This is a genomic window from Frankia sp. AgB32 (assembly GCF_023243045.1).
In the GTDB taxonomy this organism is placed as follows: domain Bacteria; phylum Actinomycetota; class Actinomycetes; order Frankiales; family Frankiaceae; genus Frankia.
Genome location: NZ_JALKFX010000033.1, coordinates 1 through 57,671, shown reverse-complemented (window position 1 = coordinate 57,671; position 57,671 = coordinate 1). Strand labels below are relative to the sequence as shown.

General features: G+C 71.1%; 41 protein-coding genes and 1 pseudogene (1 of these 42 running past the window's edge). 15 read left to right on the top strand and 27 right to left on the bottom strand.

Translation table 11 applies throughout. The features are described from left to right. From MXD60_RS12735 to MXD60_RS12625, 22 genes are all read right to left on the bottom strand, one after another. Positions 1-606, bottom strand: the 5' portion of a protein-coding gene (locus MXD60_RS12735) for a helix-turn-helix domain-containing protein (RefSeq protein ID WP_248819250.1). It extends 390 nt beyond the left edge of the window; 606 of the gene's 996 nt are visible here — the first part of the coding sequence; its start codon is at positions 604-606; its stop codon lies beyond the left edge, outside the window. Further along, a complete protein-coding gene (locus MXD60_RS12730; RefSeq protein WP_248819249.1) occupies positions 599-2,050 on the bottom strand; it encodes a DHA2 family efflux MFS transporter permease subunit in 1,452 nt (483 codons plus the stop codon). Before MXD60_RS12730 ends, MXD60_RS12735 begins: the two co-directional genes overlap by 8 nt. Before the next feature lie 131 nt (positions 2,051-2,181). Further along, a complete protein-coding gene (locus tag MXD60_RS29380; RefSeq protein ID WP_248819248.1) occupies positions 2,182-3,420 on the bottom strand; it encodes a cytochrome P450 in 1,239 nt (412 codons plus the stop codon). Beyond that, complete coding sequence (locus MXD60_RS12720; protein WP_248819247.1) at positions 3,417-4,298, bottom strand: TIGR03621 family F420-dependent LLM class oxidoreductase; 882 nt, start codon at positions 4,296-4,298, stop codon at positions 3,417-3,419. The genes MXD60_RS29380 and MXD60_RS12720 overlap by 4 nt, the downstream gene beginning before the upstream one ends. Before the next feature lie 88 nt (positions 4,299-4,386). After that, complete coding sequence (locus MXD60_RS12715; protein ID WP_248819246.1) at positions 4,387-5,616, bottom strand: MFS transporter; 1,230 nt, start codon at positions 5,614-5,616, stop codon at positions 4,387-4,389. Further along, positions 5,609-6,610 carry an LLM class flavin-dependent oxidoreductase gene (locus MXD60_RS12710; RefSeq protein WP_248819245.1) on the bottom strand — a complete coding sequence of 334 codons (1,002 nt, stop codon included), beginning with the start codon at positions 6,608-6,610 and terminating at the stop codon, positions 5,609-5,611. Before MXD60_RS12710 ends, MXD60_RS12715 begins: the two co-directional genes overlap by 8 nt. 66 nt (positions 6,611-6,676) lie before the next feature. Next, positions 6,677-6,886, bottom strand: a complete 210-nt coding sequence (locus MXD60_RS12705; RefSeq protein WP_248819244.1) for an acyl-CoA carboxylase epsilon subunit — start codon at positions 6,884-6,886, stop codon at positions 6,677-6,679. Next, entirely contained in the window at positions 6,883-8,451 is a 1,569-nt protein-coding gene (locus MXD60_RS12700) for an acyl-CoA carboxylase subunit beta (RefSeq protein ID WP_248819243.1), read from the bottom strand. Before MXD60_RS12700 ends, MXD60_RS12705 begins: the two co-directional genes overlap by 4 nt. Further along, positions 8,451-10,523: an SDR family oxidoreductase gene (locus MXD60_RS28755; RefSeq protein ID WP_283098258.1), complete on the bottom strand. Its 2,073-nt coding sequence runs from the start codon at positions 10,521-10,523 to the stop codon at positions 8,451-8,453. Before MXD60_RS28755 ends, MXD60_RS12700 begins: the two co-directional genes overlap by 1 nt. A gap of 2 nt (positions 10,524-10,525) precedes the next feature. Continuing rightward, the gene (locus MXD60_RS12685; protein WP_248819242.1) at positions 10,526-11,494 is read right to left on the bottom strand and encodes an aromatase/cyclase; all 969 of its coding nucleotides are present in this window, start codon (positions 11,492-11,494) and stop codon (positions 10,526-10,528) included. Positions 11,495-11,544: 50 nt separating this feature from the next. Beyond that, entirely contained in the window at positions 11,545-12,327 is a 783-nt protein-coding gene (locus tag MXD60_RS12680; protein WP_248819241.1) for an SDR family NAD(P)-dependent oxidoreductase, read from the bottom strand. Positions 12,328-12,370: 43 nt separating this feature from the next. Further along, complete coding sequence (locus MXD60_RS12675) at positions 12,371-12,634, bottom strand: acyl carrier protein (protein WP_248819240.1); 264 nt, start codon at positions 12,632-12,634, stop codon at positions 12,371-12,373. A gap of 11 nt (positions 12,635-12,645) precedes the next feature. Next, positions 12,646-13,902: a ketosynthase chain-length factor gene (locus MXD60_RS12670; RefSeq protein ID WP_283098257.1), complete on the bottom strand. Its 1,257-nt coding sequence runs from the start codon at positions 13,900-13,902 to the stop codon at positions 12,646-12,648. Then, positions 13,899-15,176, bottom strand: a complete 1,278-nt coding sequence (locus MXD60_RS12665) for a beta-ketoacyl-[acyl-carrier-protein] synthase family protein (protein WP_248819238.1) — start codon at positions 15,174-15,176, stop codon at positions 13,899-13,901. The genes MXD60_RS12670 and MXD60_RS12665 overlap by 4 nt, the downstream gene beginning before the upstream one ends. Then, positions 15,173-15,499 carry a TcmI family type II polyketide cyclase gene (locus MXD60_RS12660; protein WP_248819237.1) on the bottom strand — a complete coding sequence of 109 codons (327 nt, stop codon included), beginning with the start codon at positions 15,497-15,499 and terminating at the stop codon, positions 15,173-15,175. The genes MXD60_RS12665 and MXD60_RS12660 overlap by 4 nt, the downstream gene beginning before the upstream one ends. Positions 15,500-15,540: 41 nt before the next feature. Continuing rightward, complete coding sequence (locus tag MXD60_RS12655; protein WP_368861225.1) at positions 15,541-17,040, bottom strand: FAD-dependent monooxygenase; 1,500 nt, start codon at positions 17,038-17,040, stop codon at positions 15,541-15,543. 39 nt (positions 17,041-17,079) lie between these two features. Beyond that, a complete protein-coding gene (locus tag MXD60_RS12650; protein ID WP_248819235.1) occupies positions 17,080-18,312 on the bottom strand; it encodes an acyl-CoA dehydrogenase family protein in 1,233 nt (410 codons plus the stop codon). Beyond that, the gene (locus MXD60_RS12645; protein ID WP_248819234.1) at positions 18,309-18,734 is read right to left on the bottom strand and encodes a MarR family winged helix-turn-helix transcriptional regulator; all 426 of its coding nucleotides are present in this window, start codon (positions 18,732-18,734) and stop codon (positions 18,309-18,311) included. Before MXD60_RS12645 ends, MXD60_RS12650 begins: the two co-directional genes overlap by 4 nt. Before the next feature lie 38 nt (positions 18,735-18,772). Further along, complete coding sequence (locus MXD60_RS12640; RefSeq protein ID WP_248819233.1) at positions 18,773-19,273, bottom strand: nuclear transport factor 2 family protein; 501 nt, start codon at positions 19,271-19,273, stop codon at positions 18,773-18,775. Between the two features lie 306 nt (positions 19,274-19,579). Further along, complete coding sequence (locus tag MXD60_RS12635) at positions 19,580-20,716, bottom strand: helix-turn-helix domain-containing protein (RefSeq protein WP_248819232.1); 1,137 nt, start codon at positions 20,714-20,716, stop codon at positions 19,580-19,582. Positions 20,717-21,579: 863 nt separating this feature from the next. Further along, positions 21,580-22,218 (bottom strand): DUF4232 domain-containing protein, encoded by a 639-nt coding sequence (locus MXD60_RS12630; RefSeq protein ID WP_248819231.1) that lies wholly within the window; start codon positions 22,216-22,218, stop codon positions 21,580-21,582. Between the two features lie 689 nt (positions 22,219-22,907). Next, positions 22,908-24,134 carry a chymotrypsin family serine protease gene (locus MXD60_RS12625; RefSeq protein WP_248819230.1) on the bottom strand — a complete coding sequence of 409 codons (1,227 nt, stop codon included), beginning with the start codon at positions 24,132-24,134 and terminating at the stop codon, positions 22,908-22,910. A gap of 414 nt (positions 24,135-24,548) precedes the next feature. On the opposite strand from MXD60_RS12625, the gene MXD60_RS12620 reads away from it, so the two are divergent. Continuing rightward, positions 24,549-25,025 (top strand): hypothetical protein, encoded by a 477-nt coding sequence (locus MXD60_RS12620; RefSeq protein ID WP_248819229.1) that lies wholly within the window; start codon positions 24,549-24,551, stop codon positions 25,023-25,025. A gap of 768 nt (positions 25,026-25,793) precedes the next feature. Here the strand turns inward: MXD60_RS12620 and MXD60_RS12615 are convergent. Continuing rightward, positions 25,794-25,970, bottom strand: coding sequence for a hypothetical protein (locus MXD60_RS12615; protein WP_248819228.1), 177 nt, complete (start codon positions 25,968-25,970; stop codon positions 25,794-25,796). Positions 25,971-26,149: 179 nt separating this feature from the next. Here MXD60_RS12615 and pglW point away from each other — a divergent pair, with 179 nt between their 5' ends. The 6 genes from pglW to MXD60_RS12585 all read left to right on the top strand — a co-directional run bounded on the left by pglW (position 26,150) and on the right by MXD60_RS12585 (position 45,254). Further along, the gene (gene pglW / locus MXD60_RS12610; RefSeq protein ID WP_248819227.1) at positions 26,150-30,880 is read left to right on the top strand and encodes a BREX system serine/threonine kinase PglW; all 4,731 of its coding nucleotides are present in this window, start codon (positions 26,150-26,152) and stop codon (positions 30,878-30,880) included. 60 nt (positions 30,881-30,940) lie between these two features. After that, the gene (gene pglX / locus MXD60_RS12605; RefSeq protein WP_248819226.1) at positions 30,941-34,534 is read left to right on the top strand and encodes a BREX-2 system adenine-specific DNA-methyltransferase PglX; all 3,594 of its coding nucleotides are present in this window, start codon (positions 30,941-30,943) and stop codon (positions 34,532-34,534) included. A gap of 70 nt (positions 34,535-34,604) precedes the next feature. Beyond that, positions 34,605-38,558 carry a DUF6079 family protein gene (locus MXD60_RS12600; protein WP_248819225.1) on the top strand — a complete coding sequence of 1,318 codons (3,954 nt, stop codon included), beginning with the start codon at positions 34,605-34,607 and terminating at the stop codon, positions 38,556-38,558. Then, positions 38,555-41,713, top strand: a complete 3,159-nt coding sequence (gene pglZ / locus MXD60_RS12595) for a BREX-2 system phosphatase PglZ (protein WP_248819224.1) — start codon at positions 38,555-38,557, stop codon at positions 41,711-41,713. Before MXD60_RS12600 ends, pglZ begins: the two co-directional genes overlap by 4 nt. Next, positions 41,710-43,044, top strand: a complete 1,335-nt coding sequence (gene brxD / locus MXD60_RS12590; RefSeq protein WP_248819223.1) for a BREX system ATP-binding protein BrxD — start codon at positions 41,710-41,712, stop codon at positions 43,042-43,044. The genes pglZ and brxD overlap by 4 nt, the downstream gene beginning before the upstream one ends. Beyond that, positions 43,041-45,254, top strand: coding sequence for a DEAD/DEAH box helicase (locus MXD60_RS12585; RefSeq protein ID WP_248819222.1), 2,214 nt, complete (start codon positions 43,041-43,043; stop codon positions 45,252-45,254). Before brxD ends, MXD60_RS12585 begins: the two co-directional genes overlap by 4 nt. Positions 45,255-45,269: 15 nt before the next feature. Here MXD60_RS12585 and MXD60_RS12580 read toward each other — a convergent pair whose 3' ends face one another. From MXD60_RS12580 to MXD60_RS12570, 3 genes are all read right to left on the bottom strand, one after another. Continuing rightward, positions 45,270-47,339, bottom strand: a complete 2,070-nt coding sequence (locus tag MXD60_RS12580; protein ID WP_248819221.1) for a hypothetical protein — start codon at positions 47,337-47,339, stop codon at positions 45,270-45,272. After that, positions 47,332-48,327 (bottom strand): 5'-methylthioadenosine/S-adenosylhomocysteine nucleosidase family protein, encoded by a 996-nt coding sequence (locus MXD60_RS12575; protein ID WP_248819220.1) that lies wholly within the window; start codon positions 48,325-48,327, stop codon positions 47,332-47,334. The genes MXD60_RS12580 and MXD60_RS12575 overlap by 8 nt, the downstream gene beginning before the upstream one ends. Positions 48,328-48,661: 334 nt before the next feature. Further along, the gene (locus tag MXD60_RS12570; RefSeq protein ID WP_248819219.1) at positions 48,662-49,402 is read right to left on the bottom strand and encodes an NUDIX hydrolase; all 741 of its coding nucleotides are present in this window, start codon (positions 49,400-49,402) and stop codon (positions 48,662-48,664) included. Between the two features lie 228 nt (positions 49,403-49,630). On the opposite strand from MXD60_RS12570, the gene MXD60_RS12565 reads away from it, so the two are divergent. The 8 genes and pseudogenes from MXD60_RS12565 (at position 49,631) to MXD60_RS12530 (ending at position 56,507) form a co-directional block, all read left to right on the top strand. Further along, positions 49,631-49,975 carry a hypothetical protein gene (locus tag MXD60_RS12565; protein ID WP_248819218.1) on the top strand — a complete coding sequence of 115 codons (345 nt, stop codon included), beginning with the start codon at positions 49,631-49,633 and terminating at the stop codon, positions 49,973-49,975. After that, entirely contained in the window at positions 49,972-50,706 is a 735-nt protein-coding gene (locus MXD60_RS12560) for a restriction endonuclease (RefSeq protein WP_308222456.1), read from the top strand. Before MXD60_RS12565 ends, MXD60_RS12560 begins: the two co-directional genes overlap by 4 nt. Continuing rightward, the gene (locus tag MXD60_RS12555) at positions 50,703-51,215 is read left to right on the top strand and encodes an esterase-like activity of phytase family protein (RefSeq protein ID WP_248819216.1); all 513 of its coding nucleotides are present in this window, start codon (positions 50,703-50,705) and stop codon (positions 51,213-51,215) included. The genes MXD60_RS12560 and MXD60_RS12555 overlap by 4 nt, the downstream gene beginning before the upstream one ends. A gap of 37 nt (positions 51,216-51,252) precedes the next feature. Then, positions 51,253-51,399, top strand: a complete 147-nt coding sequence (locus MXD60_RS12550) for a hypothetical protein (RefSeq protein WP_248819215.1) — start codon at positions 51,253-51,255, stop codon at positions 51,397-51,399. Positions 51,400-51,683: 284 nt separating this feature from the next. Further along, positions 51,684-53,108 carry a DEAD/DEAH box helicase gene (locus MXD60_RS12545; RefSeq protein ID WP_248819214.1) on the top strand — a complete coding sequence of 475 codons (1,425 nt, stop codon included), beginning with the start codon at positions 51,684-51,686 and terminating at the stop codon, positions 53,106-53,108. A 291-nt stretch (positions 53,109-53,399) separates the two neighbouring features. Beyond that, positions 53,400-53,578 (top strand): annotated as a pseudogene (locus MXD60_RS12540) (Uma2 family endonuclease); the annotation flags it as partial. A 665-nt stretch (positions 53,579-54,243) separates the two neighbouring features. Further along, on the top strand, positions 54,244-54,795 hold the full coding sequence (locus MXD60_RS12535) for a GNAT family N-acetyltransferase (RefSeq protein WP_248819256.1): 552 nt from the start codon (positions 54,244-54,246) through the stop codon (positions 54,793-54,795). Between the two features lie 254 nt (positions 54,796-55,049). Continuing rightward, positions 55,050-56,507, top strand: coding sequence for an HNH endonuclease signature motif containing protein (locus MXD60_RS12530; RefSeq protein ID WP_248819213.1), 1,458 nt, complete (start codon positions 55,050-55,052; stop codon positions 56,505-56,507). Positions 56,508-57,017: 510 nt separating this feature from the next. Here MXD60_RS12530 and MXD60_RS12525 read toward each other — a convergent pair. After that, the gene (locus MXD60_RS12525; protein WP_248819212.1) at positions 57,018-57,251 is read right to left on the bottom strand and encodes a hypothetical protein; all 234 of its coding nucleotides are present in this window, start codon (positions 57,249-57,251) and stop codon (positions 57,018-57,020) included. Positions 57,252-57,671 lie beyond the last annotated feature (420 nt).

The following is a 57,671-nucleotide window of genomic DNA, read 5'->3' as shown; positions in this document are numbered from 1 at the left end:
CGGCGCGCGGAGATCGGCGCTGCCGCCCGCGCCCGCCGCTTCGAGGCAGGCGCACACCTCCTCGGCCGAGGCGCGCGGCGCGGCGCGGACGGCGACCAGCCGGTCCCGCTCGTCGAGCGCGCCGAGCAGCCAGGCGAAGCCGTCGCGCAGGTCGAGCCCGAGCACGTCGAGACGGGCGCGGCCGGACGTGACGAGGTGGCGCAGGTGGCGCACGTCCTCGCCGTCCCCGACCAGGCCCTGCCGGCGCAGGACCAGGTGCACCGTGGACACCGAGGGCGCCGCCATGGGGGGACTGCCGGCCAGCTCCTCGGCGATGCGCCGGGCGCCCGGCCACGGCCGCGCCAGCCGCAGCCGCACCACGGCCGCCTCCGCCGCCGCGGAGATCCGCCCCGGCGAGTGCTTCGGCCGGCGGGACCGGGGGGCGAGCCCGTCGACGCCGGCTTCCCGGTAGCGGTCGAGCATCCGGTAGTAGGTCTGGCGGGAGACACCGTGGCGCCGGCAGACCTCGCTGACGGAGATCCGTTCGCGCTCCGGTTCCGTGAGGATCCGCAGCCACGGCTTCCCCGCGGCGGCGGTGCGGGCGGGCACCCACTCGTCGTCAGGCATGTTCGACGCTCCCGCCGACGGGCACGGCCTCGGGCGCCTGCTCGGGAACGACGGGCTGCGGCGCCGATCGGCCGGGGATCAGCGACGCCGCGCCGATCAGGACGACCGCCGCGCAGGCGATCCCGACATAGGCGTGCTGGAAGCCGACCTCCGTCGAGTCCGCCGTCTGCACGATCAGGGCGACCAGGGCGATGCCGATCGACGCGCCGAGCTGGTTGAGCATGTACAGCACCGAGCTGCCCTGCGGCACCAGCTCGGGCGGCAGCGTCCGGTACACCGAACCGATCACCGGCGCGCCCGCCGTGCCGGTTCCGGTGCCGAGCACGAACGCGACGATCGCGGTCAACCACTGGGGCGTGCTGGCGTCGAACTGGGTGATCCCGAGCGCGGCGATCAGCGCCAGCGAGGCGCCGAGCAGCGCCAGCCGGCGCGAGCCGAGCCGGTCCGACAGGCGCCCGGCCAGCGGCATGACCAGCGCCGACCCGAACCCGAAGGGCGCCAGCAGCAGACCGGACTCGAACGCGCCGTGCCCGCGGACCTGCTGGTAGTACAGCGGGATCGCGAAGATGCTGCCGAAGGTGACCAGGCCGAGCAGCGCGGCGGCCACGACACTGGCACCGAAGCTGGGACGAGCGAACAGCCGCAGGTCGATCAGCGGCGGCGTGCGCCGGGGGCGCAGCGCGTGCACCGCGTAGATCCCCAGCAGCACCGCGGCCACCACCAGCGGCAGCCACGCCTGCCAGGACGCGAACGTGCCGCGCTGCGCGGTCTGCGACAGGGCCAGCACGCCCGCGGCCACGCCCGGGCCGATCAGCGCGACGCCGACCACGTCGGGCCTGGACGGGACGGCGCCCCGCGCGGACCGGTCCTTCGGCAGGACGCGCACCGCGAGCGCGAAGGCGACGATGACGATGGGCACGTTGACCAGGAACATCCACCGCCAGCTCAGGTTGGACAGGATCAGCCCGCCGATGATCGGCCCCGCGATGGGGCCCGTCGAGCCGACGATGCCCATGAGGCCCATCACCCGGCCCATCCGCGCCGGGCCCGCGGCCCGGGCCAGCAGCGTCAGCATGAGCGGATCGACGATTCCCGCGCCGACGCCCTGCACGAGCCGGAAGAAGATCAGCGCTTCCACGTTCCAGGCCAGCCCCGAGCCGACCGAGCCGAGGAAGAACACGATCAGGCCGGTCAGCCAGAGCCGCCGGGCGCCGAACCTGTCCGCCGCCCAGGCACCGACGGGGATGGTGATCGTGAGCGCCAGCAGGTAGCCGGTCGAGACCCAGCCGATCGCGGCCAGCGAGGCGTGGAACCGACTGGCGAGGGTGTCCACCGCCAGGGCCGCCATCGAACCGTCGAGCACGCCCATGATGCCACCGAGCAGCGTCACGACGATCATGCGCCGCAGGGCCGCGTCGAGCCGGTTCTCGGCCACCTCTGTCATCGGGTCTCTCCAGCGGGATCGGAGTACAGAAGGACGTCACACGACCAACCGGTCGCTCACACCATATCATCAAGTCCATCAATCTGGACCCGTGAGTGCAGTATAAGCGACCATCAGGTTGGCAAGGCGCGTCACCAGGCGACGGGAAGCTCCTTCACCCCGAAGACCAGCGCGTCGGCGCGGTACTCCAGCTCCTCGAACGACACCGCCAGGCGCAGCGCCGGGAACCGCCGGAGCAGCGCCGGCAGCACCACCCGCAGTTCGAGCCGCGCGAGCTGGTGGCCCAGGCAGTGGTGCGGCCCGTGCCCGAACGCGAGGTGCGCGGCGCGCGGCCGGCGCAGGTCGAGCTCGTCCGCGGCGGCACCGATCACCCCGGTGCTGTGGTTCGCCATCAGCGTGGAGACGATCACGTGCTCGCCGGCCCGGATCTCCTGGCCACGCAGCGTCAGCCCGGTGTCGGCCCGGCGCACCAGCGGCGGTGCGACCGACAGCACCCGCAGCAGTTCCTCGACCGCCGTGTCGGCGACGTCGTCGTGGTCACGCAGCAGGCCGAGCTGGCCGGGGCTGCGCAGCAACGCCAGCGTGCCGAGCCCGATCATGCTCGACATGGTCTCGTGACCGGCGACGAGGATGCTGTTTCCCATGCCGACCAGCTCGTCGTCGGTGAGCTCGGCGCCGTGCTGGCGGACGAGGTCGCCGAGGATGTTGTCGCCCGGACCCCGCCGGTGACGCGTGATCAGCTCGCCCATGTACGCCGTCATCTCGGCGAAGTTCTCCTGCTGCACCTGCAGGGTGGTGTCCACGCTGGTGCCGATCTCGCTGCGCCGGCTGATCCCCGCGTGGTCCCGCGGCGGCGCGCCGATCAGTTCGCAGATCACCAGCAGCGGCACCGGCCCGGCGAACACCCTCATCAGGTCCGCTCCGGGCCCCGCGGCGGCCAGCGCGTCGAGGCGCCCCGCGGTGATGCGGGCCACCACGTCACCCAGCGCCCGCACGCGCCGCGGGGAGAAGGCGCCGGTGAGCATGCGCCGGTAACGCAGGTGCTCCTCGCCGTCGTAGTTGAGCAGGATGCCGGGCTGGTTCATGACGGTCCGCGGCCCGCTGCTGTCGCGCTGGAAGCCGAAGCCGGCCGCGTACCGCGCGTCGACGAGCACCTCGCGGGCGTCCGCGGCGTCGGTCACGAGCACCGCGTCGTAGGTGCCGAGCTGCGAGCTCGGCACCGCAACCCGCGCGAGCACCGCCGCCCGGTGGCGGCGCACCAGCTCGGCCGCGGGGGCGAACGGACGGCCCGGGTCGCGGCGGTTGTTCGGCATCGACGCCGGTTGCCGGGCGAGGTCCGGCCGAGCGGGCCGGTCGTCCACGCCGGTCACCGCAACGCCTCGAGGACGGGGGCGAACGACTCCATCTCCGGCTCCAGCACCGAGTAGTAGGTCAACCCGAGGTCCTTGCGGCGCTCGCGCAGCCGCTCGGCGCACTCCGCGGGGCTCCCGACGAGTACCGACGGAAGTTCGGCCAGGTCGTCGGGGGTGAGGTCGAGCTCGTTGCGCCAGACGTCGCTGACCGGGGCGCCGCCGGCAGCCAGCACGCGGTGGATCGGGATGTTCAGCTCCACGTCGCTGATCCGCTCGCCGAGCAGACCGTGGACGTAACGGATCCGGCCGGCGATCTCGGCCGGGTCACCGAGCCGCAGTCCGTCGCCGTCGCGGACCGCGGCGGTTCCGGTGAACGCGATGACGTCGGCCTGTTCGGCCGCCAGCCGCAGCACCCGGTCGCCGCGGCCGGCGACGAGCAGCGGCGGCCCGCCGGCCTGCTCGAACACCGCGTGGTGGTCACCGCGAGCGGCCCGGCGCAGCTCCGCGACGGTGCGCTCCAGCTTCCGGGTCCGTTCCGACGGCGGCGTCCACGGCAGGCCCGCCGCGTCGAACTGGGCCCGGTCGTAGCCCGCGCCGAGGCCGATCTCCAGGCGACCCCCGGAGTAGCGGTCGACGGCGGCGAGGTCGCGGGCCAGCACCGTCGGCTCGTAGAGCGTCGTGTTGAGCACGAGCGTGCCGAGGCGGATGCGTTCGGTCGCCTCCGCCGCGAGCAGCAGCGTCGGCACCGGAGCCGGCATGCCGAGATGGTCGGACACCGACAGGACGTCGTAGCCGAGGTCCTCCGCCGCGCGCGCCTTCGCGATCCACTCGGCGCGGCTGGTCGGGGTGAACACGCACAGCCCGAAGCGGAACGGGCGGTCGTGGATGGACGTCACAGGGACACCTCCAGGCTTCGGTGGGGAGACCTGCCCGCGGATCGGCCCGGGACCAGGGCACGGGTGCGGGCACGGGTACGGTGGTCGGTCAGGACGGAGCCTCGCGCGGGTCCGGGCGGCGCCCGCCGAGCGCGGCCGCGACGCCGACGAGGCCGGCCGCGGCGACGGCCAGCAGGGGCCGCCGTCCGGCGTGCCCGCTCGCCAGCGCGGTCACCAGCGGCAGCATGATCACCCCACCGAGCTGCACCGCCGTCTGGTACACCGGCACGGCGACCGGACGCAGTGCGGCCGGCACGGCCGAGACGGCCTGCATGTTCAGCGCCGCGAACGACAGCACGAAACCCGCCTCCACCAGCAGCAGGACCGGCAGTGTGGTGTCGAGGTAGGCCCCGGGCAGGCCCCGGGCCAGCGCGAGCAGCTCGCCGGCGAACGTCGCGACCGCGCCGGCCGCCACGAGCCGGGCCGTGCCGAACCGCGCGACGAGCCCGGCGGCGAACGGCACACAGACCATCAGCGGCACGCAGGCGGGCAGCAGGCCCAGCGCGATCCGCCACGCCGGCCAGCCGTGGGCGTCCAGCCGCGCGGAGACCAGCACGAGCAGGCTGACGTAGGCGCCGTTGAGGGTGGCGGCACCGATCGCGCTGCGGGCCAGCGCACCGTGGCGCAGCACCGACAGCGTGATCCGCGGTGCCGCGGCGGCCTCGTCGCGGGGCACCGCCGCCCAGGCCAGGCCCAGCAGCACCAGCGCCACCGGCGCGGGAAACAGGAACACCCAGCGCCAGCCGGCCCGCAGCAGGAGCACCGAAAGGACCAGGCCGCAGGTGAAGCCGGCGGCGCCGAACATCGAGTAGGTCGAGACGGCCCGCCGCTGCCGGGCGCCCTGCGGGTAGGCGGTGCTGATCACCGCCAGCCCGGCCGGAGCGGTCAGGGCCGCGCAGCCACCCTTGACGACCCGTGCCGCGACCAGCACGACGATGCCGTTGCCGAGACCGCCGACCAGCGAGGCGAGCGCGAACACCAGCAACGCCGCCAGATACGTGCGGCGCCGGCCCCACCGGGCGGCGAGGGCCGGGCCGGGCAGCAGCATCGCCGCAAACCCCAGCGCGAACCCGCTCATCAGCCACTGCACGGTCCACAGCGACGCGTGCAGGTCGGCGCCGACGACGGGCAGCGCGAGCAGGACGATCGACACCTCGAGCGCGTCGAGAATCATGTTGCCCGACAGGACGGGCAGCAGGCCCGAGGGTGCGCCGGCGGCGGCGGCGGTGGTGGCGGCGGCGGTGGTGGCGGCGGCGGTGGCGGCGGTCCGTTCAGCCACCGGTCGGGACCGGGTCCGCCGCGAACGCCCGCGCCAGCAGCGGCGGCAGCGCCTCGCTGACCAGCTCGATGTTGCGCACGACGAGGTCGTCCGGCATGCCGGCGATACTCGTCCAGAAGATCAGGTGGCGCAGTGGCAGGCCGGCGGCGCGCTCGTGGATGCGGGCGGCGGCCTGCTCCGGGGTGAGGATCTCCAGGGCGCCCCACGGGCCGTCGGCGCCGCGGTGGCGCAGCTCCTCGGGCCGCAGCAGCGGCGGCGCCGGCTGGTCGGTGCCCTGGACCGAGAGCTGGCGGTAGGAGTTCAGCTGGTGCGCGAGATGCGGGGCGACCCGCGGCCACGCGGCGTCGGGGTCGTCCGCGAGCATGACGGGCAGCAGGTCGGAGACCTCGGCGCGGGCCGGGTCGTGCCCGCCCTCCTCGAGGCCCCGCAGGTAGTGCGGGAAGATCTCGTGGGAGATGTGCAGCAGGCCGAGGCCGAGTCGGCCGGCGAGCCGGGCGCCGCGGGGCCGGTAGAACCCGCCCCACAGCGGCACCGGCCGCTGCAGCGGGCCAGGCGTGACCCCGCCGTCCTCCCACAGCCGCCGGACCTGCTGGATCACCTCGGCGGTGCGGGAGAACCGGCGCTCGAACGGGACGTCGAACAGGGCGTACTCGGGGACCCGGTAGCCGGCGCCGAAGCCGAGCTCGAGGCGTCCGCCGCTGATGAGGTCGACCTGGGCGGCCTCCTCGGCGAGCTGGGCCGGACGGCGCAGCGCGGGCAGCAGGACGGAGGTGCCGATGCGCACCCGGCGGGTGCGGGCCGCGGCGGCTGCCGCGAAGGTCAGGGGTTGGGGCAGATAACCGTCGTCGAACAGGTGGTGTTCGGTGAACCACACGCCGCCCGCGCCCCGCAGGTCGGCCTCCTCGCACAGTTCCAGCGCCCGGGCGTAGTGCCGGGCCCACGGGCGTTCCCACTGCGCGGGGTTACGCAGGTCGAACAGCAGTCCGACGTCCATCTCGCTGTCTCCTCGTCGGTGTGCCTACTCGTCGGGGATCGGTGCACTCGCCACGCCGGCGCGGGGTCAGGGCGCCGTCGTCCAGGCGCGGGGGTCGGCATGGGCGGGCCGGCGTTCGAGGCGCGCCCAGCGCGCCGCCGCGTCGGCGGGCGCGGCGCGGGCGTCCACGTCGGCCCGGCGGGCCAGAGCCGCCAGCACGGCGACCAGCGCGGCGAGCTCGGTCGGGTCCGGCCGGCCCTTCGTGACGCGCAGGACGAACGGCGGCCCGGCGGTCACTGTGGCGGGTTGCCGTGCTTGCGGCGGGGAAGGTCGGAGTCCTTGCGCTGGAGCATCGCGAAGGCGCGGACGAGGGCGTGGCGGGTGTCCCGCGGGTCGATCACGTCGTCGATGAGCCCACGTTCGGCGGCGTGGTACGGGTGGACGAGCTCCTCCCGATACTCCTTGATCTTCAGATCACGGATCGCCGACGGGTCCTCGGCGGCGGCGATCTCGCGGCGGAAGACGATGTCGGCGGCGGCCTCCGCGCCCATCACGGCGATCTCGTTGCTGGGCCAGGCCAGCGCCAGGTCGGCGCCGATCGACAGCGAGTCCATCACGATGTACGCCCCGCCGTACGCCTTGCGCAGCACCACCGAGATCCGCGGGACGGTGGCGTTGCAGTAGGCGTAGAGCAGCTTCGCGCCGTGCCGGATGATTCCCTGGTGCTCCTGGTCGACGCCGGGCAGGAACCCGGGCACGTCCACGAGCGTCAGCAGCGGGATGTTGAACGCGTCGCAGAACTGCACGAACCGCGCGCCCTTCTCGCTGGCGCTGATGTCCAGGACGCCGGCCAGCGCCGCGGGCTGGCTCGCCAGGACGCCGACGACCTGGCCGTCGAGGCGGGTCAGCGCGCAGACCACGTTGCGCGCCCAGTGCTCGTGGATCTCCAGGAAATCGCCGTCGTCGACGATCTCGGCGATGACGTCGCGGATGTCGTACGCCTTGTTGCCGTCGAGCGGCACCAGGTCCGGCAGCGTGTCGGTGCGTCGGTCGGGTGGGTCGCCGGGGCGTGCCGGCGGCAGCTCGCGGTTGTTGGCGGGCAGCAGCGACAGCAGGTGGCGCACGTCGGTGAGGCAGGTCTGCTCGTCGTCGTGCACGAAGTGCGCCACGCCGGACACCGCGGCGTGCACGTCGGCGCCGCCGAGCCCGTCGTGGCCGACGTCCTCGCCGGTCACCGCGCGCACGACGTCCGGCCCGGTGATGAACATCTGGGAGACGCCCCGCACCACGAACACGAAGTCGGTCAGGGCCGGCGAGTACGCCGCGCCGCCCGCGCACGGGCCCAGCATCACGCTGATCTGGGGGATCACGCCGGAGGCGCGGGTGTTGCGGCGGAAGATGCCGCCGTAGCCGGCGAGGGCCGAGACGCCTTCCTGGATGCGGGCGCCCGCGCCGTCGTTCAGGGAGACCAACGGTGCGCCGGCGCTGATCGCCAGATCCATGATCTTGTGGATCTTCTGCGCGTGCGCCTCGCCGAGGGCGCCGCCGAAGATGCGGAAGTCGTGCGCGTAGACGAAGACTGTCCGCCCCTCGACCCGTCCCCAACCGGTCACGACGCCGTCGGTGTACGGCCGGCGCGTCTCCAGCCCGAAGCCCGTGGCGCGATGGCGCCGCAGCGGCTCGACCTCGACGAAGGTGCCGGGGTCGAGCAGCAGGTCGATGCGCTCGCGGGTGGTGAGTTTGCCTTTGGCGTGCTGACGTTCGGTCGCGCCGGGATCGGGTCCCGATCTGGCGAGTTCCTTGCGCTCGTCCAACTCGGTGAGCCGGTCCGCGAACGCGACCAGGTGCGGTCCGGTGGTCATCACGCGGCTCCGCCCGCCGCGCCGAGCAGGGTGCCGCCGCTGGCGTCGACGAAGGATCCGGTGACCCAGCGGCCGTCCCGGCTGGCCAGAAACGCGACCACGTCGGCGACGTCGGAGGCGTCGCCGACCCGTCCGAACGCCGACAGGCGCGCCATCTGCTCGACGGCCTCGGGGATGTCGAACAGCGGGCTGCCGTTGTTCGTGATCCCCGGGGCGACGGTGTTCACGGTGATGCCCCGGGAGGCGAGGTGGCGGGCGAAGTGCAGGGTGATCTGCTCGACCGCGCCCTTGGTCATGGCGTAGGCGACCTGCTCGGGGTTGGCGAAACGGGTGAGGCCGGAGGAGATGTTGATGATCCGGCCGCCGTCGCGCAGCAGTCCGAGCGCGCGCTGCACGATGAGGAACGGCGCTCTGGCGTTCACCGCGAACAGGCGGTCGAGCTCCTCGGCGGTGACCTCCTCCGGGGCGACCCCCGCCGGCGTGGTCGCGCCCGCGTTGTTCACCAGGATGTCGAGTACCGCCTCGCCGGTGCGTTCCCGCAGTCCCCGTTCCAGGCCGAGGAACAGCTCGTGCACGTCGCCCGGCACGCCGAGCTCGGCGCGGACGGCGAACGCGCGTCCGCCGTCCTTCTCGATCAACGCCACGGTCTCCCGCGCGGCGTCGCCGTTCGTGGCGTAGTGCACGGCGACCAGTGCGCCGTCCGCCGCCAGCCGCAGCGCGGTGGCGCGGCCGATGCCCCGGCTGGAACCGGTCACCAGCGCCGTCGTGTCCGTGAGCCTGCCCATCCTGATCCTCTCCCTGGCTTGTCCGTGAGTGGCGCGCGTGATCCCGGCGACGGGTTCGGCCCGGTCGGGTCGTGACGCACGGTCGGAGCCGTCCCTCTGGTGGCGGTGGGCGCGGTCCGGCCCCGGCAGACCGCTGATCATCGCGGCCAGGTGCGCCCGCGCGACGTCGTGGCGCATCAGCTCCGCGAGCAGCTCCCGGACCGGATCCACCTCCGGCCCGCCGAGCAGCAGCAGGACCTGCGCCTGGATGTTGGTCAGCGCGCGGGCGCCGATCGGGTGACGCGCCCGGTGGTAGCCGTCGAGCGGCTCGTCGCCCACCTCGTCGCCCGGTTCGCCGCCGCGGCCGGTCAGCCTCGCGACGAGCGCCGCGCCGAGCGCGGCGGCGTCCTGCACGGCGAGGTTCAGCGCCTGCCCGCCGACCGGCATCTGCCGGTGCGCGGCGTCCCCCGCGAGCAGCACACGTCCCCGCCGGTACTCGGTGACCTGCAGCGTGGTGTTGTCGAAGGCGTTGAGCCACACCGGGACGCCGTGCCCGATGCGCTCGCCGGTGACCTGCTCCCAGGTCGCGGCGACCTCGGCGAGGTCGGGATCGACGGCGCGGGGGCGCGCCGCCGCACCGTACCGGTGGACCATCACCCGGGTGCTGCCGTCGGGCCAACGCGACGCGGTCGCCATGCCACCCGCGAGCCGTTCGAACCGGCGGTTCGGCACGTCGATGCCCGCCACGTCCGCGCGCAGCATCTCCTTCGTCGCCGGGGTCCCGGTGACGGCGAACCCGGCCAGCTCGCGCACGGTGCTCCGCTCGCCGTCGCAGCCGACGAGGTAGCGGGCGCTGAGCTGGTCGGACGTGCCGTCGTCCGCCCGGACGGTGAGACGCACCCGGTCACCGTCGGCGGCGAGCCCGGTGGCCCGCTGCCCGCGGCGCACCCGCACGCCGAGTTCGCCGGCCCGGGCCCCGAGCACGGCCTCCAGCCGCGCCTGCGGGCACTTCCACTGCCCGGCGTGGGGATGGGCGGGATCGGCCGCCGTGAGATCGAGCCGGATGCCACCGAAGTGCCCCGGGCCGCCGCCGGTGAGCTGCCCGAGCCGGCCGAGGATGCCACGCTCGGCGAGCAGCGTCATCGTGCGGGCGTGCAGGGTCGACGCGCGCGACTGCGTGGTCGGCGCGACGAGCTGCTCCACCACCGTGACCCGCACCCCCGCCTCGGCGAGGTCGCCGGCGAGCAGCAGCCCGGCCGGGCCCGCGCCGACGACGAGCACGTCGGTGTCGAGATCCGGTGCGGCCATGCTCAGCGGCGCCCTTCCGCGTGGCGCCGGGCGTGCTCCAGGGTGGTGCGGCTGTTCGTGCCGAGCGCGTCGCGGATGAACGTCCGGGCCTCGGCGACACCCGCCTGCGGGCCGAGGACCGCCGCGATGTTCTCCGGCTTGATGATCACGGTGTGCTGGGAGACGGCGGTGGTGAAACCGGCCGGGTTCTCCTCGAACTCCCAGTAGCCGGTGTGCAGATCCATCAGCGCCGGCAGCGTGGTCTGCTTGTAGACGATCCGCCGGTGCGGGAAGCACACCCGCACCGACTCGGTGACGTGCGACGACCCGTCCCGGGTCAGCGTCTCCATCCGCAGCACCTGCAGACCCGGCGTGGTCTCGGTGAGCTGCACGGACGAGACGTGCGGCAGCCGCTGCTCCCACTGGTCGGCCTCGTTGACGAAGTCGTAGGCGTCCTTGGCCGAGCCCTCGATGCGCACCCAGTCGGTGAACGACAGGGTCAGGTCGGCGGTGCCGGTGGCGAGTTCGACGGCGGCCTTCAGGCCGGGCAGTTCGGCCCGGCTGTTCTCGTCCACGGCGCGCTCGATCCACGCCAGGCCCTCGGGCGTGTCGTCGACCGCGCGGAAGGTGTGCAGCAGCCGCAGTCTGGTCCGGTGTGGACTCTGCGGCTCGATCAGCCAGGTCCCGCGCATCTGGGCCACCGGCGGCGCGGACACCTCCTGCCAGAAGGTGATCTTCAGGCCTTCGCGGTCGAGCACCCGCCGTGAGCTCCAGTTCTTCGGCTCGCCGTTCGCGGTCGCCCAGATGCGGATCCGCTCGGTGTCGCCGTCGCTCTCGACGCGGTCGACGTAGACCGACGGCGGGAACAGCCGCGGCCAGTTCTCCACGTCGGCCAGCAGCCGGTAGACCTCGGCCGCCGGCGCCTCGATGGTGATCTCGTGCTCGGCCTCGCGTTCGTTCGCCTTGTCCCGCACCGCGGTGTCCTTCGCCATCGCCCTGTCCCTTCTTCGCCGGCACCGCCCAGGTCACCGGCCCGCGATCGTCAGAAGTTGCCCAGCCCGCCGCAGACGTTCAGTGCCTGCGCGGTGATCGAACCGGCCAGGTCGGAGGCCAGGTAGCCGACCAGGCCGGCGACCTCCTGCGGGGTCGAGTAGCGGCCGAGCGGGATCTTCGCGTGGAAGCGCGCGAGGACCGCGTCCTCGTCGGTGTCCCACGCCTGCGCGTAGCCCTGGCGGACCCGCGCGGCCATCGGGGTCTCCACATAGCCGGGGCAGACCGCGTTGACGGTGATGCCGGTCGGTCCGAGCTCGTTGCCCAGCGCCTTGGTGAACCCGACGACACCGTGCTTGGACGCCGAGTACGGCGCGCCGAGCACCACGCCCTGCTTGCCCGCGGTGGAGGCGATGTTGATGATCCGCCCGCGGGGCCGCGCACGCATGCCGCCCGCGCCCAACACCTCCCGGGTCACCAGGAACACGCTGTGCAGATTGGTGGCGATGACGTCGAACCACAGTTCGTCCGGGATCTCGGCGGTCACCCCGCCGCCGCTGCGTCCCGCGTTGTTGACCAGTACGTCGATCGGGCCGAACCGGTCCACGGCGGACCGGACCAGCGTCCTGATGTCGTCCCGGGACCGCACGTCGGCGGTGCTGCCAGCCACGTCGAGCCCGTCGTCGCGCAGCTCCTTCACGGTGCTGGCGACCGCCTGCTCGTCGCGGGCGCAGAGGAACACCCGGTGGCCCTGCTCGGCCAGCAGCCGCACCGACGCCAGCCCGATTCCGCTGGTGCCGCCGGTGACCAGCGCGACCTTCGCATCCTGCGTCATCTGTCTCTCCTTGTCCCGGCCGGGATCGGGCCGCGGCCGCGGGTCAGCCGGCCTGGGGGGCCGCGACGAGCTGGGTGTTGACGAGCTCGACGAGCGCGCGCGGGGTGGCGGCGCCGGCCACCGCCTCGTCGTCCAGCACGACACCGAACTCGCGTTCGATGCGGCTGGTGGTCTCCAGCAGCGCCAGCGACTCGTAGCCGAGGGACTCGAACTCGAGGTCGAGGATGTCGCCGTCGAGGTCATCCGTTTCGCCGGAGCCCTCGCGCAGGATCCGCCGCAGGTCGTCGAGGGTGAACACCGTGGGCATGGCTCTTCCTTTCATTCAGTTCCGGTCACTCGGTTCCGGGTGGCTCGGTCGGTTCCGGGGTCGAACGGCCGCACGACGACGGCGGAGTTGAAGCCGCCGACGCCTCTGGCCAGCACGAGCGCCGCGCGCAGCGGGACGGCCCGCGTCCGGGTGACGAGATCGAGTGCGTAGTCGGCCGCCGGCGAACTGCCGATCGTCGGCGGGATCACCCCGTCGCGCAGCGCCAGCAGTGCCGCGGCGACGTCCAGGGGCCCGGCGCCGGAGTACAGCCGGCCCGTCGCGGTCTTCGGCGCGGTCACCGGGACCCCGCCGGCGCCGAACACCTGGTTGATCGCGTCCGCCTCGGCCCGGTCGAGGTCGGGCAGGCCGGCGGCGTCGGCGAACACGACGTCGATCTCCGGCGGGGCGAGGCCGGCGTCGTCGAGCGCGAGCTCGATCGCCCGCCGCAGCCCCGGCGGGCGGTCCACGCCCGGGGCCGGGTCCATGGTGGACGCGTGGCCCGCGATCTCGCCGTAGATGCGCGGCGCCGAGCGCTCCACCGCGTGCCGCTCGTCCTCGATGACGAGCAGCGCGCCGCCCTCCCCCGGCACGTGGCCGCGGGCCCGGGCATCGAAGGGCAGGTAGGCGCCGGCCGGGTCGTCCGCGGTACTGAGCCGGCCGCCGGCGAGCTGCGCCACCCAGCCCCACGGGCACAGCGACGCGTCCACCGCGCCGGAGATGACCAGCCGCGTGCCGCGGCGGATCTCCCGGCGGGCCTGCGCGAGCGCGTCCAGGCCGCCGGCGGTGTCGCTCACCACCACGCTGCACGGCCCGCGCAGACCGTTGCGAATCGAGATCTGGCCGCTGTTGACCGCGTAGAACCAGGCGAACGACTGGTAGGCGCTGACGTACTGGCCGCCCCGGTTCCACAGTGCCCGCAGCTCGTTCTGACCGAACTCGAACCCGCCCGAGTGGCTCGCGGTGATGACACTGCCGTCGTACTCCGCGAGCTCCTCCGGGCGCACCCCCGCGTCGGCGAGGGCCCAGTCCGCGCTCACCAGCGCGATGCGGGTCATCCGGTCGGTCTGCGGCAGCAGCCGGCTCGGCAGGTGCTCCGCCGCGTCGAAGCCCTCGATCTCCCCGGCCAGCCCGGCGGGATAGCTCGACGGATCGAACCGGGTGAGGCGACGGATGCCGCGGTGGCCCGCGATCGTGGCGGCCCAGTACCGCTCGACGCCGAGTCCGGTCGGGGCGGCGACGCCGAGCCCGGTGACGACCGCTCTGCTCATGCTCGCCACCGGAAGGGATCGGTGAGCACCATGGCGCTCTGGAACCCGCCGAACCCGCTGCCCACCGACAACACCACGTCGACGCGGTGGTCACGGGCCGTCAACGGAACATAGTCGAGATCGCACTCGGGGTCGGCGGTGTGCAGGTTCGCCGTCGGCGGCACCACGTCGTTGGTCAGGGCCAGCACCGACGCCGCGATCTCGATCGAGCCGATGGCGCCGAGCGAATGGCCGACCATCGACTTGATCGAGCTCACCGGGGTGCGGTAGGCGTGCTCGCCCAGGCTGCGCTTGAACGCCGCGGTCTCGTGGCGGTCGTTCTGCTTGGTGCCGGAGCCGTGGGCGTTGATGTAGTCGACGTCGGTGCCGGCCACCCGGGCCTCGTCGAGCGCGACCCGGATGGCCTCGGCCATCTCCCGGCCGTCGGGCCGCAGCCCGGTCATGTGGAAGGCGTTCGAACGGCTCGCGTGGCCCGCCACCTCGGCGTAGATGCGGGCGCCCCGGCGCTGGGCACTGGTGAGCTCCTCCAGGACGAACACGGCGGCGCCCTCGCCGAGGACGAACCCGTTGCGGCTGGCGTCGAAGGGGCGCGAGGCGTGCTGCGGGTCGTCGTTGCGGGGGGTCGTCGCCTTGATGGCGTCGAAGCAGGCGACGGTGATGGGCGAGATGGGGGCGTCGGTGGCGCCGGCGACCATCACCTCGGCGGCGCCCTCGCGCAGCACCTGCGCCGCGTGCCCGACCGCGTCGAGCCCCGAGGTGCAGCCGGTCGACACCACGGTGCACGGGCCTTCCGCGCCGACCGCCCAGGCCACCTCGGTCGCGAACGAGCTCGGCACCAGGTAGCCGTACAGGTGCGGGACGGCGTAGGTGTGGTCGACCAGGTCGAGCCGGCCCCCGTCGCTGACCGTGCGGTACTCCTGGTCCAGGCCCATCGTCGCGCCGACGGCGGTGCCGATCGTGACGCCGGTGCGCTCCGCGGCGAGCGCGGCGAACTCCAGGCCGCTGTCGGCGACGGCCTCCCGGGCCGCGACGACCGCGAACTGCGCCGCGCGGTCCATCCGACGCACCTGCTGCGGGCTCAGGCCGGCGAGCTCGGGGTCGAAGTCCACCTCCGCGGCGACCTGGGAGCGGAACGGGCTCGGGTCGAACAGGGAGATGCGGCGGGTGGCGGTGCGCCCGTCGGCGAGAAGCTGCCAGAAGTTCTTCACGCCGACCCCGCCGGGGGCGAGCACCCCGACCCCGGTGATGACGACCCGGCGCCGCGCCGGGCTCACCGGGCGCTCCAGGAGTAGAACCGGGTCGCGAGGGCGTCCGCCGGTGACCGCCAGGTGCTCGGGTCGTAGGCCTCGATGTGGGCCTTGAGGTCGTTGCTGATCTTGATGAACGCCGGGTCGGTCTTCGCCTGTTCGATCCGCTCGCCGCCGTCGTCCGCGTCGAAGTCCTGGAGATGGAAGTAGAGCCCGCCGTACTCGAAGAGCTGACGCCGACGGGTGCCCATCCGGTGCGGCGTCTGCCCACCGTCGAACTCCTCGAACAGCCCGGCCACGCTGTCGGTCGAACCGGGCGCGATCCTGGCCACGATCAGTGTGCTGTGCATGGCTTCCCTTCGTCTCGTCCGTGTCTCGGTCCCGGGTGGTCTCAGTCCAGGGGCGCAGGGCGCCCGGTGCCGCGACCAGGTCCGAACCAGCGGCGCAGCGCCGTCGGAAGGTCCTGGTAGCTGCCGGGAGCCGCCCAGGCGACGTAGCCGTCCGGGCGCAGGAGCACCGCTGTCGTGCCGTCGAGGCGACGGGTGTCCGCCGCCGCGCGCACCTCGGCGGTGACCACGGCGACCTGCTCGCGCCAACCCTCGGCCCGGGCCCGCAGCCGCGCGTTGTCCGCCAGGTCGAGCAGGACTCCGCGGCCGCCGCGCAGCAGCTCGAAGACCGTCGTGTCGCGCCCGGCGCGGGTCAGCGCGAGCTGCGGGATCCGCGCGCCGAGCAGCGGGCTGTCGCCGGCGGCCGGGTAGCGGACGTCCAGCCCGCTCGCCCGCGCCGCGAGGTCACGCGCCACCTCCGGATGGTCGGCGAGCTCCGTGAGGACCTCACGCAGCGGCGCGACCTCCTCCCCGCCGAGGATGAGCAGGCCCTGCGCCCGGGTGTTGGCGAGCAGCCGACGGCCGACCTCGTGCCGCTCGTCGTGGTAGGTGTCCAGCAGCGCCTCCGGCGCCGTCGCGCGCACCACCGCGGCGAGTTTCCAGCCGAGGTTGAGCGCGTCCTGGATGCCGGTGTTCATGCCCTGGCCGCCGGCGGGCAGGTGCACGTGCGCGGCGTCGCCCGCGAGCAGCACCCGGCCGCGGCGGTACTCGGTGACCAGGCGGGCGGCGTCGCCGAACGCGCTGACCCACACGGGTTCGGCCTGCGCGACGTCGATGCCGGTGAGCCGCTTCCACAGGTCGGCGACCTCGGCGAACGCCGGCGGGCCGGTGCGCCGGCGCGGCGGCACCCCGCGTTCGCCGACGATGATGCGGTGCACTCCGCCGGGCAGCTTCGCCGTCATGACCATGCCGCCCGGCACCTGCTGCGCGCTCATCCGGGGCGGCAGGTCCACCCCGCGCAGGTCGGCGAGGAACAGCTCGGTCGTGGCCGGGGTGCCGGGGAAGTCGAACCCGGCGGCGTTGCGCACGACGCTGCGCCCGCCATCGCAGCCCACGAGGTAGCGCGCGGTGACGGTCGTGCCCTCGGCGGTGGTGACGGTGACGTGATCGTCGCCCTGCTCGACGCCGGTGACGGTCCGTCCGCGCAGGATCCGCACGCCCAGCTCGCTGGCCCGCGCCGCCAGCACCGCCTCGGTGGTCGACTGGGGCACGGTGCGCGCGGCCTCGTGCGTCGCGCCCAGCACGCCAAGATCCAGCGGGATGCCCCCGAAGTGACCGGCCGTGCTCGTGGCCAGCTCGCCGAACCGGGGCAGCAGCCCACGCTGATCGAAGATCTCCATGGTGCGCAGGGTGAAACCGATGCCCCGGGACTCACCGGTCGGTTCCGGCAGCCGTTCCAGCAGCACCACCTCGGCACCGCCCAGCCGCAGCTCCGCTGCCAGCATCAGGCCCGTCGGACCGGCGCCCACGACGACGACGGAAGTGTCCATGCGTGACTCCTGGATCTCGTCTGGCCGCGGTGGGCCCGCGGAACTCGCGGGGGGTCAGAGGTAGACGGAGTTCGGCTTGAGGCCGCACAGCGACCGGCCGTAGAGCTCGATGTTCGTGCTCGGCGTGATCATCGCGTGCAGGGCGGCGGCGGTGGTGTCCCGGTGGATCCGCGAGATCGGGACGTGGCGGTGGACCGAGGAGCCGCCGCTGGCGTCGGCGAGGATCCGCACCGCCTCCCTGACCTGGCGGGCGACCCAGCCGATCTGGACCCGGGCGGAGACCCGCTCGGCCGTGGTCCACGCCTCGGCCCGGGCCACCTTGTCGGTGATCGACTCGGCGAACCGCCGCGCCCGGTGCTCGGCGTCCTCGATCAGCAGCGCCGCCTCGCCGACCTGGAGGTGGGTGACGGCGGCGTCGCGCTGGCTGGCGTGGTCGGTGTAGGTCAGGGGGCGCCCGGGCAGCCGCTCCAGGAAGGCGGCCAGTGCCGCCCGGCCGGCGCCGACGAGCTGGCCGATCTGGATCGCGTTCGTGGTCACCAGGATCGGTACCGCGTAGGCCGGCTTGCTCGCGTTGACCGTCGACCTGATCCGGTTCTGGTAGAAGTCGGCTCCGGTGATCACCCGGTGGCTGGGGACGAACACCTCCTGCGCCACCGTGGTGACGCTGCCCGAGCCTTCCAGCCCGCTGGTGTACCAGTCGTCCACGATCTGCAGATCGCCGACCGGCACCAGCGCGAAGACCGGCAGGGCCGCGGCGGGGTCGTCGCCGTCCCCGCCCCCGTCCCCGCCTGTGGGCATCGCGACGCAGATCTTCCACTGCGCGTGCAGGATGCCGCTGTTGAAGGTCCACCGGCCGCTGAGCAGGTAGCCGCCCTCGGTCGTCCGGGCGGTTCCGGTGGCCGCGGTGGTCCCGGTCACCCGTACGTCAGGACGGGTGAACACCTCGTCGAGCGCCTGGTCGGGCCACAACCCCGCCATCCACGTCAACGCGCTGTACACCGACAGGCAGAACGCGGCCGAGCCGTTGCCCGTCGCGATCTCCGCGAGCACGTCGACGAACGTCCGCACGTCCGACTCGTAGCCGCCGTACTGCACCGGCACGGCCATGCGCAGCAGGCCGGACTCCTCCAGGGCACGCACGACGTCGTCGGGAAGGCGGCGGTTGTCGTCGATCCACGGGCCGCGCGAGCGCAGCAGCGGGACGAGCTTCGCGGCTCTTTCGACGAGTTCCGCCCGGTCGGGAATGGTCTCGGGCACGGTCGGCTCCCCTTCCGCCAGCGTCGTCATGCGTCGTCGAGGTTGTCGGAGATCCGCGCGAGGACCGCGTTGGCGAGGGCGAACTCCTCCTCGTCGATCCCCCGCAGCGAGTGCGCGGCGTGTGCTTCGACCAGCACGTCGGCCCGGTCGTGCGCGGCGCTGCCGGCCGGGGTCAGCGTGGTCCGGCCGGCTTCGGTCGTGGCCCAGCCGCGGCCGGTCAGCTCGTCGACGATCGGCTGGTACGTCGCCACCCCGTCCACCCGCAGGAACGGGGCGAACGCCGCGTCCAGCGCGGCGACGGAGTCGACGCCGATGGCCAGCGCGTGCAGGATCTGCCACTGCCGCCGGGTCAGCCGCTCGTCGCGCAGCGCCGTCGCGGTCCCCTCCTCGAAGCGTTCGTGCAGGTGGAGAAACCAGTAGCCGATGCGCTTGGTGGTGTTCTGCTGGAGCATGTCGTGATCTCCTCCTCGTCCGCCGGGCGGTCGGTGCCTCAGCGCTCCCAGCCGCGCTGGTACGGAATGACCCAGAACAGCTCGAGCCGGATGTGGGAGAACAGCCAGCGGCCGTGCTCGCGGGCGTAGGCGTCGGTGAACTTGCCGGCGACGAAGGAGCTCTCGCTGTCGAAGACGACCTTCTCCTCGAAGAAGGACACCCCGGTCGCCGTCTCCGCCTGCACCTCGACGTCGTGCGCGTGCACGAACTGCTTCACCATGACGTGTGCGGCGGGACTGTTCTCCTCGATCATCGCCGGCAACCCGGAGAAGTACCGCTGGATCTCCTCGCGGCCAGCCGCCTGGCCCAGGTGGGCATAGTCGAGGCGGGCGTTCTCGCTGAACAGCTCGCCCACCTCGTCCCACCGGTTTTCGTTGATGCGACGGGGCAGCGCGTGTCGTAGCGCGGTAATCTCCCGCACGGTCGAAAGCAGCTCGACTCGCGCGGTCAGCTCCTTAATCTGCGCGACGAGGTCGTTCCCCTGCTCCTGAACGGTCAACGCTGCACCCTTCCCGCCGACACCGCACGCCTGTTAACGGCTGCCGACCTGCCAAGTGAACTAGCTGGGGAGATTCCCGGAATGATCGTGGCCACCGCTTCGGGAAGCCGTCTGAAACAACTCTCGCATGACGCCGGCCACACATCAAGATCACGATATGAAACCTGTGGTCCATCCGTAGGAAACGGCTGGCGGCCATGGTATTCCGTGTTCGATCATCCAGGAGAGCGCTGGCGGAAATAACGACGGCCCGCCCCTCCGAGGAGAGCCGGGCCGTGCGCGGCGCAGCTGCGCCGCCTGGCATTTTCAGTCGACTGTGCCCAGCGCGGCGCGAAGCTCCCGACGTCCGCTGATGCCGAGCTTGCGGTACACGTTGGAGAGGTGGAACTCCACTGTGCGCACAGTCAGGAAGAGTTCGGCCGCGATTAGTCGGTTGGTGTTTCCCGCGCAGGCCAGGCGGGCGATCCGACGCTCCTGCCTGGTCAGCCGCACCGGTGCGGCCGCGCCGTCGAGCTGGCGCCGGGCTCCCTCCAGCCGGTGCACCCACAGCGGGTTGCGGCAGTCCCGGGCGAGCGCGAGCGCGGTGTCGAGGGAGTTCCGGGCGGCCGCCCGCTGGCCCCGCGCGGCCTGCACGCGGCTCAGCTCATGCAGCACCCGGACCTGCTCGGCGGACGCCTGCGCGAGGGCGAGCAGCTCGGCCGACTCCTCCAGCAGCACGGCCGGGTCGCAGCCGCGCTGGGCGAGCGCGAGCACATGCAGCGCCCGGCCCACCGCCCGCGGCGCACCCCACACCCGCGCCGCGGCCAGCTCGTTCTCGGCCAGCGCCACGGCGAGGTCGACGCGGCCGAGCGCGAGCGCCGCCGGCACGGCCCGCGAACGCCACGGTATGACGGCGGGATTCTGCACGTTCAGCGAGGTCAGCAGCTTTCCGCAGGCACGGTAGTCGTCGATGCCCTGGCGGTAGCGCCCCGCGGCCAGGTGCAGCGCGCCCCGCGCGGCCAGCAGGTGCGGGCAGTCCAGCCCTTCGCCGTCGGCCGCGCCGGCCTGGTCGTAACTGGCGAGAACCTGGTGCGCCCGATCGAGCGCGCCGAGCTCGATCTGTGCCTCGACCAGCCAGGCGGCGGCCAGGAGCAGCAACGGCCGCGGCGGCACCTGGCGCAGCAGGGTCTCCAGCAGCAGCCGAGCCCGGCTCGCGTTGCCGGACAGCAGCACCGCATGCGCCCGCGCCAGCATGATGATCTGATGGTGGCGGCGTGGATCCTGCCCTCGGGCGGATCTCGCGGCGGAATCGAGGTGGTAGTCGATGGACGCCGGACTGTCCGCGTAGGTCAACGCGAGCAGGCCGAGCCAGACGCATTCCGGGTCGCGCCGGAAGTCATCCTTTCTCAGCAGTGCGTCGGCGCGATGAATGACGTCGGACCGACCGTTCCCCTGGAAGACCATGGTGATTATGCCGAGCGCGTCCCGCGGCCCCGCCGACCGGGACCACTGCGCCGCGCTCGGGCCCGGTTTAAGTCCCGGCAGGTATCCGGGCAATCGGCCTGGTTCAGCAGCAGCCAGCGCTCTCGCGGAGTTGGGAGGATACTTGGTTCGCTGGGACGGGTCCACCGCCGCACACTGAAGGGGCCTCATTACCGGATTCACTCCCACTCACCTCCCGCGATTCAGCGCGCACCGAGCCACGAAGGTATGCACCGAGGACGGTCGGGCTGACACCATCAGCGTTGACGCAGGTTCTGGCCACGACGGCGGTCACCGCCACGGGAAGCGCCCACGCGCTACGCCTCCACCTCGGCCTTTCACCTGGAGGAAGCACGGCGACGGGCGCATCTCTCACCCCGGGAGGTGCATTTCCACTGTCCACCACACAATCTCATGACGTTGGCGGAAGGTCCAGCGACCACGGCTGGAGCCGGCCCGCCCCAATAACCTTCGGAAGATCGACGGATCGTAATGTTGACCCGCCGAGAGCACCGCGGCATCAACCTGAAATATTTGCCATACAAATGTGCAACGGTTGCGGCCGCAAGCCGCGCCGAACCGGCGCCGCGACCGCCCGGGGGGGGGGGGGGGGCGCCCCCCCCGCGCCCCCCCCCCCCCCCCCCCCCCCCCCGGGCGCGGCCCCCCCCCCCCCCCCCCCCCGCCCCTGCCCGGATATCCGTTGTCACGGATGTCCATGTGACGATTCCCGTCCGGGCGCGTGACAGACGTCTCACCGTGGACGGGCAGTGCAGCGGTGGGTCGATGAATGCCGCCCACCGGAACGGCACACCGCGTTCGGGCCTCGCGCGCTGGCGCGGTTGGGTTCAGCCGGCGGTGAGCGCCTCGATGTAGGTCCCCGGGTGGGTGGCGCCGGACTGGTCGGACACCGGGCCGCCGTCCCAGGGCAGCGACGTCGACGTGGTGGCGTCCGGCACGGTGACGACGACGCGCACCACGTCGTAGGCGCCCGTCTCGCCGGGCGGCGCCGGCATGTAGCGCATCGTGGCGCGGGCGGTGCCGCCCGGTGCCAGCACGATCCGCGTCGGGCGCACGATCGACGAGCGGACCAGGTCGAAGTAGTCGGACCCGTCCCGGGCGATCAGCTGCACACCGGGGAACCCGGTCACCGCGCAGCCGCGCCCCGCCCGGTTCGTCAGAATGATCGGCCGCTGCCGCTGGTCCCCCGTACTCACGCCCGCGGACCCGAACGCGACCCCGAGATCCGCCGCCGCGCAGCGCGGCGCCGCGCCCGTCGGGCCGCCGGCACCTGTCGACGCCGCCCCGGCGGCTGCCGTCCCGCCGGGTGCCGCGCCGGTCGGCGGCGCCCCGGAGCCCACGGCCGCGCTCCCCGCCGCCGGCGAGACCCCGCTCCCGGCGGAGCCCGCCGAACCGCCACACGCCGCCAGCAGCAGTGCCACTCCCACCCCTGACACCGTCGCGAACCGGGACCGTCGACCTCGCATGCGGACATTGTCGTCGACGGCACCGGGAGCGTCACAGCGCGGTACCACGACCGGCGCGGCGGGATGACCGCCTGCTTGCACGCAGATGCGGTGAGGTATTTTTCCTGCTCTGCGAGCCTGATCGACGGCGGGCGCAGGCCAGGTACCGATCTCGCGCTGGTGGCATCCGGACGTGTCGGGACGGCGTCCGCCCGCGAGGTGGAGGGGCCACCGCCGGTTCGACGGGCCGCGCTCAGGGGGGCTGGGATGAGTACTGCCGCGATGCTGGCGGGCGGCGCGCATGTTGGTGTTCCCACCGTGACGGTGCCGGCGGTGGTGCGTTCCGCGGCCGGCCTGCCGGTCGACGTGGGATGGCACCGCGTGGACCGAGCAGCGACGTCCGCGGGTGCCCCCCGGCTCCGGTTGCTGCGAACGCTGCGGCACACCCCAGGCTCAGCCCCACCGCTTCGGCCGGCCGGCTCCCGCGCCCGGCGCGCCGCGCCCGGCCCGCGCGGCGCAGATCCAGCAGTTCCTCGCCGGCTGCCAGACGCGCCTCGCCCAGGCGGTGGCGGCGCCAGGCGTACCGGGCGGCGCGTCCGGCGGGCCGGGGGCGTCCGTGGCGGTGGGGCACCTGCATCGCGTGGTCACGTTCGCGCACTGCTCCCGGAGAAACCGGACCGACTCGACATCCGGTCAACTGCAAGGAGCCGCTAACCACCGAGAACAGTCACGCCCAGTTGAGCGGTCCAGATATTCATCGGGGTAAACACCCACAGGCTCTTGTTTCCGTTGTACGCACCCGTAACGAGGCCACGGGCATAGATGTCGGGGCCACTGTCCGCCGTGACGCCTGCATGATTGTAGACGGGACCTCCACTGTCACCTCCCACGGTCTGGAACCCCGGCGAGTAGACGGTGTCCAAATGGCAGATCGTCCGGGCGGCGTCGTCAAAATAGAGGCACTGGTCGGTCGCGTTGATTCTCCCGCCACAGTGTTCGCCAGAAAACGAGCCGTTAGCGCAGACCTTGTTGCCACCGATCTGGTTGTTGATCCAGCCCTTGACGGGGTTCGATCCGTTCTGCGTGGTCCAGATCCGGCCCGCGGCGCTCGCCGGATAGGTCGAAATGATCTGTGCGTCGGTCGGCCCATCATCGTAGTAGTTCGCGTTGATGGTCCTACCGTAGGGGTGACCGCCCTGTAGGTAGGTGCCATAACCGCAGTGTCCGGCCGTCGTGTTGAACGTGCGGTGCTGGTTGTCGAAGACGCTGAATCCCGAGGTGCAAGCGCCAACAGGACCGACGATTCGATCGCCGCCGTACCAGGGAGCCGAGTCAACGATGCGATCGGTCTGTACCCAGCTGGCGTCCTGCGTGACCTCGATGCTGGGGTCACCGCTGTTTCCGGCGACGAGGCCGTTGCTTCTGGCAGCGGGGGCGCTGTCTCCGGCAACGAGCGCGCCCATACGGCTGGTCGCCGCCGGTGTGACTGTCGCGAGGCCTACGTGAAGGCGATTATCTGAGATACTCACGCCCCAGTCGCGCAGGCTGACCCCGTTGCTGCGCAACGCGGCGCGGTTCTTGGTAATTGTGTCGCGTTTGGCTTCGAGTGACCGCAGCGAGTAGGTCGCCGAGACGGTCTTCACCGCAGTCGAGCTGGAACCCGTCAGTCTCGCGATCGCGCTCGTCGCGGCAGGCGTGCAGCCAGGGTCATCGACGACGTGAACGGTCAGTTCACCGTCGCCCGTCTGCTCGATTCCGCCATAGCAATTGGGGGCCACCCGGCGAAGGCCTTGGTCAAGGGAAGTCGACAGCCCGCCCGACGAGTCAAGAATTTCTGGGGCCGCGCGTAACGCGGGATGAGGGGGGTCACCTGGCGATCCGGCCTGCGCGACCGTACTAGTTCCCAGCACGCCCGCCAGCGCGGCAGCGATTGCCACGGCACCTGTCCTGCGGGCCTGTTTGATTCGCATACGCTCACCAGTCTGTGGTCGGCCGTTGGAGCTTGCAGCGCCAGACTCGCAGCCATCAAACGAGGACTCAAGAAGTTCACTGACAGTTAGTAGTGACCGGGCGGCAGGGCATTTCGCGATACTCGAGGCCGATCATGCCGGGACCTGCCGTTTCACGCTACGCGGCTGATCGGGCCACCCAGTAGGCAGCATCGCGGCCTGCCGTGTTTCGAACAGGTGACCTTGAGCGACATCGCGACGTAGAGTAGGGCCGACCGGCACGACGATCTAACTTTAGGCGCCTCGATCGCCACTTAGCGCAACCGAGGTGATCGGCGGCTGACTCCGCGCCCGTCGCGACCTCGACGTCGCTGTGAAATCGAGCAAGACAGGAGAAGCCACATGCCAACTGATCTTCCAGAATCAACGCCCCTGCTCGCGGACCTCGTCTCGCTGGAGTGGGTGCAAATACCCGAACGCATTGTGCTGAGAAATCCAGCCGAACTACCACTGAGACTCGTGAACCGCAGCGACCACACACTCGCTATTACCCGCGATAAACGGCCTTATCTGACGCTTCGGTCAGTCGACGGCACGCAGACTTCGACCAGTGGCGGCGGCATTCGCACCTCCGGCATCACCTTGGAACTGCGGACAGGCGAGTCCGCCGACGTGACCGTCTCGGATCATCCTGGACACGACGGCGCTGGGACTGGCCATCCCTCACGAGGCCGCTACCTGCTGGTGGCTGTTCTTCACCTGGCCGTTCAGCAAAAGGACGGCTGGAAATACGACGGAGGCGTCATCGTTACCCCGACGGTACCGGTCGAGTTGCGGGTGTTCCCAGACGATTCACCCGGTGACCAAAAAGATCGATGAACGACGGCAGCGCATCCCGGCCCAGGGCCTCGGCAAGGTTGTCGGTCAGCAAGCAAGCTTCATGATCGTCCCTAATGGGAGTTCGGGGCGGCGGGTGTGATGACGGATACCCGCGGCGATGTTGGTGACGCCGGTCAGACGCAGGACCGCGATCGTGAGGTTGTGCATGCTGGCCATGACCTGGGGGGCGTCACCGGTCCGGACCTGGCTTTGGACGCCGGTGTCACGGTCGAGCGCGGCGAGTAGGTGTCGACCGGTGACCTCGCCGGTGCGGGAGCCGCGCAGGGTCTTACCGTCGACCGCGATCCGCCGCTGCGGCCCGGTTCCCGGGCTGGTCGCGGCGACGGCCCCGCCGCCGCAACCAACTCAAAGGCGCCCGCCTCTGAGCGCCGGAGCCAGACCGGTCGCGGCCGCGAGCCCGTCGCGGGATCGCTGACCCGCCGGCCATCGCCGCGCCCGCAAGATGATCAATCTCTGGTGGACCTGGCGTATAGTGCGGCGTTTTCCTTCCCCGCGCAGCGCAAGCCGCTTGTCACTGTACGGTGATGTCGGGTTAACGTGGTGATGTGCCCACGTACGAGCCCACCGCCGCCTTCTGGGCGGACTGGCGTCGCCTGCGTCCCGAACAACACGGCGTTCATCCGGGCCCGTGGGCTGTTCCTCGCCGGCCTTGATGCCGGTCAGTTCCATCCCTCACTGCGGGTGAAGAGGTTTCAGCTTCGCCACCCGCCTCGCAGACTTTACCGCCGGGTGCGGTCTGCGCGTTGCCTACGCGATGACCTCGCGCAGGCCGTAGACCGCCACCTGCCTGCCCTGCCGGGACCACGCCGAGCGCGAGCACCTGAGCTTCGCCGAGCACGTGGAGTGCCCGGGCCGGCTGCCGGGCAGCCCGGTCGCCGCCGCGACGGTGACCAGCGCCGCCCGCTGGGCCTGCGACCTCGCCACGCGGTTCTCCAGCCAGTGACCGCCTGAGGCCTGAGGCTCGGGCCGGTCTGCTCGTATGGGCGAGCGCTACCACGGACAGCGATTGAGTCGCTTCATACGTAGTCGGCTAATGTCACCCTTTGGCGCAGAGAGGGCGCGACGCGTGGGGGTCGGCGTCGCAACGACGGCGGGGGGTCGGCGTGCGGGAGGGGGACGGCCGGTGGGTGACGGTCACGCCGTCGCAGTTTCCGCATGAGCGGGAGGCGTTGGAGCAGGTCAGGGCGCTGCTGCCGGACGCCGAGCCCTACCGGGCGTGGTCGAACTTCACGTTCACCGCGACGACCGGCCACATCCGTGAGGTCGATCTGCTGGTCATCGCCCGCGGCGGGGTCTACCTCATCGAGATCAAGAGTCTCGCCGGGCGGCTGACCGCATCGGGATCGAACTGGACCCAGCACCGCGCGTCCGGCCAGCCGCGGATCTTCGACAACCCCGTGCACCTGGCGAACCAGAAGTCCAAGGAGCTGCGCTCCCTGCTGGAGAACGCCAACCGTGCCCAGAGCAGGAGCCGGGTAAAGGTCCCGTTCATTCAACCGGCAGTCTTCCTGTCGAACCCCACCCTGCGGGTCGACCTCCCCGCCAACCAGCTGCACTGGATCTTCGGCCCGGCGTCAGCGTCGGCGTCGGGTGCCGCCGGCGCGTTCACGCTGCCGTCGATCTGGTCCGATCTCCTGGACGCGCCCGTGCAGGACGAGCGGCGCCGGGTCAGCCCCGAAATCTCGAAGGCGCTCGCGAAGCTGCTGCCCGCGGTCGGGATCGCGCGAAGCCGCCGTCACCAGCAGGTCGGCTCCTGGCAGCTGGAGTTCCCGGCGTTCGACTCGGGTCCGACCTGGCAGGACCACCACGCCGCCCATGCCCAGGTTGCCTCCGAGCGGCGTCGGGTGCGGATCTACCTCGTCGAGCGGGCGGCGGGCGAGGCGGAACGGGCGAGCCGTGAGGCGGCCGCCCGCCGCGAGTTCGAGGTGCTGCACGGGATCAACCACCCGGGCATCGTGCAGGTCGACGGCCTGGAGAGTCACGAGGCCGGCCCGGCGCTCATCTTCCGGCATCGGCCGGACGAGCTGCGCCTCGACCACTATCTCGACCGCTACGGCGACCGCCTCGACGCCGGCACCCGGCTCAACATGATCCGCCAGCTGGCGGAGGCCATCGCCTACGCGCATGGCCGGCGCCTCTATCACCGGGCGTTGGCCGCCCGCAGCGTCCTGGTGGTGCCCTCGGGCCGGCGGCGCAGCGACGAGCAGGGCTGGCTCACGCCCCGTCTGATCGTCAGTGACTGGCAGGCTGCGGCCCGCGACGCCGGCTCCGGTTCGAGCACCGGCGTCCTGACCAGCACGATTGCGAAGGGAGCAGCGGCAGGCGCCCTCGAGCCGGCAGCCCGGCTGCTCCCGCACCTGGAGCTGGCCTCCGGCGGCTACCTTGCGCCCGAGATCGGCGCGCCCAGACCGGACGCGATCCGGATCGACGTCTTCGGCCTGGGCGCCCTCGCCTACCTCGTCCTGACCGGTCAGCCGCCCGCGGACGGCCCCAACGCGCTGAAGGCCCGCCTGGAGCGGTCGGGCGGGCTGCATCCCGCCGAGGTCGTCGACGCACTCACCGAGACGGCGAACGACCTGGTCGCGGGGGCCACCCATCCGCTGCCCGAGGACCGGCACGCGAGCGTCGGCGAGTTCCTCGACTGGCTGTTGCTGGTCGAGGACGAACTCACCCGCCCCGACCCGGCCGCGGGGTCGGGCAACTCCGGGGACACCCCGGCGACGAACCCGCCGGGCCAGGACGAGCCGGAGCCCGACCCGCTGGAGGCCCAGCGCGGCGATCTGCTCGGTGGCGAGTGGCGGGTCAGGGAGCGCCTCGGCACCGGCTCGACCAGCCGGGCGTTTCTCGCGCACAACGAGAAGACCGGCCACGACGAGGTTCTCAAGATCGCCCTGTCCGACGAGCGCGCGGCGCGGCTGGCGCACGAGGCCGCGGTGCTGCGTGGCCTCGGCGACTCCCGGGTGATCCGCCTGGCCCGGCCGGACACGCTGCTGGTCGGCGGGCGCACCGTCCTCGTCCTCGACCATGCGGGCGAGCAGACCGTCGCCCGCAAACTGCGCGAGGGACGACTCTCCGTCGACGAGCTGGAGACCTACAGCGACTATCTGTTCGGCGCGGTCGACTATCTGGACGGCGAGGGCGTCGTCCACCGCGACCTCAAGCCGGACAACATCGTCATCCGCCGCCGGCCGAACCGCACGTACCAGTTGGTCCTCATCGACTTCTCGCTGGCCAACCACTCGGTGCGCGACCTCGCCGCCGGCACCCCCCGCTACCTGGACCCGTTCCTCGGCGCCGGCACCCGCACCGCCTACGACGACCACGCGGAGCGCTACGCGCTGGCGGTCACCCTGCACGAGATGGCCTCCGGTGAGCTGCCGATGTGGGGCAACGGATCGGCCCTCGACCGGTTCACCGAGGGCCCGCCGACCCTGGCGACGGAGGCGTTCGACCCCGCGGTCCGCGCCGGCCTCACCTCCTTCTTCCTGCGCGCGCTCGACCGGGACGCGGCCAGCCGCTTCCCCGCGCTGAAGGACATGCGCGATGCCTGGCAGGCCGTGTTCCGCGCGGCGGACTCGACCCCGCCGGCGATCACCGGTCATCCGGCGGCCAGCGATGGCGCGCGGGCGACGGAACACGCATCTCTCGCGCGGGTTCCTGGGCGGACGGCGATCGCGGGCGTCACCGATGAGGAGTCCGCGCGGCGGGCCCGCGACGCGGCCGCCGCGGCGGCGGCGGCCGAGACCCCGCTGGAGGCCGCGGGTCTCTCGCCGCGGGCCGTCTCCGCCGCGCACCGGCTGAACGCGACGACCGTCAGCGACCTGCTCGCCCTGGGTTCCAAGGAGATCATCAGCCTGCCCGGTACGGGCGCGAAGACCCGGCAGGAGCTGCAGTCCCGCATTCGCCAGTGGCGCCGCGTCCTCGCCGCCGCCGGCACGACGCCGCCCCCGGCGACAGCAACGGCGACGGCCGAGCCGGGCGGGACCGAGCGGCGGCCGTCGCCGGATGCCGAGGTGTCCGCGGTGGCGCCTGACTATGCCCGGCTGCCCGTCGAGGATCTCGCCGCCCGGCTGCTGCCCGCCGCCCTTCCCGGCGGCCGCAACGCCACAGAACGGGAGGCGACCCGGCTGCTGCTCGCACTTCCCGACGATGACGGGCAGCTCCCCGCCGTGCCGCTGTGGGCGCCGCAGCAGCAGGTGGCCGAGCGGGTCGGCGTCACCCCGGGCCGTATCGCGCAGGTGCTGTCGGCGCGTCGTAAGGCCTGGCATATCGACGATGCGGTCCGCGTGGTCCGCGACGAACTGGTCGAGATCCTCGGTGACGCCGGCAGGGTGATGGGTTTCGAGGACCTGGCGACCGCCGTCCTGGCCCGCCATGGCAGCCGGCGGCCACCGGCGCAGCGCCGGGCGCTGGCGGCGGCCGCCGTCCGCGCCGCCTTGGAGACCGTCGATCTGGACAGCGAGCCCGTTCTCGCGCGCCGCAAGTTCCACGACCGGACGCTGGTGGCGTTGGAAGCGACGGAGGACGACAGCCCACTCACGCCGACCGCGCCCGCCCTCTTCGGTTACGCGATCGCCCTGGGCAAAGCCGCCGACCGGCTCGCGAAGGCCGAGGAGATCCCCGCCCCGGCGACCGTGCTGCGCGAGCTCGCAGCCGTCCGCGCCGCCCCGGCCGGAGGCGGCGCGGACGAGGCCGGGCTGGCGGGCGATGCCGCGGCGGCGGTCGACGGGCTGGCCGGGTTGCCGGCGCTCGACGAGCAGCGCCTCGTGCGGCTCGCCGCCGCCGCGTCCCGCAACGCCGCCGCGAACGCCCGCCTGGAGATCTACCCGCGCGATCTGGGCCTCGTCCGGGCGCTGCGCCTGGCGCAGGCCGGGGTGCTGCCGCCGCGGCCGGCGCTGATCCCGGCGCGACCGGACGGCCTGGCCGAACGCCCCGACCGGCCGCTGCTGGAGGTGGCGGTCATCCACGAACGCGTGGCCACCCGCTTCCCCGCGCTGACGACCGAACTGCCGCCGCATCCCGCGCTCGACCGCCCGCTGACGGACGCCGGGTTCGTCCTCGAATGGGACGCGGCCCGCGACGGCTACGTGCCGCCCTACCGCCTGCTGACCTCCACCGGCCTCGGTTCGCGGGCCACGCCGACGGCCCGCCGCTCCACCGACACGGGCAGTCGCCCGGCCCGGCTGATGTTCGACAGCCCCGACCGGGCGGCCGCGTCGCTCGCCGAGCAGCGGCTCATCGCCGCCGCCGAGTCCGGCGGATTCCGTGCGCTCACCATCCGGCGCAGCCTCTACCTGCGCGCCCGCGCGGAGCTGGCCCTGCCGCACCGGTTCGCCGCCGAGCCGGTCGACATCGCCGCCGTCTTCCTCGACGCGCTGCACGCCGAGGTCGACCCCCGCCCCAGGCCGGCGTGGGCCACGATCCTGCGCGCCGACGCCGCCGAGCCGGGCAGCCGCGCCGCCGGCAACCTCGCCGAATACGTCCGCGCCGCCTGGGACCGGGCCGCTCCCCTGCTCGCCGAACTCGTCGACGCCCCCGGCCAGCCGGGCCCGCACGGGCCGGCGCCGCTGCTGCTGCACGACGCCGGCGTCCTCGGCCGCTACGACGGACGCGGCATGGGCCTGCTGTTCGCGCTCGCCGAGCGGGCCCGCGCGGGCCGGCGGGGTGTCTGGGTGCTGTGCCCGACGACCGAGCCGACCCGCCCCCCACGCCTCGACGGCGCCCTGGTCCAGGTGACGACCGAAAGCGAATGGGTCGCGTTGCCCGACTCCTGGGCGATCAACCGGCACCGCTCCGGCGGCGCCGAGCCGGGCCGGGCGGGGACAGCGTCCTGACCGCAGGAAAGCCGCTGCTGTTCGTTGGCTGACGTTCGTTGGGTGGATGGGGAGAGCTTTGTGATCGACCGGGTGGCGCTGCTGAAGGATGCCCAGCGACAGGTGAAGAACCTGGAGAAGGACCTGCGGGCCCAGGTGGACGAGGTGACCGAGGTCGGGACGCGGCTGCGCGCCGAGTACGACCGGGCGTTCAAGGTCGGCCGGACGGCGGCGACCTGGTCGGCGTGGCTCGGCGAGCGGGTCACCCAGGCGGCGGTCGCCTGGGTGCTGGGCACCGTGTTCGTCCGCTTCTGCGAGGACAACGGCCTCATCGGCGACCCGTTCCTCGCCGGCCCCACCACGGCCCGGCTCACCCTCGCCGAGGAACGCACCGAGGACTTCTACACCCGGCACCCGGAAAAGACAGCACGCGACTGGCTGCTGGCCGGCTTCGACGAGATCGCCAAGGTGCCCGTCGGCGCGGCCCTGTTCGACCGGCGCCACAACGCCCTGTTCCAGATCCCGCCCACCCACGACGCGGCGAAGAACCTCCTGGCCTTCTGGCGACGACGCACCGAGACCGGCACCCTGGTCCACGACTTCACCGACGCCACCTGGGACACCCGCTTCCTCGGCGACATGTACCAGGACCTCTCCGAGGACGTCCGCAAGAAATACGCCCTGCTCCAGACCCCGGAGTTCGTCGAGGAGTTCATCCTCGACCTGACGCTCACCCCGGCCATCGACGAGTTCGGCCACGACGTCGTCAAACTCATCGACCCCACCTGCGGCTCCGGCCACTTCCTCCTCGGCGCCTTCCGCCGCCTCCTCGCCGAATGGGAAAAACACGCCCCCGACCGCGACGTCTTCGAGCGGGTCCACTTGGCCCTGGACGCGGTGCACGGCGTGGACATCAACCCATATGCGACGGCGATCGCCAGGTTCCGCTTGACGGTCGAGGCGCTTCGAGCCGCACGGCTCAGGACTCTGGGCGCGGCAGCCGGCTACACATTCCCACTGCATGTGGCCACCGGCGACTCGCTGATCAAACACCGCCAGCTCGATCTCTTCGGTGAGGAGCGCGACGAGCTCGCCGAGTTCTCCTATACCACCGAGGACCTCGCCGAGCACCCCAGCATCCTCGAAGAGGGTCGCTATCACGCCGTCGTTGGCAACCCGCCCTACATAACTGTCAAGGACAAGAAGCTCAATCAGCTGTACCGCGAAATGTACAGCACCTGCGCAGGAAAATACGCCCTCTCGGTACCCTTTGCGCAGCGCCTGTTTGAGCTAGCTAAGGCCGCGGACGCCGAGGGAAACAGTGCCGGCCGTACCGGACAGATTACCTCGAACTCGTTCATGAAGCGCGAGTTCGGCAAGAAATTGATCGAAGAATTCTTCGCAGCGGCTGTTGAACTCACACACATCATAGACACCTCTGGCGCCTACATACCTGACCACGGCACGCCGACTGTGATTCTTGCGGGCCGGCGCAACCTGTCCAGGCGCTCCAGCACGATCCGTACCGTCCTAGGTATCAGGGGTGAACCGGCGCAACCTGAAGATCCAGCCGATGGCACCGTGTGGAGGGCTATCGTCACCCAGGTAAGCCGCCCCGACTCGGAGAGCCAATGGGTCAGCGCGAACGACTCTCAGCGCGGCCAGTGGGCGACTCATCCATGGAGCGTGGGTGGCGGAGGCAGCGGGGAACTTCGGGAATTCCTCGAGGAGAATAATCATACTCGATTGGCGACGAAATCCCATTCGATCGGCATCACTAGCTTTACCCTCGCCGACGAGATTTATCTGCTGCCCGAAATAAGTGCGCGCAGGCAGCGTCTCGCAGTCGAGTGGACCCGACCGATGGTGGTCGGAGACTCGGTGCGAGACTGGTCGTGGATACCGGCAGAAGTGACAGTATTTCCGTACGACTCAGATCTAGTCGCCATTGACGTCGCGACCGTTCCAGAGATGCTGAGGTATCTCTGGGTCGGCCGTAGCGAACTCTCTAACAATATTCTATTCGGAGGCAGGACGAAGATCGAAAGCGGCCTCCGATGGACCGAATTTGGTCGACTCACAGCATCAAAGCTTCGAGTACCATTTTCGATAGTTCTTGCTTTTGTGGCGACCCACAACAATTTCACCCTTGACAGAGGCGGAAAAGTCTTCAAGCAATCGGCGCCGGTGATTAAGTTGCCGGCGGGGGCGTCAGAGGATGAGCATCTGCGGCTGTTGGGGGTGTTGAACAGCTCGACGGCGTGCTTCTGGCTCAAGCAGGTCAGCCAGCCAAAGGGTGGGAGTGGTATCGGTCGCGGTGTGCAGGACGAGGCGTGGGAGAACCGCTATGAGTTCACCGGGACAAAGCTTGAGGAGTTCCCACTTCCGACGGAGTGTCCGTTGGAACTGGCTCAGGAGCTGGATGGGCTGGCACAGCGGCTGACGGCGGTGAGCCCGGCGTCGGTGACGGCAGACGGTGTGCCGACGCGCTCCCGGTTGGCTGTGGCCCAGGCCGAGTGGGCTTCCGCCCGGGTACGGATGATTGCGTTGCAGGAGGAGCTGGACTGGCGGGTCTATCGGCAGTATCGGCTACTTGCCGATGATCTGACGCTGCCAATGGCCGAGGTTCCGGAGATCAAGCTGGGTGAGCGGGCGTTCGAGGTGGTGCTGGCGCGGAAGATCGCGGCCGGCGAGGAGACGTCCGAGTGGTTCGTCCGCCATGGTTCCACCCCGATCACTGAACTGCCGGTGCACTGGCCCACCGAGTATCGGGTGCTGGTGGAGAAGCGGATCTCCGTCATTGAGACCGATCGGAACATCGGGCTGATCGAGCGGCCCGAACATAAGCGCCGGTGGGCGACCGAGGGCTGGGACAAGCTCCAGGACGCGGCGCTGCGGGGCTGGCTACTCGACCGGCTTGAGGCCCGCGAGCTGTGGTTCGCCGATCTCGATGGCATGGTCCAGCCGCGGCTGTGGACCACCGGCCGACTGGCCGACGAGCTGGCCGGCGACGCGGACTTCGTGGCCGTCGCCGAGATCTACCGGGCGGGCGAGAACCTGGTCAAGGTCGTCAACGACCTGGTCGAGAACGAGCATGTCCCGTTCTCGGCTGCCTTGCGTTACAAGGACTCCGGCCTGGTCAAGCGGGCCGACTGGGAGTCGGTCTGGGATCAGCAGCGCGCCGAGGATGCCGCCCCGAGTCCGGAGGCCGCGAAGGAGATTCGCGACCGCATTCCGGTGCCGCCAAAGTACGCTCCGGCCGACTTTCGCAAGGTCAGTTACTGGCGGGCTCGCGGCAAGCTGGATGTGCCCAAGGAGCGGTTCATCTCCTATCAGCCGGCTGGGCCGGACAACGATCCGACGCTGCTGATCGGCTGGGCCGGTTGGGATCACCGCGAGCAGGCCCAGGCGCTGGCGACGCTGATCGTCGAACGTCAGGACAACGACGGTTGGGGTGCCGAGCGCCTGACCCCGCTGCTCGCTGGGCTGCTGGAGGTGATGCCCTGGGTGCGGCAGTGGCATGGCGAGGTCGATCCGCTTTACGACGGCTCCCCCGCCGAGGTCTACGACGCGTTTCTCGCCGACGCGATGGGTCGCCACGGCGTGACCGCCGATGACCTCACCGGCTGGCGCCCGCCGGCGGCCAGCCGTGGCCGGAAAGCGGCGCAGAAGTGATGGGGACCGTCCGTATCATCCGTGCTCGGATGCATGACCTGACCGCTCGCCTGACCCGCCGAGGTGTCTCATGACCAGCTTGCCGTCTCCGCCGCTGCTGCGTGAGGTCATCGATATTCCGGAGCGGACCTCCGACAGTGACTTCGTCCTCAAGCTGACCGAGGGTGTCACCGACGCGGCCGCGACGATGCGGGACTACGTGCTGACCGATCGGCTCGTCGGGAACTTCGACGAGGCGCTCGGCCTGATCGCGCAGGCGGTGAGCACCGGGGCGTCGAAGGGCGTCTATCTGCACGGCTCGTTCGGCTCCGGCAAGTCGCATTTCATGGCGGTGCTGCACGCGCTGCTGCGCGGCGAGCCGGCCGCCCACAGCTTTGACGACCGGCTGACCGATGTTCTCAACAAGCATGGCTCGGATCTGGCCGGCAAGAAGTTCCTGCTGGTTCCGTTTCACCTGCTCGGCGCGAAGTCGATCGAGCAGCGCGTCCTCGGTGGCTACACCGATCATCTGCGCGCGCTGCGCCCGGACGCGCCGATCGCCGCCGTGCAGCGCGCCGGCGCGCTGCTGGACGAGGCTCGCAACATCCGGGCCAGGGTCGGCGACGAGAGGTTCCTGGCCGAGCTCAACCGCGCTGGCGCCGGCACCGGCTCCAGTGACGGCGAGCAGGACGACTGGGGCAATGACGCCTCCTGGACGGCGCCCGAGCTGGACGCGGCGCTCGCCCCGGCCGCGCAGGACACCCCGGCGCGGCGCCGGCTGGTCTCCGATCTGCTCTCGTCCTGGTTCGCGAACACCTACCGTGATCTGCGCGAGGACGCCGAGGGGTTCATCTCCCTCGACGCCGGCCTCGCCGAGATCGCCCGGCATGCCAAGGACCTCGGCTACGACGCGGTCATCCTGTTCCTCGACGAGCTGATCCTGTGGCTGGCGAACAACATGGGTGACCAGGCGTTCGTCTCCCGCGAGGTGCAGAAGGTCACCAACTTCGTCGAGGGTGGGCTGGGCGCCCGGGCCGTTCCGATCGTCAGTTTCATCGCCCGCCAGCGCGACCTGCGCGAGCTCGTCGGCGAGCAGGTCGCCGGCGACGTCCGGCTGAGCTTCCTCGACGTCCTGACTCTCGCCGACGGCCGCTTCGACAAGATCGTCCTGGAGGACCGCAACCTCCCCCTGATCGCCAACCGGCGGTTGCTGAAGCCGGTGGACGCCGACGCGGCGAGGGCGATCGAGAAGGCGTTCGAGACGACGGCAAAGGTCCGCGCCGAGGTGTGGGAGACGATGCTCGGCGGCAGCGCCCAGATCGGCGCCGACCGGGACGCGTTCCGCCTCTCCTACCCGTTCAGCCCGGCCTTCGTGGACACCCTCGTCCACGTGTCGTCGGCGCTGCAGCGCAACCGGACCGCGCTGAAGCTGATGCGCCAGCTGCTCGTCGACCATCGCGGCGATCTGCGCCTCGGGCAGGTCGTCCCGCTCGGTGACCTGTGGGACGTCATCACCCGGGGTGCGGACACGCCGTTCACCGACGTGCTCAAGGCCGAGTTCGACGCCGCCCAGAAGCTCTACGGCCGCCGGCTGCGGCCCTACCTGCTCGACGCCGAAGGTCTCGACGAGGAGGCGTTGGCCCAGGTTCGCCGCGCCCGGGCCACCGGCGCGGCGGTCGACGCGGTGCTCGCCACCAAGGTCCGCCGGTTCACCGCCGACGACCGGCTGGTCAAGACGCTGCTGCTCGCGGCCCTCGCGCCCAGCGTCCCCGCGCTGCAGAACCTGACGCCGCGGCGGCTTTCGGCGCTCAACCACGGCAGCATCACCAGTCCGATCCCGGGCGGCGAGGCCGGTCAGGTCGGCAAGAAGGTCGAGCGGTGGGCCGGCCAGTTCGGCGAGATCAAGTACCTGCCCGTGGACGGCGGCGATCCGGGCGTCGGGCTGGAGCTCGTCGGCGTCGAGGTCGACAGCATCCTCAACTCCGCCGTCGGCTACGACAGCGCCGGGAACCGGCGTGCCCTCGTGCGGCGCCTGCTCGTCGAGGAGCTGGGGGTCACCCTCACCGGCGACGCGTTCGGCGACCGGCTCGACCTGGTCTGGCGGGGCAGCAAGCGCTCCGCCGAGGTCATCTTCGCCTCCCTGCGCGGCGCGGAGCTGCGCGACGACCAGCTCGCCCCGATCGACCCGGAGTCCTGGCGGCTCGTCGTCGACTACCCGTTCGACGACGCCGGCGAGCCGCCGGTCAACGCCCGGGCCCGGATCGAACGGCTGCGCGGCTCCGGCGTCCAGCACCGGACGGTCGGCTGGATCCCGGCCGATCTCACCGCGAGCCGCCTTGTTGACCTGGGGATGCTCGTCCGGCTCGACCATCTGCTCGCCGGCGGCGGCCACCGGTTCGACAGCCATGCCCAGCATCTGAGCGCCGACGACCGGCAGCGGGCCCGCAGCGTCCTGAAGAGCCGCTATGACGCGCTGCTGACCAAGACGAAGACGACGCTGCGCTCGGCGTACGGCCTCACGTCCAAGGACGAAACCGACGTCACCGCGGATTTCCACGACCATCTGCGCTCGTTGTGGCCGGGCCTGAATCCGACGCTGCCGCTCGGGGCGTCGTTTCGGGACGCGGCCCGCCGGCTCGTCGGTGACCTGCTCGCCGACCAGTTCCCCGGCCATCCGGATCTCGACCCGGACCGGACCGGCGTGCCGGTGAAGCTCGCCGATCTCAAGCTCGTTCTCGGCTACGTCCGCAGGGCGGCGGAGGCCGACGGGAGTTCCATCGAGGTCGCGAAGGTCGACCGTGGGCCGATGCGGCGGATCGCCCCGGCGCTCGGGCTCGGCGTGATGCACGAGGTGCGCTTCGAGCTCGGCCGTGAGTGGGTCGACCATTTCACCCGGTGTGCCGCCCAGGCAGCGCTCGACAGCGGGACCGGGTCGGGTCCGGGCGAGCTGCGGGTCGCCGATCTGCTGCGCTGGATCGACGAACCGCGGGCGCGGGGTCTGGACGACAACGTCGCGTATCTGGTCGTCGCCGCGTTCGCCGAGCAGACGGACCGGGCCTGGTACCGCTACGGCGGCCTGCTGTCGCCGCCGCCCGAGCTGGGCACGATCGGCAGGGACATGACGCTGCGCCAGCAGCCGCTGCCCAGCCAGGCGGACTGGGCGGAAGCGGGCGAGCGGGCCCAGGCACTTTTCGGGGTGCGGCCGCAGCCACTCCTGCGCGGCCGGCTACTGCGCGACTTCGCCCAGGAGCTGGTCGTCAAGGCCGAGCGTCGGCGGGCAGCCGGCCAGGAGCTGGTCGTCGCCCTGGAGACGCACGCGTCCGAGCTCGGTCTTGACCTGGGCACCGGGACCGCTGCCGCCGGGCCGGCTGTCGAGGGCACGACCGGCGGCCGGCTGCGCACCGCGCGGGCAGCGCGTGACCTGCTGCTGGCGCTGGACGACGCGGCGCCCGGCCCCCAGCTCGTCGAGCGTCTCGCCCGCGCCGACCTCGCCGGCTCCGCGAAACGCCTCCTGGTCAGCATGAGCACGGCCGCCGAGGTCGCCGCGGCGATCAGGGCGGCGCCCTGGGACGACACGTTCGGCGTCATCGCCGGCCTGCGCGAACCGTACGACGCGCAGGCCCACGAGATCCTCGACCGGATCCGGGCCGTCGGCGCCGCCGACGAGAACCCGCTCAACCCGCTGGCCACCGCGCTCGGCACGGCCCGCGCCGAGGCCACGGCGCTGCTTCGGCACGCCATGGCGGCCAGATCCGTCGAACCGAAACCGCCCGTCGTGACGCCGCCTGTCGGGCCGCCGCGGATCAGTGTTCCGGTCACACCCGATCCCCGGCTGAACGTTGGAGGCCGCCCGCCCACGATTCCCGGCGTGAACCCGGGCCTCACCACCGGAAAAGTCGCGGACCCGGCGGACCACACGAAGGCCGGGGCCACGCGACAGTGGCGCATCCGTCCCGACGCGCTGGACCAGACGCTGGCCGAGCTGCGCGCCGATGTCGGCGACCGGCCCGGCGAGATCGAGATCAGCTGGCGGCCGGCGCCATGAGCGTCCAGCCGACCGCGGCGCGGCCCGCGGGCGCCGGCATCTCCCGGGTGACGCCGGCCGTTGTGCTGGGCCGGGTCGGCAGGCTGCAACGCGCCTCCCACACCAACCCCGGCGGGCAGCCGCGCGTCCTGCTGGTCCGCGCCCAGCCGGACTGGCCGGCGCCCGTCGAGCTGGCCGTCGGCGGCCGGCCGGTGCGGGTGGTGCCGTGCGTGTCGCCGCTCGCGGTGCTGGAGGAGGTCACCCGCTGGGCCCGCGAGCCTGTCGAGGACGGCTGGCTGGTGCTGCTCACCGACGCGGACGAGGAGCTCCTCGGCGACACCGTGCTCGCGCAGGTCCACCGGCAGCGCGTCGACATCATCGAACCGTGGGCGGCGGTGCTGGAGGACTTCGGCGCCACCCAGACCGACCCGCGGCTGCGCGCGCCGGAGGATCGCTGGGTCGTGCAGGCGCTGCTGGAGGCCCGACCGCCCGCCGGTTGGCCGCGTCGGTCCGGCGGGCTGCTCAGCCGCGAGGACGCGCTCTCCGAGCTCGCCGCCGTCCGGCTCGGCCTGACCGAGTTCGGTCTCGGCGCCGCCGATCTCGACATCGCCACACTGCTGCGCTGGACGACCGTCCCCGGCGCGACCGAGGCGTTCCGCCGGCTCGGCGACGACGAACGCACCGGCCTCACCGCCTACCTGGGCGAGCGCACCGGCCGCGCGGGCCGGACGCTGTTCACCCTGGTCGCGGCCGGCAACGGCGACCAGGCGCTCGCGCTCGGCCTGGTCTGCGACTGCCTGTGGCCCCGACGCGACCCGGTCGACTCCCCCGGGCCGGCCGCCGTGGACGTCGCGGCCGTCGAGCGCGCGAAGGTCCGCGTGGAACGCCATTTCGGCGACGCCCGGCTCGACGAGACGGCGATGCGCGCGTTCGCCGACGCCACCCGGGAGGTCGTCGCGGCCGCGCTGGCACCCACGCGCCCCGGCACGCACCGGCTCGGTCTCACCCTCGCCACGACCTCGCTGACCCTGCACCCGGACGACGAGCTCGCGGTCCTGCTCGACACCGCCGAGCGGCTGCTTCACGAGCTCGACGGACGAGCCGCCGGCGCCGCGAGTGACATTCTGCGGGCCGGGTTCCACCATCGGCTCTCGCGCGTCGCGACCACGATCAGCGATTTCCTGGCGGCCGCAGAGTCCGGCGTCGACCGCGCGCTGCTCGCGAGCGCCGCGCGTGACGTCGTGGCCGCCGTCGGCTCGCTGCGTGCGCACCTGCTGGCGAGCGTCGACCGCGCCGAGGTCGAGCGGGCGGTGATGGCGACGCGGGTCGTGGGCTGGCTCGCCACCCAGCCGACCGGTTCGCTGCGCGGCGCCTCGGCCGGCCCGGCGCGCGAAGCCCGGGTTCGACCGGGCGAGCCGAGGACACTGGCCGCGGCTCTCGACGCCCACCTGGACGACTCGTCCTGGGTCGATGTCGCGCTCAGCCACCTGGCGGGCGGGGAGCTGGTGCCCGCCGTCGCCACCGTGTACGGCGACCTGTTCCGCGTCGCCGCCGGGCGGCGGCGCGCTCTCGACGCATCCTTCGCGGGCCTGCTCGCCGACTGGACGGCCGGCCCGCCGATGCCCGGTGGGCCGCTGCTCGTCGAGGAGATCCTCGACCGGGTCGTCGCGCCCGTCGTCACCGCCCGCGGCGGCTGGCGCGCGCTGCTGCTCGTGCTCGACGGAATGAGCGCCGCCGTGGCCACCCAGCTCGCCGCCGAACTGCGCCGCGGCCGCTGGCAGGAGTACGACCCCCTAGGCGTCCCGTCGACATCCGGTGCGGACGTGGGCGAGCCGGCTGCCTCCGTCCGGCGGCGAGCCGCCGTCGCCGTGCTACCGACCATCACCGCCACCTCGCGGACGTCCTTGCTCTGCGGCACGCTGACCACCGGGGACAAGGCGACGGAGAAGGCCGCGTTCGAGAACCACGCGCGCTGGGGCCGCCATCACGCCCGGCTGTTCCACCACGCGGACCTGGAAGGCGTGCCCGGCGCCCCGCTCGACCACGACCTCACGCAGGCGCTCACCTCCGATACCCGGCTGGTCGGTGTCGTGATCAACACCGTCGACGACACCCTCGACAAGGGCCGGCAGCGCGACGACGCCGGCTGGACCCTGGCCGACGTCGGCAGACTGCGCGCGGTGCTGGACTACGCCCGCAGCGCCGACCGGATCGTGATCGTGACCAGCGACCACGGCCACGTCGTCGACCATGGCGCGGCGGGACTGGCGGCGACGGACGCGGTGTCAGCGCGCCACCGGGTCCCCGCCGGCAACGGCGGCGGCGGCGGCGATGGCGGCGGCGCGGCCGGCGACGGCGAGGTGGCGCTCGCCGGGCCGCGGGTGCTCGCCCCCGGCGGCCGCGTCATCGCCCTGTGGGATCCGGCGCTGCACTATCTGGGCCGTAGGGGCGGCTACCACGGCGGCGCGTCGCCGGCCGAGGTGACCGTCCCCCTGCTGGCCTTCCTGCCGTTCCGGCTCTCGTCGACCTCCGCCCGCCGAGAGCTGCCACCTGGCTGGCGCCCACTGCCCGACCAGCGCCCACGCTGGTGGTCCCTGGACACCTCCGATCTGCTCGCCAATCTCGGCGGCGACACCGTCAGGATCGGTTCACGGGCCGCTGATCGACGCATCGCCGGCGCGGCTGCGGAGCCGGCCCTTGCACCCCGCAGGCGCCGCCGGCCCGTGGAGGAACAGGCCGGCCCGGCCCTGTTCGACCTGCCCGCGCAGACAACCAGCGTGTCCGAAACGGGCGCCGGTCCCGCCGCGGCTGCCGACAGCCCGGCTTCCATGCCCTCATCCCCGGCCGCTGCCCGCGAGGATCCGGTCGACCTGCTCGTCGCCGGGCTGCTGGGCTCGGAGCTGTTCCAGTCCCAGCTCAAGGGGCTGGCTCGGCCCCTCGCGGTGGGTAAGGTCGAGGCGGCCGTGCGGGCGTTGCTGGCCGCGAACGGCACGCTGGCGACACCTGTCGTCGCCGAGCAGGCCGGCGAGATCTCCCGGCGGGCCAGCGGGTTCGCGGTGAACCTGCGACGACTGTTCAACATCGACAACTACCCCGTGTTGGATGAGCTCGACGACGGCCACACCCTGCGGCTCAACGTCGACCTGCTGCGCCAGCAGTTCGGGCTGGCCCGGTGAGCGGCGACGACGTCAGCGCGGCGCGGCGCCGGGATGTACTGGACGCGTTGCGGCGGGGGGCCGTCCCGGCGGCCGGGCTGGACCTGCTCGCGGTCGGGCTGGATCGGTTCGAGCGCGCCGCCGCCGATGACCTCGCGGCGGCCGCCGGCGGCGGGTCGGTGTTCAAGGCCGTCCGGGGCGAATACGGCTCGGGCAAGACGTTCTTCACCCGCTGGCTCGCCGAACGCGCCAAGAAGGCGGGGCTCGCCGTCGCCGAAGTGCAGATCTCGGAGAACGAGACCCCGCTGCACAAGCTGGAGACCGTCTACCGCCGCCTCACCGAACGGCTGACCACCGCGACCTTCCCACCCAGCGCACTGCGCCAGGTCGTCGACGGCTGGTTCTACGCGTTGGAGGAGGACGTCCTCGCCACCGACAGCGCGACCGGTGCGGACACCGAGACGCTGGACCGGGCCGTGGACAAACTGGTCGACGGACGGCTCGCCGACGTCGGTCGCACCGCACCCGCGTTCGCCGCCGCGCTGCGGGGATACCGGGGGGCGCTCGCGGCCGGCGACGAGGCGACCGCGGCGGCCGTGCTCGCCTGGCTCGGCGGGCAGCCGCACGTCGCGGCGAGCGCCCGGCGGGCGGCCGGCGTGCGCGGCGACCTGGACCATTTCGGCGCGCTCGGTTTTCTGCAGGGGCTGCTGGTGGTGCTGCGCGACAGCGGCTTCCGCGGCCTGCTCGTGGTCCTCGACGAGGTCGAGACCCTGCAGCGGGTCCGTTCCGATGCCCGGGACAAGGCGCTCAACGCCCTGCGGCAGCTCATCGACGAGGTCCACGGCGGCCGGTTCCCGGGGCTGTTCCTCGTCATCACCGGGACACCGGCGTTCTATGACGGTCCGCAGGGCGTGCAACGGCTGGCGCCGCTCGCCCAACGGCTGGCGACCGACTTCACCGCCCAGGCGAAGTTCGACAACCCGCGGGCCGTCCAGTTGCGCCTCGCCGGGTTCACCGAGGCGTCGCTGGTGGAACTCGGCGGGCGAGTCCGCGGGCTGTACGCGGCCGGGTCGTCGGGCGACGCGGCGCGGCGCATCGAGAACCTCGTCGACGACGCCTATCTCGGCGAGCTGGCCGGAGCGGTCGCCGGGCGCCTCGGTGGGAAGGTCGGCGTCGCGCCGCGGTTGTTCCTGAAGAAGCTCGTCGGTGACGTCCTGGACCGCGTCGACCAGTTCGACGACTTCGACCCGCGCCGCGACTACCCGCTGACCCTCACGTCGGCCGAGATGAGCGACCTGGAGCGCAATGCGGCCGCGACCAGCGCCGATGACGTCGAACTGGATCTCGGGTGACCGAACCCGTCCCGTCCCCGGCCGCCGGTGGGGCGGACGTCGCCGACCTGCTGCACCCGATCGTGCTGCACCACATCGTGAACACCCTGCAGTGGCCGGGGCTGCGGCCGTTGCAGGAGGCGGCCGTGGAGCCGCTGCTCGCCGGCGCGGACGCGCTGCTGCTCGCCCCGACGGCGGGCGGGAAAACCGAGGCCGTCGCGTTTCCGGTCCTCACGCGGATGGCGTCCGAGAACTGGCAGGGAACGTCGGTCCTGTACCTGTGTCCGCTGAAGGCACTGCTCAACAACCTCGCGCCACGCCTGGAGACCTACACCGGCTGGCTCGGCCGACGCACCGCCGTCTGGCACGGCGACATCACCGAAAGCCGCCGCAACAGGATCCGCCGCGAACGCCCCGACGTCCTGCTGACCACGCCCGAGTCGCTGGAAGCGATGTTGGTCAGCGTCCGCACCGATCACCGCGGTTTCTTCGCCGACGTTCGCATGATCGTCATCGATGAGGTACACGCGTTCGCCGGCGACGACCGTGGCTGGCACCTGCTCGCTGTCCTCGAACGCCTGCGGCGCATCGTCGCCGCTCACTCAGAGTTGCAGGTCGTTGGCCTGTCGGCGACGGTCGGCAACCCGGAGGAACTGCTGCACTGGTTGCAGGGCTCCCGCGCCGGCCACCGCCCGGCGCGGGTCATCGCCCCCGGCCTGCCGGTTGCCCAGCCCGGGCCGTCGCCCACCCCGCCGATGGCCCCCGCAGCGCAGGCAGCTGCCGCGCGAGGCGCACCACCGGCCGGCGATATCGAGCTGGACTACGTCGGCTCGGTATCAAACGCGGCGAAGGTTCTGGCGGCGCTGCACCGGGGCGAGAAGCGGCTCGTCTTCTGCGACTCCAAGAAGATCGTCGAGGAGCTGGGCCAAGCGCTGCGGTCGCTTGGCGTGACGACGTTTCTCTCGCACGCGTCGCTGTCGGTCGACGAGCGGCGTCGCTCGGAAGACGCGTTCGCCCAGGCCCGGGACTGCGTGATCGTCTCGACAAGCACACTCGAACTCGGCATCGACGTAGGCGACCTCGACCGCGTCGTCCAGATCAACGCACCGGCGACGGTCGCCTCGTTCCTGCAACGCCTCGGGCGCACCGGCCGGCGCCCGGGAACCGCACGCAACTGCCTTTTCCTCGCACTGTCCGAGAGCGCCCTCGTCCACGCCGCCGGACTGCTGCTGCTCTGGGGTCGCGGCTGGGTCGAGCCCGTCACTCCCCCACCGGAACCGCGCCACATCGTCGCCCAGCAGCTGCTCGCCTACTGTCTGCAGGAGAACCGGGTCGGCGACCAGATGTGGATCGATGAATGGAACGGTCTCATCCCGTTCGACCGTTCCGCCGAACCCATCGTGCGCCACCTCGTCCGCATGGGCTACCTGGACTCCGACGGCGGCATGCTGTTCATCGGCCCCGAGGCCGAGCGTGCGTTCGGCCACCGCCATTTCGCCGAGCTGACGGCGGTCTTCACCGCCGCGCCCGAGTTCACCGTCCTGTGCGGCCGCGACGAGATCGGGCGAACCGATCCCGTCCTGCTCACCGACGAGGTCGAGGGCCCGCGGATGCTCCTGCTCGCCGGCCGCAGCTGGCGAGTCACCCACATCGACTGGAAACGTCGCCGCTGCTTCGTCGAACCCGCCGACCGCGGCGGCCGGGCCCGCTGGTTGACCGTCGGCGAGGGGGCCATGTCCTACGAGATGACCCGAGCGATGCGCGACGTCCTCCTCGGCAACGACCCCGGTATTCCGCTCACTCGCCGCGCCCAGGAACGGCTTGCCGCCATCCGCGCCGACCATCTCCACGTCGTTCACCCCGGCGGAACGATGATCGTCCGTACTGCCGACCTGACCGACGTCCGCTGGTGGACCTGGGCCGGCGAACGCGCCAACCGCACCCTGACCGCGAGTCTCGGCGACCTGGCAGATCCCCTCCAGGCCCCGACCGCTGCCTCCCTTCGGCTGCGCACTGACCTGACCCCGCAGATGTGGAACACCGCGACGGCAGACCTCGAGTCCCGCCTCTGCCTGCCACATGTCACCGACGAGGCCCTGGCGGGCCTGAAGTTCAGCACCGCCCTCCCGCCACGCCTGGCAGAAGCCACCCTCGCCACCCGCGGCGCAGACCTCACCGCCGCGTCCGCCGTCCTCCGGCAACCGGTCCGCTTCGCCCTCCTGCCGGCCTGACAGGCGCTGACCTCCTCACCGGTCGGATCCGAAGAGGTCGTGGCTCCACCGGGCTCGTCGTTCCTGGTCGCGAACGATCCAGTCAGATCCTTCCGCGGCCACCGACTCCAGGACACGCAGCGCGCTTTCGATACCCGAGGTCCGAAGGACGAGGTCGGCGAGGCCCTCCTCCTCGTCGAGGGAGCTCTCCGGACGCCGAAGTGCTTCGGACACCGAGACGATCTCCTCGCCGTTGACCAGACACAGCTTGAAGGACACCGCTTGCAGCTTCGCACTGCTGGTCGGCTGGCCGTTCTTCGCGCGAGTCCGACGCACTCCGGTCTCTCTCACGCGTGCCGATGCCAGCGCGTCGTATCGAAAGAGGTTTCTTTTCTCGTTGCGAACGTCTCCCGTGAGAAGGTCGAGTTCGGCGCTCGCCTCCCGAACCCCGCTGCGGCTGAGCAGGAACACCCTGACCAGGTAGGACGAGTAGTAGAGCGGACCATCGCCGAGACGGGCAGCATTCGCGCCCTTGGCACCCTCGGTCATAATGATGTGCGCCACGACATCGCGGTCGGTCAGGCCCGCTCGATCCATGGCGTCATACCTGATGTGCGCTTTGTCCATCGCCAGCCAGCGGGCCATCTCGGTGTCGCTCGGCCGGTCAGCAAGCAACTCGTGCCACTCGGCAAGGCCCTGCCGCTCCTCCACCAGCAGCCGTTGTTCGTCCCCTTGTCGCATCGTGCCGGCGAGCCGCACTATAAATGCCTTGCGCCCCATCACGACGACCCACCCAGCACCAGCGCCCAGCAGCGGCACCGCGACGATCTGACCGAAGGCCAGGAGGATCGCGAGGGTGAGGACCGAACCCAGGACGCCGAACCAGAAGTCCCGATCGCGGTTTGGCTGATCGACCGCGTCGTCGACCGGCCTCCCACGCGGCTGCCAAGGGTGGGCGACCGGCTCGGTCACCCGACGCGCGTACCAACGAGCCAGCCATTTCACCTGGTCCGCCGACCGCTGCGAGTTCCCGTACTGCGTGACGAGACGATGTTTGAGATAGGCACGGGTCGCAGCCGTCTGCTCCGGCCAGTTCCCGCGACGGTGCGGCCGGACCGCCGCGAACTGCTCGTCGACCACCCTGCGCAGATCGGCCACGAGTTCGTTCGGCACATAGTGCCCGGGAGACTTTGGCTCCCCCAAGGTGCGGTACAGCTGGCCGTCGAGATCGTCAGCCGCGTCGACAAGCTGACGTGCCTGCGCATCCGTCCGATGGCGCATCAGCACCCAACCGCTGCCGGTCAGCAGGGGAATCGCAAGGACCACCGTCCACCACAGGCTGGCCAGCAGCACGCCCACGCCGGCCAGCAGGAACAGTGCTCCTCCGATGTACGCCCCTCGGTCGGGTGGCTGCTCCGCCAGCGGCGCCCGCGGATACAGCCTGGGTTCAAGCGGCGGCAGCTCGAAGAACTTCCAGGCGCGCTTCACCCTGTCGTCCCGCACCCTTTCGCTCAGGACGCGTCTACGTGCCTGCGCCTCAAGATGCTCACGAACGCGCCCCTGGACGACGAGCGTGAGATGCTCACCGATCTCTTCTCGCCGCCGCGCCGGCAGAGCATCGAACACCCGCAGACTCTGCCACTGACCGTCCCATTCGACTTCCTCACCGCTTTGGTCTGGCTGCCAGCGCAGCAGTCCCATGACCACTTCGAGCGCGTCGCGCCACTCGCCGTCAGCATCCGTGGCGCAGATCTTCCGGGCCTGCCAGATTTCCTCAATCAGGCCACTGTCGATCTCGTATACCGATCGCGCGCCGAGAACCGACAGAACATAATAGTAGGCCCGCTCCGCGGTGGCATGTCCGTTCCACAGGAGGTCACGAAGGATCTTTTCCGCCGGCCTCGGCGCTCCACTGCGAAGGTACGCGACGGCGACTTCCTGCTTTTTCTCCGGCGGGTCGTCCTCGTTGATGTGATAGACCGGGCTGATGTGAGTGAAAATATGCCCACTGTTGTTGTTGACCTGCTGGCCAACCCACCCGTTCTCATTCGAGTTGCTGTACTCGGCATACGGGTTCTGGTACCCGGTCGAGTCCTCGTCAGTCATGATCGGGACTTCCGGAGAAAGTCACCCGAAATTCGCCCGTATTGCTGCCGCTCTGCACGCCGACCCGTCCATCACGCACGACGTTGGAGGTTCGGACGGACGTGGGCGCGGCGGGCGCGGGACGGTTCGGCGACCGAGTCTCCTGCCCGTCATGGGGCTCGTCCCGGTTGACGACGGCTGTCGCGAGAGCGGCGGCGAAGGCGGCGGCGTTGGCAGCGGCCAGGCGCTGGCTGCCACGGCCATCCGTGACGCTCTTGGTGCCATCAGCCCGGTCGCTGATCGCCCTGATCGTTGCCGTCGGCACCCGGCCACGCAGGTGGCAGGCATGGGCGAAGCCCGAACTCTCCATCTCGACCGCGACGGCGTCGTTGAAACTCCGCCGAATTCGTTCGGCCTCCGCGGAGATCCTCGAGTTCAGCACGACGTCGCCGGCGGCCACCGCCTCGAAGTGGACGGCGGGGGCCTTCTCCCCAGGACTCGACGGCAGACCGGATCGCCACTGGCCATCCCGCGGCAGCCGACGAGCGAGCTGCTCCAGCTCGTGAGAGACCAGCCAGGCGTTCGGACGGACCAGAAACTCGCTGTCCTCGCTTCGTCCGGCCTGATAGCCGTGGATCTTGGTGGCGACGACGACATCACCGATCTCCAACCAGTCGCGCAGGCCGCCGGCCACCCCGACGAACAGGGCGGCGGCTGGCGAGAACCTGGCCATGACTCGTTCCGCCAGCGTTGCGGCGTTCAGCGCGCCCGTACCGGTGACGCCAAGCGCGATGCGTACCTCAGGATCCGTCGCGAGCCGGCCGACATCAAAGATCGTTCCACCGGCACTAGTGCGCTCTTCCACATCCACGAGCAGCTCCCGCACCGCATCATGCTCGACGCTCAGCGCGGTCAGAATTGCAATCACAAAGAACTCCCGACCAGGGGTATGGAAAGAAACTGGACTGACTCCGAGTCGATAGGAGAAGCGACTCTTCGAGCGCGGCAAACCATTGTTCGAGCGGGCACTCGAAGTCGGCGCACAACGGTGCCTCCGAAGCTCATCCGTACCGCGGAAGACCCGCGGGGCAACACCGGAAAATCCCACACACAGAAGTGAGAAGGATGCCGTTTCGGCAGCGATGGATCGCCACCGGAAGCGGTGAAAGTCGCAGGCCCATAGAAGGATGAGCCTGGATTCAGGAACGTCACGGACGAGCGGGACTCGTGGCTTCCTCCAGCATGATCAGGGGAGGGCGTCGACTTTTTTGGCCGTCGACGGGCACATCGGGAACTTTACCTGACGGAGGACCACACTACGTTCGTGTCATCAAGACATCAAGTCATTCTCGGATTTTGACGGTAAGCGGTCTCCGTGCTTGCTGGAGAGCAGGTCGGCGCGGCCGCATCATCGGAGGGGCCAGCTCGGCGGCGCGACCAGCGCGGTAGAGAGCAGCAGGGCGCCCGTTACCTGTGGAGCGCTTCCGGCCGGTCGGCACGATAAATTCCGGCGACTCGGTCACTTTGCGATGAAAGTTAGGTTTGTCTAGTTCCACGCCCCAGACGACCTCATACACCTCGCGCAGCTCCGCGATGGTGAACTCATGCCGGCAGAACGATGGAGCGAGGGTACGGAACTGAAGCTGGTCACGAGCCAGTTCCACCGCGTCCGCGAGGATCCGACCGTGATCGAAGGCCAACTGCTCCTGGCGGGCGTCGGCAACGGTGGTCCACCTGGCCGCCCGGGCATCCGAACCCGCCTGCGGCAGCGGAAGGTTCGGCGCGATGGCAAGGTACGCACAGGTGATCACTCGCGGACTGCGCGGATCCCGGTCCGGCGCGGAGTAGACACCCACCTGTTGCAGATACAGGGACGTGGCATCCAGCCCCGACTCCTCGGCAAGCTCGCGACAGGCTGTCTCCTCGAGGCTCTCGTCCCCCCGAAGGAATCCGCCGGGCAACGCCGGCAGGCCCACGAACGGCTCGTTGCCGCGCTCCACGGTGAGCACACAGAGCTGCCCCGCCCGGATGGTGAGGATCACCAGGTCCGCAGTGACCGTGACCGTCGCACGTTGGCGGCTCATTCCGCCAGGCTACTGATCCACTGCCCAGGTCTCCGGTGAGCATCGCGATGCCGCACCTGCTTTACGCGAACGCCCATCGACGTTGACGACGCTGCCCCTCACCGCGACACGGCCGGTTGGCGTCGATCGCGACTTCCCCCACCCCGGTTGGAGAGCTCGCCCGACAAGGTGGTCGGCGCGCACGTTCGCCCGGACCTTTCGCTGACCTCGCCGGCGCATACTGAAGCGATGTCGACGGGCCCGGGCGATCCGCACATCCACGTCGACGAGAGGGTGCTGCAGACCGGAGCGGCGTACCGCAATCTGGTTGTCGCGTCGGTCGGAAGCGCTCCGGACGCGCCGACCGTCGTCACTGCGGGGTGCGGTCTGCGCGTTCCCTACGCCATGACGTCCCGCCGGCCGGAGAGCGTCACCTGCCTCGCCTGCCGGGACCACGCCGAGCGCGAGCACCTGCGCTTCGCCGAGCACGTGGAGCGCCTGGGCCGACTGCCGGGCAGCCCGGTCGCCGCCGGACAGGCAACCAGCGCCGCCCGCTGGGCCCGGGACCTCGCCGCACGCTTCTCCAGCGGGTGACCGTCAGTGCTCCGACCGCACCCTTCGGCAGGTTACGCGCAGATACGCTCCGATCTAGGGGGCCCACGGAGAAGCTGGAGTCACTCGCTCGACTACCGCCGCACGAGCGGGGCAGGCGCTTCGAAGCGTGGCTCATGGGGCTACCTGCCCGTGCCGGCCTGCAGCCATGGCCCGCCTTCAGGCCGAAGGGCGAGGAGATCGACGGCTCGTTTGTACGGTGTGGCCGAGCCTACCTCCTTGAAGCCAAGTGGCATGGCAATAAGATCCCAGCATCGACGATCTACCAATTCAAGGGCAAGGTTGACGGCAAGCTGACCGGCACCATCGGCGTGATGGTGTCCATGAGCGACTACAGCGACAATGCAGTCGAAGCTCTACGCAGCGGCAAGGAACTGAACGTCATCCTCTTCGGCAAACAGGATATCCGGGCCGCAGCTGTCGACGGTATCGATGCCGTACTCGACTTCAAGCTCCGCGTGGCAGCCCAGTTCGGCGACCCTTATGTTCCATGTTATGCCAGCTCTCTTCCGCACCGACCCCAAGCAATCATAACAAATGGCGGGATCGTCGGCTGGTTCCCGCCCGAGTACCACGAAGATCTCTTGTCTCTATCGATACGCCAGCTACCCCTCGTCGGCATCATGCAGTCGGCCCTCACGGTGGCCGACTACGGCCTTAACGCGAAGGGCAAGGCCGTCAAGGCGGCGAACGTCGCCCGGTGCGGATCGTGACCGTCGACCTGCGGACCAGGGCGACCCACGAGTACCTGTACCTGCTCGACAACCCGGGCACGTCCGGCAACGCCGTCAGCGAGATCAGCGCGCTGTCCGCGACGAAGTTCCTCGTCGACGAGCGTGACGGCAACCAGGAGAAGCCCGGCAAGCCGGCGGTCAAGGACCTCTTCGAGATCGACCTGACCGGCGCGACCGACGTTCGGGGTGACGGTACGAACCCGCTGGGCTACACGATCGGCGACAGGTCGATCGACGCCTACGTTGGTGACGTGTCCACCTCGGACGCCCAGGCGCTGCTCACGAAGGCGGGTGTCAAGCCGGTCAGCAAGACCACCTACCTCGAGGTCGGCACCCTGCTGAACACGCTGGACCCGTCGGGCGCGCTGTTCGGCCACGACAAGATCGAGGGCGTCGCGGCCCTCGACGGCGGCAGGACGCTGTACCTCGCCAACGACAGCGACTTCGGCATGGACCCACCTGCTCGGCCAGGACGAGGCCGCGTGTGAGACGTCGGGCCTGTCCGACACGACGGCATGCGCGCCGGTGAGGTCGACGACGACCGGCAGGTACCTCGTCCACCAGAAGACGCTGGACGCCAGCGGCATCGTCGACGACGGCCAGATCCTCAGGATCAACGTGACGAAGCTCCCGCCGGCGCTCGCCACGGCGACGGTCACGATCAGGTGTTAACCGACCCCGCCCTCCGGAATGGCCCGCTGCCAGGCGCGGGCCATTCTCGTGTCCGCCGACCCGGCGGCGGCGCCGGCCCGCACGCACCGTCACACGGATCAGCTACACTCGACGCATCAGCTCGTCGAGCTCCTGCCGCGAGTTGTCCGCGCGTCGTAGCACCTAGTGCCCAGCGTCGGGCCTTAGCTCCGCGCGTAACCGGTTGAGAACCTCGGACCTCCGGAATTCGGCGGGACATCCACACAGATAGCGATCTTTTCTTGTCCTCGTTCACCGAACTTGGTGTGCCCACGCGCCTGACCGACGTTCTCACCCGTCTCGCCATCGAGACCCCCACCCCCATCCAGCGGGCAACGCTGCCGGACGCGCTCGCTGGCCGTGACGTCCTCGGCCGCGGCCGCACCGGCTCCGGCAAGACGCTCGCGTTCCTCCTGCCCGTGGTCACCCGCCTCTCCGGCGGCCCCCGGGCCCGGGCCAGGGCCCCGCGCGCGCTGATCCTGGCACCCACCCGCGAGCTTGCCGCGCAGATCGACACGGCGCTGCGCCCGCTCGCTGCCGCGGCCGGCCTCACCTCGTGCACCGTCTTCGGCGGCGTCGCGCAGAACCCGCAGGTCGCCGCGATCCGGCGGGGCACCGACATCGTCGTGGCCTGCCCAGGCCGGCTCGAGGATCTCCTCAAGCAGGGCCACTGCTCGCTGGCCCAGGTGGAGATCACCGTGCTGGACGAGGCCGACCACATGGCCGACCTGGGGTTCCTGCCTGCCGTGCGCCGGCTGATCGGCCAGACCCCGACCGGCGGGCAGCGCATGCTGTTCTCGGCCACCCTGGACAAGGCCATCGACACCCTGGTGCGCCAGTACCTCAGCAGGCCCGCGGTGCACGAGGCCGACTCCGCCCAGTCCCCGGTGGGCACCATGGCCCACCATCTGCTGCACGTCGAGCGGGACGGCCGGCTCCCCGTGCTCGTCGACCTGTCCGCCGCACCGGGCCGCACGGTCGTGTTCACCCGCACGAAGCACGGGGCCAAGGCGCTCGCCCGCCGCCTCAACCGCGCCGGCGTGCCCACGGTCGAACTGCACGGCAACCTGAGCCAGGGCGCCCGTACCCGCAACCTCGACGACTTCCGCACCGGCCGGGCCTCGGCGCTGGTCGCCACGGACATCGCCGCCCGCGGTATCCATGTGGACGACGTGGCCCTCGTGATCCACGCCGATCCGCCGGCCGACCACAAGGCCTACCTGCACCGTTCCGGGCGCACCGCGCGCGCCGGCAACAGCGGCACCGTCATCACCCTGGCGACCACGGAACAGCTCGGTGAGGTCACGCAGCTGGCCCGCGCCGCGGGCATCAGGCCGACGACCACCCGGGTCGCCTCCGCCGATCACCCCATCCTCGCCAGGCTCGCTCCCGGCGTCCGGTCGCTCACCAGCCCCGCGATCGAGCCGGAAACCAGCATCACGCCAGGCCAACGCACACCGGCCGGTGGACATCGCGGCGCCGAGCCGACCCCTCGAACGGGCACCCGGCGTGGACGCCGCCCCGCCGGCGGCCGCAACCACCGTCCCGGGCGGGCCGCGGCGCCCCGACCGCTCGCGGCCACGGCTCGCGGCAGCGCACCTGACCACGAGGCCGCTGCGCCGGCGGCGGCGCGAACCAGGTCGCAACCGACCCACAGCGCCGCGACGTTCAGCGCACGCCGCGCCCGCTGATCCAGACTCGTTGACATCCGCTCCGGGCTGTAGACCGGTGGTGGGAAGCTGTGGTCGATCACGCGGGAGCACTGCCCGCGAGCACGTCAGCCGATCAGCATGCGGGTGACCCACCAACCCTCGCAACCACTACACACAGACCGATCCCATAAATGATCATTGCATTCTCAAAAATGACGCGCATCGGTACACCGGGGGGCTGTCGACGCACAGCAGCAGCGGACTGTCGGCGCCAAACCGCTGACCAGCAAACTTGGCGCTGTCCCGGTCGTGAGGCCCGGCGGGATCACACGGCACAGCCGTCTGATCGAGATCCTCGCGGTCCCGTTGGAGGCCGCTGCCGGGCTGGAACGCGGAAATCGGCTTTGACGTACGGCTTCAGGACGCACCCCTGACGAATCGGCGTAGAAGTCGTCGTCTACCGCGCCGACACGATCGACATCATGCCGACCCGTCCCGACCACATCCTGAATCCTTGTGCTTCCACGCCTCGTCACGGTGGTGGGAGGTTCGCCGGACCTGCGGACGCCTTCGTCCCGACGAGCTGACCAGCACGCCCGTCCACCTCCTGTCGCAGGCATCTCGCCGACCTCGCCGGAACATGCTGACCGGCGCATACTGACGTGATGTCGACGGGCCTGGGTGATCCGCACATCCACGTGGACGACAGGGTGCTGCAGGCCGGAGCGGCGTACCGCAACCTGATCGTCGCGTCGGTCGGCGCTGGAAATGGCTCACTGCGTGGGACGAGTCTTCAGGGGACATGGTGACCTCGCGTTCAGGGAATGCTCCCGGCCGTCGATGCGGGCGGGGCAGGATCAGGGCCGATCAGCCTGCGCGAAGGACCCGGGCGGCGTCGATTCCAGCGTGAGAGATGCCACCCACGCAGAATCGGCAGCTGGTTTGCCCTTTCTTGCCGGCAACTTCAGGCAAGATTCCTACTCCTCGCGCCATCGGCCAGGGCTTGCGGGACTGCGCGGTGGCATCCCGGTCGACCAGAAGCTGATCAGCGTTGACCGGGAAAGCCGCGTCTCCGGGGCCTCGGCAGCTCCCGGCCCCGACGCACCCCACCCGCTGCCGGCGGCGCGGCGGCGTTGAAGAGTCGGCTGTGCATGGCGAGGATTGGTGAGTGAGTATGCCGACGCTGTCCGCACAGGAGATCTCGTCCGGCCGTGTCGTGCTCCGCAAGGCGCACGATGCCGACCGGAGTGGCATCATCGAGCTTTTTACCGATCCAGTGGTACGGACCTACCTCGGCGGCCCCAGGCCGCGGCGCGACGTCGAGTCCCACCTCGACACAAGCGGCATCGAGAATGCCACTGCCAAGCCTGGCAGCTACGTGATTGCCCGCAACGGAACCGATCGTCTCATCGGAACCCTGATGCTCGCCCGACGGCCGGCTGACCGACCCGGACATGTCACGGATGACCGCGACGAACTGGAGCTGTCCTATACGCTGCGGCGCGAGGAATGGGGCGCCGGGCTCGCGTTCGAGGCAGCAATGGCGGCGTTGCGGGCCGCGGCGGCCGAACTGCCCGATCAGCCCATCCTCGTCGTCACGCAGACCGCCAACCAGCGATCGCTGGCGCTCTCCGACAGGCTCGGCTTCCGGCACGTCTGTGTCTTCGAGGAATTCGGCGCCCAGCAGAGCCTGAGCGTGGCCCGCCTGCATTCGTTCGCCAGCTGACGCACGCCGGACTGGAGCCGGCCGGCGGCAGCGCGGTTACGCGGAACCGCTCGCAGACGGCCCCAGGCTCTGTACGTCGCGGACGTGGTGGTCTCTGTCAACCGACGGTGAGCGCCGGGATGCAGGTGCCTGCCCGGCGGGCCGCCAGGCGGGGCAAGTCGGTCTCCTCCGTCGTTGTCGGGCGAGTTGCGACACCCACGCACCCGTTCGAACATTAGTTCGACATCCGGGTGGCGGGGCCATACGGTTGTTCCATGTTCCTGGACGAAGACCCCGGCGCCGGCCTTGCCGGGGGTGCTGCAGTCGGTGGTCCGGTTGGCGAGCCGAGGAAACATCCGCTGCTCACCGCCTTGGAGACGATCGAGGCCGAGCTTGACGGTCTTCTTGCGGGCGGGCACTGGCAGTTGCCTGACGGCCAGCTCGCCGATCTGCTGCATGGCTTTCACCGGGTGGGTGCGCGGGTGGCGGCGGCGCGGGGTGTGGCTTTGGTGGAAGCGTCCGACCGGGGACTCGCGGCCCGCCTTGGTGCGCCGGACCTGCCCGCCTGGCTGATCGGCCAGCACGCCCTCGCCCCCCGCGAAGCCCGCCGTCTCGTCAGGGTGGCCCGTGAGCTCAGCGGTACCTGCCAGGTGACCGGACAGGCCCTGGCCACCGGCACCATCGATCTGGATCATGCCCGGGTGATCTGTGAGGCCATGCGCGTCCTGCCCCCGCAGACCAGCGACGAACAGCGCGCGCGGGCCGAAGCAATGCTGTTGGAGTTCGCCGCCACCTACAACCCCTATGACCTGGTGAAAATGGCCGCCGGTATCTGCGAGAGCCTCACCATGACCGACATCAGCCCCGGCGGCGGCGACCCCCACGCCGACAGCGGCGGCGCGGACAACAGCGGTGACAGGACAGGCGGCGGCGTCGGCGACCCGGATGGGCGGGACAGACCCGGGGACAACCGCGGCCCCGCACCCGACCCCACGGCCATCCGCCGGTTCACCATCACCGACACTCCGTCCGGCACCAGCCTCCTCAACGGAGAACTCGACGCCGAAGGCGCGGCGATGCTGCGCACTGCCATCGACAATCTCGCTGCCCCGCGGCCCGGGGAAAACGACACCCCTGACCCGCGCAGCCCCGCACGGCGCCGCGCAGACGCCCTGCTCGAACTCATCGACCATGCACTGACCGCGCAGACCGTGCCGACCTCAGGCGGGACCCACCCACACGTCAGCGTGATCATGACGTGGGAAATGCTCCTCGACGCCGGCATCAACCCCGCCGAAACCAGCTGGGGGCTTCCTCTGCCCCGCGCCGCGCTGAACCGCATCCTGTGCGATTGTGAGATCACCAGGATCGTTCTCGATCCCCATGGTGTTCCACTCGATGTAGGGCGCACGACCCGCACGATTCCGCCGCAGATTCGCAAAGCCCTCATCGCCCGCGATCGGGGCTGCGTGTTCCCCGCGTGTGATCGACCCGCCTCGTGGTGTGCCGCTCACCATGTCATCGAATGGTGGCAGGACGGAACCACATCCCTGGACAATCTGGTTCTCGTCTGTGGCGAGCACCACCGGCGGATCCACAGTGAAGGGTGGGACGTCAGCTTCGACGGCCACGGCCGACCCCAGCTTCACCCACCCGCCTACATCGACCCGCAGCGACGGCCCCGACAGAACCCCCACTGCCACCGCAACCCCACCATCACCTTCCCACCCTGACCCACAACCCCACGGCAGGACCCACCCCCAGACCCGCCCAGGCGGCCACCACCCGGTGGCCGCCCGCTACCACGTGCGCGCACACCAGCAAAGCCAACCCGCGGCGCACCTCACGACCAACGAACGCCGCCGACAGCCACCGACCAGCCGCCAACGGCCACCGAACATCGCCAACGGCCACCGACGGCCCGTCGTCCCGACCGCCCGACTGGCCTGCCGCCGAGACCTACTGATCAAGCATGCCGGAAACACCGTTGGCGACACAGTCCCGGGCGGCAGGATATTTCTCGTGCACTCCCGTCGACGCCGATGCCTCCGTCGATGGCGGGTATCAGGTCGGCGTACGCGAGGGTGGTGTCGAGCAGTCCTAACCTCCTGTGTCCCGCCCGGCACATGCCCGGACGGGAAGCAGGACATTCGTTTTTGCAGATACGGATTCGATAAGGACCTCAAGGTGTTGCCATTGTCGGCTCCACCGATCCGGAGGCGGCGCCAGGACCGTGCTCGGTGTTACGACGGAAGTAATTCCCAGACGCCGGCTTCGCCGAAGCCGACGATGTCGGCACGGTGGTCACCGTTGACGTCACCAAGTTCACGATGATGACGGTCGACCTGCCAGCCGGTGGAGGGACTGAAATTGTTCACAACGAGCCGCGGGGCGGAAAATGATGGGACCGCGGAAGTGGCGCTGAGGGCGGGCACGGCCGCAATGGTGCACAGGCCGACCAGTGCACCTGTGGCCACCGCTGCTCAGGCAAGGATTCGGTGTCTGTTCATGGCACGGTTCTCCTCGGAAACAAATGGATCGGCCAGATACGGAGGTCGGGAACACCGTCTCGGCCAGCGTTGAATCATGTCTTTGACACGCACCCACCGTAGGGCCGTGTTGATGCGGACGGCAAGAACAGTTCCCCGTCGTGTCGGCGACTCGCAAACCGGGAGAATATGCCAGGCCGCCACTTTCTGGTGGGATGGATTCCGCAGCGGGAAAGAAAGTTCGGAGCAAGAAGAGCGTGTCGACCGGATTGCCCTCCGACTATCGGCTCTTATCCACCGATGGCATAAGGGTTTACTGCTGGCCATGGCGCAATGCCACTCGGTTAAGGAGGAGGGGTGTTCGTCCATCCCGACACGCCAACACCCGATCCCTTTCCGGTCAACTTT

Excerpts from the sequence above, each read along its gene's own strand:
- MXD60_RS12645 (WP_248819234.1), bottom strand. The coding sequence starts at position 18,734 with ATGCTCCAGCAGAACACCACCAAGCGCATCGGCTACTGGTTTCTCCAC.
- MXD60_RS12680 (WP_248819241.1), bottom strand. The coding sequence starts at position 12,327 with ATGACGCAGGATGCGAAGGTCGCGCTGGTCACCGGCGGCACCAGCGGA.
- pglZ (WP_248819224.1), top strand. The coding sequence starts at position 38,555 with ATGAGCGTCCAGCCGACCGCGGCGCGGCCCGCGGGCGCCGGCATCTCC.
- MXD60_RS12710 (WP_248819245.1), bottom strand. The coding sequence starts at position 6,610 with ATGGACGTCGGACTGCTGTTCGACCTGCGTAACCCCGCGCAGTGGGAA.
- MXD60_RS12685 (WP_248819242.1), bottom strand. The coding sequence starts at position 11,494 with ATGGCGAAGGACACCGCGGTGCGGGACAAGGCGAACGAACGCGAGGCC.
- MXD60_RS12600 (WP_248819225.1), top strand. The coding sequence starts at position 34,605 with ATGACCAGCTTGCCGTCTCCGCCGCTGCTGCGTGAGGTCATCGATATT.
- MXD60_RS28755 (WP_283098258.1), bottom strand. The coding sequence starts at position 10,523 with ATGGCCGCACCGGATCTCGACACCGACGTGCTCGTCGTCGGCGCGGGC.
- MXD60_RS12660 (WP_248819237.1), bottom strand. The coding sequence starts at position 15,499 with ATGCACAGCACACTGATCGTGGCCAGGATCGCGCCCGGTTCGACCGAC.
- MXD60_RS12535 (WP_248819256.1), top strand. The coding sequence starts at position 54,244 with ATGCCGACGCTGTCCGCACAGGAGATCTCGTCCGGCCGTGTCGTGCTC.
- MXD60_RS12565 (WP_248819218.1), top strand. The coding sequence starts at position 49,631 with ATGTCGACGGGCCCGGGCGATCCGCACATCCACGTCGACGAGAGGGTG.
- MXD60_RS12635 (WP_248819232.1), bottom strand. The coding sequence starts at position 20,716 with ATGGTCTTCCAGGGGAACGGTCGGTCCGACGTCATTCATCGCGCCGAC.
- MXD60_RS12675 (WP_248819240.1), bottom strand. The coding sequence starts at position 12,634 with ATGCCCACGGTGTTCACCCTCGACGACCTGCGGCGGATCCTGCGCGAG.
- MXD60_RS12700 (WP_248819243.1), bottom strand. The coding sequence starts at position 8,451 with ATGACCACCGGACCGCACCTGGTCGCGTTCGCGGACCGGCTCACCGAG.
- MXD60_RS12530 (WP_248819213.1), top strand. The coding sequence starts at position 55,050 with ATGTTCCTGGACGAAGACCCCGGCGCCGGCCTTGCCGGGGGTGCTGCA.
- MXD60_RS12670 (WP_283098257.1), bottom strand. The coding sequence starts at position 13,902 with ATGAGCAGAGCGGTCGTCACCGGGCTCGGCGTCGCCGCCCCGACCGGA.
- MXD60_RS12650 (WP_248819235.1), bottom strand. The coding sequence starts at position 18,312 with ATGACGACGCTGGCGGAAGGGGAGCCGACCGTGCCCGAGACCATTCCC.
- MXD60_RS12570 (WP_248819219.1), bottom strand. The coding sequence starts at position 49,402 with ATGAGCCGCCAACGTGCGACGGTCACGGTCACTGCGGACCTGGTGATC.
- MXD60_RS12730 (WP_248819249.1), bottom strand. The coding sequence starts at position 2,050 with ATGACAGAGGTGGCCGAGAACCGGCTCGACGCGGCCCTGCGGCGCATG.
- MXD60_RS12630 (WP_248819231.1), bottom strand. The coding sequence starts at position 22,218 with ATGCGAGGTCGACGGTCCCGGTTCGCGACGGTGTCAGGGGTGGGAGTG.
- MXD60_RS12580 (WP_248819221.1), bottom strand. The coding sequence starts at position 47,339 with ATGACTGACGAGGACTCGACCGGGTACCAGAACCCGTATGCCGAGTAC.
- MXD60_RS12620 (WP_248819229.1), top strand. The coding sequence starts at position 24,549 with ATGCCAACTGATCTTCCAGAATCAACGCCCCTGCTCGCGGACCTCGTC.